This is a genomic window from Pseudomonas zhanjiangensis, from assembly GCF_041027545.1.
In the GTDB taxonomy this organism is placed as follows: Bacteria; Pseudomonadota; Gammaproteobacteria; order Pseudomonadales; family Pseudomonadaceae; genus Aquipseudomonas; species Aquipseudomonas zhanjiangensis.
Map to the genome: position 1 here is coordinate 1 of NZ_JBFTEG010000021.1, position 56,452 is coordinate 56,452.

The 56,452-nt window shown below is 63.4% G+C and carries 50 protein-coding genes, 2 tRNA genes and 1 other RNA gene (1 of these 53 cut by a window edge); 30 read left to right on the forward strand and 23 right to left on the reverse strand.

Going from position 1 to position 56,452, the window contains the following annotated elements:
* Positions 1-511: 511 nt before the first annotated feature.
* The 10 genes from AB5S05_RS19270 to ssrA all read right to left on the reverse strand — a co-directional run bounded on the left by AB5S05_RS19270 (position 512) and on the right by ssrA (position 9,910).
* Positions 512-1,045, reverse strand: coding sequence for a HEPN domain-containing protein (locus tag AB5S05_RS19270; protein WP_369289148.1), 534 nt, complete (start codon positions 1,043-1,045; stop codon positions 512-514).
* Positions 1,046-1,544: 499 nt separating this feature from the next.
* Positions 1,545-2,783 (reverse strand): tyrosine-type recombinase/integrase, encoded by a 1,239-nt coding sequence (locus AB5S05_RS19275; RefSeq protein ID WP_369289149.1) that lies wholly within the window; start codon positions 2,781-2,783, stop codon positions 1,545-1,547.
* The gene (locus AB5S05_RS19280) at positions 2,780-3,256 is read right to left on the reverse strand and encodes a hypothetical protein (protein ID WP_369289150.1); all 477 of its coding nucleotides are present in this window, start codon (positions 3,254-3,256) and stop codon (positions 2,780-2,782) included. Before AB5S05_RS19280 ends, AB5S05_RS19275 begins: the two co-directional genes overlap by 4 nt.
* Before the next feature lie 296 nt (positions 3,257-3,552).
* A complete protein-coding gene (locus AB5S05_RS19285; RefSeq protein WP_369289151.1) occupies positions 3,553-5,457 on the reverse strand; it encodes a DUF927 domain-containing protein in 1,905 nt (634 codons plus the stop codon).
* Positions 5,447-6,514, reverse strand: a complete 1,068-nt coding sequence (locus AB5S05_RS19290; protein ID WP_369289152.1) for a toprim domain-containing protein — start codon at positions 6,512-6,514, stop codon at positions 5,447-5,449. The genes AB5S05_RS19285 and AB5S05_RS19290 overlap by 11 nt, the downstream gene beginning before the upstream one ends.
* A 3-nt stretch (positions 6,515-6,517) precedes the next feature.
* Positions 6,518-6,874 carry a hypothetical protein gene (locus tag AB5S05_RS19295; RefSeq protein ID WP_369289153.1) on the reverse strand — a complete coding sequence of 119 codons (357 nt, stop codon included), beginning with the start codon at positions 6,872-6,874 and terminating at the stop codon, positions 6,518-6,520.
* Positions 6,871-7,125 (reverse strand): helix-turn-helix transcriptional regulator, encoded by a 255-nt coding sequence (locus AB5S05_RS19300; RefSeq protein ID WP_369289154.1) that lies wholly within the window; start codon positions 7,123-7,125, stop codon positions 6,871-6,873. Before AB5S05_RS19300 ends, AB5S05_RS19295 begins: the two co-directional genes overlap by 4 nt.
* An 85-nt stretch (positions 7,126-7,210) precedes the next feature.
* Positions 7,211-8,083: a hypothetical protein gene (locus AB5S05_RS19305; RefSeq protein WP_369289155.1), complete on the reverse strand. Its 873-nt coding sequence runs from the start codon at positions 8,081-8,083 to the stop codon at positions 7,211-7,213.
* A gap of 47 nt (positions 8,084-8,130) precedes the next feature.
* A complete protein-coding gene (locus tag AB5S05_RS19310; RefSeq protein ID WP_369289156.1) occupies positions 8,131-9,357 on the reverse strand; it encodes a tyrosine-type recombinase/integrase in 1,227 nt (408 codons plus the stop codon).
* A 165-nt stretch (positions 9,358-9,522) separates the two neighbouring features.
* Positions 9,523-9,910: a transfer-messenger RNA gene (ssrA, locus tag AB5S05_RS19315) on the reverse strand.
* A 220-nt stretch (positions 9,911-10,130) separates the two neighbouring features.
* Between ssrA and AB5S05_RS19320 the strand changes: the two genes are divergently transcribed.
* Both AB5S05_RS19320 and AB5S05_RS22260 read left to right on the forward strand, forming a co-directional pair.
* Positions 10,131-12,653: an ATP-binding protein gene (locus AB5S05_RS19320; RefSeq protein ID WP_438943599.1), complete on the forward strand. Its 2,523-nt coding sequence runs from the start codon at positions 10,131-10,133 to the stop codon at positions 12,651-12,653.
* 66 nt (positions 12,654-12,719) lie between these two features.
* A complete protein-coding gene (locus AB5S05_RS22260; RefSeq protein ID WP_438943600.1) occupies positions 12,720-12,935 on the forward strand; it encodes a hypothetical protein in 216 nt (71 codons plus the stop codon).
* A 6-nt stretch (positions 12,936-12,941) separates the two neighbouring features.
* Here the strand turns inward: AB5S05_RS22260 and AB5S05_RS19325 are convergent, their stop codons facing one another.
* The 6 genes from AB5S05_RS19325 to AB5S05_RS19350 all read right to left on the reverse strand — a co-directional run bounded on the left by AB5S05_RS19325 (position 12,942) and on the right by AB5S05_RS19350 (position 20,920).
* On the reverse strand, positions 12,942-13,187 hold the full coding sequence (locus AB5S05_RS19325) for a PA2433 domain-containing protein (RefSeq protein WP_369289157.1): 246 nt from the start codon (positions 13,185-13,187) through the stop codon (positions 12,942-12,944).
* Positions 13,188-13,344: 157 nt separating this feature from the next.
* Positions 13,345-16,152 carry an FAD-binding and (Fe-S)-binding domain-containing protein gene (locus tag AB5S05_RS19330; protein ID WP_369289158.1) on the reverse strand — a complete coding sequence of 936 codons (2,808 nt, stop codon included), beginning with the start codon at positions 16,150-16,152 and terminating at the stop codon, positions 13,345-13,347.
* Positions 16,149-16,820 (reverse strand): LutC/YkgG family protein, encoded by a 672-nt coding sequence (locus AB5S05_RS19335; protein ID WP_369289195.1) that lies wholly within the window; start codon positions 16,818-16,820, stop codon positions 16,149-16,151. Before AB5S05_RS19335 ends, AB5S05_RS19330 begins: the two co-directional genes overlap by 4 nt.
* The gene (locus tag AB5S05_RS19340; protein ID WP_369289159.1) at positions 16,820-18,262 is read right to left on the reverse strand and encodes a LutB/LldF family L-lactate oxidation iron-sulfur protein; all 1,443 of its coding nucleotides are present in this window, start codon (positions 18,260-18,262) and stop codon (positions 16,820-16,822) included. The genes AB5S05_RS19335 and AB5S05_RS19340 overlap by 1 nt, the downstream gene beginning before the upstream one ends.
* Positions 18,259-19,095 (reverse strand): (Fe-S)-binding protein, encoded by an 837-nt coding sequence (locus AB5S05_RS19345; protein ID WP_369289160.1) that lies wholly within the window; start codon positions 19,093-19,095, stop codon positions 18,259-18,261. The genes AB5S05_RS19340 and AB5S05_RS19345 overlap by 4 nt, the downstream gene beginning before the upstream one ends.
* Before the next feature lie 127 nt (positions 19,096-19,222).
* Entirely contained in the window at positions 19,223-20,920 is a 1,698-nt protein-coding gene (locus AB5S05_RS19350; protein ID WP_369289161.1) for an L-lactate permease, read from the reverse strand.
* A gap of 307 nt (positions 20,921-21,227) precedes the next feature.
* Between AB5S05_RS19350 and AB5S05_RS19355 the strand changes: the two genes are divergently transcribed.
* Complete coding sequence (locus tag AB5S05_RS19355) at positions 21,228-22,007, forward strand: FCD domain-containing protein (RefSeq protein ID WP_369289162.1); 780 nt, start codon at positions 21,228-21,230, stop codon at positions 22,005-22,007.
* 88 nt (positions 22,008-22,095) lie between these two features.
* Here AB5S05_RS19355 and smpB read toward each other — a convergent pair whose 3' ends face one another.
* On the reverse strand, positions 22,096-22,578 hold the full coding sequence (smpB, locus tag AB5S05_RS19360) for an SsrA-binding protein SmpB (RefSeq protein ID WP_369289163.1): 483 nt from the start codon (positions 22,576-22,578) through the stop codon (positions 22,096-22,098).
* A 167-nt stretch (positions 22,579-22,745) separates the two neighbouring features.
* Here smpB and AB5S05_RS19365 point away from each other — a divergent pair, with 167 nt between their 5' ends.
* Genes AB5S05_RS19365 through AB5S05_RS19375 form a run of 3 tightly spaced genes read left to right on the forward strand, consistent with a single transcriptional unit; the run spans position 22,746 to position 24,932 of the window.
* Positions 22,746-24,149, forward strand: a complete 1,404-nt coding sequence (locus AB5S05_RS19365; RefSeq protein WP_369289164.1) for a sodium-dependent transporter — start codon at positions 22,746-22,748, stop codon at positions 24,147-24,149.
* Between the two features lie 38 nt (positions 24,150-24,187).
* Positions 24,188-24,622 carry a type II toxin-antitoxin system RatA family toxin gene (locus tag AB5S05_RS19370; RefSeq protein WP_369289165.1) on the forward strand — a complete coding sequence of 145 codons (435 nt, stop codon included), beginning with the start codon at positions 24,188-24,190 and terminating at the stop codon, positions 24,620-24,622.
* Complete coding sequence (locus AB5S05_RS19375; RefSeq protein ID WP_369289166.1) at positions 24,615-24,932, forward strand: RnfH family protein; 318 nt, start codon at positions 24,615-24,617, stop codon at positions 24,930-24,932. The genes AB5S05_RS19370 and AB5S05_RS19375 overlap by 8 nt, the downstream gene beginning before the upstream one ends.
* Before the next feature lie 72 nt (positions 24,933-25,004).
* On the opposite strand, the gene AB5S05_RS19380 is transcribed toward AB5S05_RS19375, so the two are convergent.
* A complete protein-coding gene (locus AB5S05_RS19380; protein ID WP_369289167.1) occupies positions 25,005-25,517 on the reverse strand; it encodes an outer membrane protein assembly factor BamE in 513 nt (170 codons plus the stop codon).
* Positions 25,518-25,614: 97 nt separating this feature from the next.
* Between AB5S05_RS19380 and fur the strand changes: the two genes are divergently transcribed.
* On the forward strand, positions 25,615-26,019 hold the full coding sequence (gene fur / locus AB5S05_RS19385; protein ID WP_369289168.1) for a ferric iron uptake transcriptional regulator: 405 nt from the start codon (positions 25,615-25,617) through the stop codon (positions 26,017-26,019).
* Positions 26,020-26,081: 62 nt separating this feature from the next.
* Here fur and recN read toward each other — a convergent pair whose 3' ends face one another.
* The gene (gene recN, locus AB5S05_RS19390) at positions 26,082-27,755 is read right to left on the reverse strand and encodes a DNA repair protein RecN (RefSeq protein WP_369289169.1); all 1,674 of its coding nucleotides are present in this window, start codon (positions 27,753-27,755) and stop codon (positions 26,082-26,084) included.
* A 155-nt stretch (positions 27,756-27,910) separates the two neighbouring features.
* On the opposite strand from recN, the gene grpE reads away from it, so the two are divergent.
* The 8 genes from grpE to AB5S05_RS19430 all read left to right on the forward strand — a co-directional run bounded on the left by grpE (position 27,911) and on the right by AB5S05_RS19430 (position 38,142).
* Positions 27,911-28,480: a nucleotide exchange factor GrpE gene (gene grpE, locus AB5S05_RS19395; RefSeq protein ID WP_369289170.1), complete on the forward strand. Its 570-nt coding sequence runs from the start codon at positions 27,911-27,913 to the stop codon at positions 28,478-28,480.
* 99 nt (positions 28,481-28,579) lie between these two features.
* Positions 28,580-30,496, forward strand: a complete 1,917-nt coding sequence (gene dnaK / locus AB5S05_RS19400) for a molecular chaperone DnaK (RefSeq protein WP_369289171.1) — start codon at positions 28,580-28,582, stop codon at positions 30,494-30,496.
* Positions 30,497-30,668: 172 nt separating this feature from the next.
* Positions 30,669-31,799, forward strand: coding sequence for a molecular chaperone DnaJ (gene dnaJ, locus AB5S05_RS19405; RefSeq protein ID WP_369289172.1), 1,131 nt, complete (start codon positions 30,669-30,671; stop codon positions 31,797-31,799).
* 79 nt (positions 31,800-31,878) lie between these two features.
* Positions 31,879-32,682 carry a 4-hydroxy-tetrahydrodipicolinate reductase gene (dapB, locus tag AB5S05_RS19410; RefSeq protein WP_369289173.1) on the forward strand — a complete coding sequence of 268 codons (804 nt, stop codon included), beginning with the start codon at positions 31,879-31,881 and terminating at the stop codon, positions 32,680-32,682.
* Positions 32,683-32,853: 171 nt separating this feature from the next.
* Complete coding sequence (carA, locus tag AB5S05_RS19415; RefSeq protein ID WP_369289174.1) at positions 32,854-34,002, forward strand: glutamine-hydrolyzing carbamoyl-phosphate synthase small subunit; 1,149 nt, start codon at positions 32,854-32,856, stop codon at positions 34,000-34,002.
* Positions 34,003-34,038: 36 nt separating this feature from the next.
* The gene (carB, locus tag AB5S05_RS19420; protein ID WP_369289175.1) at positions 34,039-37,260 is read left to right on the forward strand and encodes a carbamoyl-phosphate synthase large subunit; all 3,222 of its coding nucleotides are present in this window, start codon (positions 34,039-34,041) and stop codon (positions 37,258-37,260) included.
* On the forward strand, positions 37,257-37,733 hold the full coding sequence (greA, locus tag AB5S05_RS19425; protein WP_369289176.1) for a transcription elongation factor GreA: 477 nt from the start codon (positions 37,257-37,259) through the stop codon (positions 37,731-37,733). The genes carB and greA overlap by 4 nt, the downstream gene beginning before the upstream one ends.
* A complete protein-coding gene (locus AB5S05_RS19430) occupies positions 37,711-38,142 on the forward strand; it encodes a DUF4149 domain-containing protein (RefSeq protein ID WP_369289177.1) in 432 nt (143 codons plus the stop codon). The genes greA and AB5S05_RS19430 overlap by 23 nt, the downstream gene beginning before the upstream one ends.
* A 78-nt stretch (positions 38,143-38,220) precedes the next feature.
* Here the strand turns inward: AB5S05_RS19430 and yhbY are convergent, their stop codons facing one another.
* Positions 38,221-38,532, reverse strand: a complete 312-nt coding sequence (gene yhbY / locus AB5S05_RS19435) for a ribosome assembly RNA-binding protein YhbY (RefSeq protein ID WP_369289178.1) — start codon at positions 38,530-38,532, stop codon at positions 38,221-38,223.
* Positions 38,533-38,634: 102 nt separating this feature from the next.
* On the opposite strand from yhbY, the gene rlmE reads away from it, so the two are divergent.
* From rlmE to pnp, 15 genes are all read left to right on the forward strand, one after another.
* Positions 38,635-39,258, forward strand: coding sequence for a 23S rRNA (uridine(2552)-2'-O)-methyltransferase RlmE (gene rlmE / locus AB5S05_RS19440; protein WP_369289179.1), 624 nt, complete (start codon positions 38,635-38,637; stop codon positions 39,256-39,258).
* Positions 39,259-39,428: 170 nt separating this feature from the next.
* On the forward strand, positions 39,429-41,342 hold the full coding sequence (ftsH, locus tag AB5S05_RS19445) for an ATP-dependent zinc metalloprotease FtsH (RefSeq protein ID WP_369289180.1): 1,914 nt from the start codon (positions 39,429-39,431) through the stop codon (positions 41,340-41,342).
* Positions 41,343-41,350: 8 nt separating this feature from the next.
* Complete coding sequence (folP, locus tag AB5S05_RS19450; protein WP_369289181.1) at positions 41,351-42,202, forward strand: dihydropteroate synthase; 852 nt, start codon at positions 41,351-41,353, stop codon at positions 42,200-42,202.
* A gap of 20 nt (positions 42,203-42,222) precedes the next feature.
* Positions 42,223-43,560, forward strand: coding sequence for a phosphoglucosamine mutase (gene glmM, locus AB5S05_RS19455; RefSeq protein WP_369289182.1), 1,338 nt, complete (start codon positions 42,223-42,225; stop codon positions 43,558-43,560).
* A gap of 65 nt (positions 43,561-43,625) precedes the next feature.
* Positions 43,626-44,381, forward strand: a complete 756-nt coding sequence (gene tpiA / locus AB5S05_RS19460; RefSeq protein WP_369289183.1) for a triose-phosphate isomerase — start codon at positions 43,626-43,628, stop codon at positions 44,379-44,381.
* A gap of 4 nt (positions 44,382-44,385) precedes the next feature.
* Complete coding sequence (secG, locus tag AB5S05_RS19465) at positions 44,386-44,769, forward strand: preprotein translocase subunit SecG (RefSeq protein ID WP_369289184.1); 384 nt, start codon at positions 44,386-44,388, stop codon at positions 44,767-44,769.
* 22 nt (positions 44,770-44,791) lie between these two features.
* Positions 44,792-44,877: transfer RNA gene (locus AB5S05_RS19470), tRNA-Leu, on the forward strand.
* A 98-nt stretch (positions 44,878-44,975) separates the two neighbouring features.
* A tRNA-Met gene (locus AB5S05_RS19475) sits at positions 44,976-45,052 on the forward strand.
* 129 nt (positions 45,053-45,181) lie between these two features.
* Complete coding sequence (rimP, locus tag AB5S05_RS19480) at positions 45,182-45,640, forward strand: ribosome maturation factor RimP (RefSeq protein WP_369289185.1); 459 nt, start codon at positions 45,182-45,184, stop codon at positions 45,638-45,640.
* 47 nt (positions 45,641-45,687) lie between these two features.
* The gene (gene nusA, locus AB5S05_RS19485) at positions 45,688-47,169 is read left to right on the forward strand and encodes a transcription termination factor NusA (RefSeq protein WP_369289186.1); all 1,482 of its coding nucleotides are present in this window, start codon (positions 45,688-45,690) and stop codon (positions 47,167-47,169) included.
* 26 nt (positions 47,170-47,195) lie between these two features.
* Positions 47,196-49,679 (forward strand): translation initiation factor IF-2, encoded by a 2,484-nt coding sequence (infB, locus tag AB5S05_RS19490; RefSeq protein ID WP_369289187.1) that lies wholly within the window; start codon positions 47,196-47,198, stop codon positions 49,677-49,679.
* Between the two features lie 111 nt (positions 49,680-49,790).
* Positions 49,791-50,195 carry a 30S ribosome-binding factor RbfA gene (gene rbfA, locus AB5S05_RS19495; protein ID WP_369289188.1) on the forward strand — a complete coding sequence of 135 codons (405 nt, stop codon included), beginning with the start codon at positions 49,791-49,793 and terminating at the stop codon, positions 50,193-50,195.
* A 4-nt stretch (positions 50,196-50,199) separates the two neighbouring features.
* A complete protein-coding gene (gene truB, locus AB5S05_RS19500; RefSeq protein ID WP_369289189.1) occupies positions 50,200-51,117 on the forward strand; it encodes a tRNA pseudouridine(55) synthase TruB in 918 nt (305 codons plus the stop codon).
* Positions 51,118-51,272: 155 nt separating this feature from the next.
* Positions 51,273-51,542: a 30S ribosomal protein S15 gene (gene rpsO, locus AB5S05_RS19505; protein WP_074881307.1), complete on the forward strand. Its 270-nt coding sequence runs from the start codon at positions 51,273-51,275 to the stop codon at positions 51,540-51,542.
* Between the two features lie 174 nt (positions 51,543-51,716).
* Positions 51,717-53,822: a polyribonucleotide nucleotidyltransferase gene (gene pnp, locus AB5S05_RS19510; RefSeq protein ID WP_369289190.1), complete on the forward strand. Its 2,106-nt coding sequence runs from the start codon at positions 51,717-51,719 to the stop codon at positions 53,820-53,822.
* An 80-nt stretch (positions 53,823-53,902) separates the two neighbouring features.
* Here pnp and AB5S05_RS19515 read toward each other — a convergent pair whose 3' ends face one another.
* The 3 genes in view from AB5S05_RS19515 to AB5S05_RS19525 are tightly spaced (at most 35 nt apart) and all read right to left on the reverse strand, a layout consistent with a single transcriptional unit that may run on beyond the window.
* Positions 53,903-54,202, reverse strand: a complete 300-nt coding sequence (locus AB5S05_RS19515; RefSeq protein WP_369289191.1) for a DUF2845 domain-containing protein — start codon at positions 54,200-54,202, stop codon at positions 53,903-53,905.
* A 35-nt stretch (positions 54,203-54,237) separates the two neighbouring features.
* Positions 54,238-54,534: a DUF2845 domain-containing protein gene (locus AB5S05_RS19520; protein WP_369289196.1), complete on the reverse strand. Its 297-nt coding sequence runs from the start codon at positions 54,532-54,534 to the stop codon at positions 54,238-54,240.
* Between the two features lie 13 nt (positions 54,535-54,547).
* Positions 54,548-56,452, reverse strand: partial view of a DUF748 domain-containing protein gene (locus AB5S05_RS19525; protein ID WP_369289192.1) — the 3' portion only. Its footprint extends 984 nt past the window's final position; 1,905 of the gene's 2,889 nt are visible here — the last part of the coding sequence; its start codon lies off the right edge, out of view; it ends in the stop codon at positions 54,548-54,550.

Consider the following 56,452-nt stretch of genomic DNA (forward strand, 5'->3'; position numbering starts at 1 on the left):
GCGGCGACGCCGCTCCTGGCCGAGCACTTCGAAGGTTTTGTTTTTGCTGGTAGTCATAAACACAGTCGTTTGCCTATCCCTTATGGTAAGGGGGAAACGGTGTCCTGTGTTTCAAGGGGCTCGTTCATTGGATGATGAAGCTGATCTTGGTTTCGAGCTGAGCTATCTGTTCATGGTCCAGGTCTGGATGTGGCTCGCTAATAGCTACTACTAGCTACTACGCCTTTCTCATGCATGCTGTGGGAGTTGTCGTCGTCCAGCGGGCGCAGCGAGGCCGGCAATACCATGCGGAACTAGAAGATTCCGAGGCAGTTCTGGGTCAGGTGGGTAGGAGGTGAGCTTCATCCTGGGCACCTGCTGATGCCCCACTTGGATGTGACTAGTCGATGTCACACCTGCCGAAAATGGCTGGCTCAGACAGCGCAAAGCCCCGGAGTACGGGGCTCTGTGCTTGCCGGGGACGTTTGAACGAACAAGACATGCTTTTGATTTGTAACGTTTTTTTGTAGTGCTAGTCAGCTTGGGATACACCGGAGGATACACGGTCTTCGGTGCTGCCCTTTCTGAGCAAAGATTTGGCGGGAACAATAACCGGCGCCAAGGCCACGCAAATTTGCTCCATGCGATCCATTAGCGTGAAAAGCTCGCCCCGAATAACCTTCCTTGCGTCCTGTTCGTAGCCATAGCGGACGTTGGTGAAATAGTCCGAATACGCCCCAAGCGTCTGCTCTAGCGAAAGGGTTGGGGCAATCTCCGCATTTACCTCATCTATCACCGTACGCACATTCTCAGGAAGCGCCCGAAAGAGCTTTGCGAGGTCATGCTTGGCCTTCCTTCCAGCAGCGTTCAGCTTGATCGAGGGGGTGTCCTCTTCAACCAAGAATGCCTTGAGATAGATTTCAATGGCCAAAGCAGCGTTCATAGCGGCTGGCCAAAACAGGTCTGAGTTTCCGTCCAGGGACTGCTTTTCCAGTAGCAAAGCAGCGGTTCGGTAAATCCTGGCTTCCCTTACAACTCTGTTGTCTGGCAAGAAAATAGTGCCCATAAGCCTCTCCATAGCAGTCCGTGGTTAACAGCTCCGGTCAACCCTAGCAGGTGTTAGCTAGCCGACGACTGGGTGCAGAATTTTTAATTTCGCGGGTGCGTGAAAACGATTGGGGACACGGTGTTTTGTCCTTGAGGCTGCAGAGATTTGACTCCCCCCCTCCCTGGGGCGGCTAAGCCCCCATGGCGCGGGGGTTCTAGGACACCTCAAGTTGTCGAGCTGTTCTTGCTGGTCCGACTTATTTGCCTTTTGCTTAGGCAGTTCTGGATAGAAAACCTTAGATAGAAAGTAAGGAATGCCGGTGCTATTTGTTGAAAAGGCCAGAAAAAATGGCCGCATTTTCAGTTCTGCGGCGCATTTTCAGTTGCCCCGGTTCAGCTTCCTCGGTGGCAGTTGAACCGGCGTCACTCACTCACTCACTCCTCGGTAATCAATGCGCAACGGCTGTGCCGGCCCAGGGACTGCGCCGCCTCCACGGCAAGAGCCGGCCCGCGCGTATCTAGCCTATGTCAGAGTCACGGCGCGCGGTTGGGCTATGGAGTGCTGCCAGGCCGCGCTCGTCCAGCCAGGCATGCCAGCGCTCCAGGGCTTCCCGCTTCCGCGCCTCGGCGGTGGTGTGGATGTAGGTCACGTCCAACGCCTTGAGCGCATGATTCAGCAGCAGCTCGCCAATCAGGTAATCGACGCCCAGGTCTGCCCAGGCCGTGCGCGCTAACTTGCGTAGATCGTGGCTGGTCCAGTCGCCCAACGACAGGGCGGCGAAGTGCTCACAGGCTTGGCGCTCGGCCAACGGACGACCTGTCACCCCGGGGAACAGGTAGGCGCCGTCGTAGCCTGACGCAGCCTGCGTGGCGCGGTAACGGTTGAGGAAGGCGGCGACCTGATCGGTAAGCGGCAGGGTGTGGGCTGATTTCGTCTTGGTGTCCGTGGCCGGTATTACCCACACCCGGTCGGCAAGGTTGAAGCTCTTCCACTTGGCCACGCGGGTTTCTCCGATCCGAGTACCATGGGCCAGCATCAGCACCGCCAGGGCCACACGGTCAGGCGATTTCGCGTAGGTGTCGGCCCATTCAGTCAGCAGTTCGTTGATATCGCCGGGCTGCAGGCGGGCACCTTTTGGCCTTATCTTCGTCTTGATGAAGTCGGAGAATTGCCACGCTGCCAGCGGATTCCCGGCGATATGGCCCAGGTCGTTAGCACGCTTCAAGGCTACTTTGAGCACGGCAAATACAAAGCGCACGTAGGACACGCTATGGCTGCTCTGGAGGGGCCACATTAGGTGCTTGTCGATGTTTGGTCTGGTCACCTCGGCGAGCGAGAGTGATTCCACCCGTGGCAGTAACTGGCAGCGGATAGCGGATTGCGTGGTGATCTTACGGCTCTTGCTCAGGCTGCGATCATTGGCCACTCGCTCGGCGTACCACTGCAGGACCTCGCCCACTGTGCTCCAGCCGCTGGCAGCGACTGGGCGCTGATCCGGTGCGACTGACAGGCGGGCCAGAATCTCTGGCAGTGCTGCGATGGCGGTCTTTATCGGCATATCGGGGTGATTGCCAATCTTGTGCCAGCCGCCCTTGCCATGGGCGTACTTGATGACATACAGGCTCCCTCTGCTCCGGTTCTTTCGAAAGCGATACACCAGGGGCCGGGTGGCGTCCTTCAGGTCCCGCACCTCCAGGTTGTCTGTATATTTTCTGATTACGGTATCGGACAGCGTGACGGTCACGGTCTTGCTCATCTCAGTGTCTCCGGGGGCGCTTCGCCCTGGCTGGTGTTGTTGAGGGTTTCGAGTTCGTATTGCTTGCACAGCTCGGCTCCGGCCGGGCAGTGCGTGGGGGATTTGGGGTGGTGGGCGCAGCAGATGCGGCACGCCATGACGTGGCTCAGGTAGGTGTCGCGGGCCACCAGCCAAGAAACCGGGGCTGCTGCTGCCGTGCTGGTGTCAGTGGCCGGTGCCGGCGAAGGCTGCGGGCGCGGTGGCGTTGTCCATCCGTGCGAGCGAATCAACTGTGCGGCGTCTCTGATACGGCCGCGCGCGGCGAGGTCGTCGGTGTCCACGTGGCCGCTTTCCAGCAACCAGCCAGGCGAACAACCCAGCACGGCCGCCAGCAGTTCCAGCCACTGCGCGGCCGGCAGGTTTGAAGCGCTGCCGGCCTCTGCATTGGTAGTGACGGGTTGCGACTGGCGAACGAAAGCACTCAGAGCCGCCAAGTCGAGCGGCGCCGTTCTCACCGGCCCATTGCAGCGCGCTACCTGCTGGTGGCCTGGGTCACACCGGGAACACCGGGAACAGCCAGCAACGATGGGGGCTGTTGCTGTTCCCGGTATTGGTTTTGAACGGGAACACCGGGAACAAAAAGCCTTGTCTCTGTTCCCGGTTGTTCCCGGTGTGTTCCCGGTCTGTGACCCAGCAGAGGTGCCCGCCAAGGGCCGCGCTTGCTGGGTTTGGCTGCTTGTTCCCGGTGTGACCCGTGGTTTCCCGGTTGGCGATTTCTGGTCAGCCATGGCTATTCCTCCAGGGCAGCCAGCAAGGCGGCGGGATTGACCACGTAGACCCGCGCGATGCCTTCACCCTTGACCCGCACACGCTTGGTCAGGCGGCCGTCGCGGTCGTTGTCGCGTTCGGCGATGGCGCCGGCATTGTCGAGGCAGGCCAGCACGCGCCGCGTATCGAAGCCCTGGGCGGCGTCGGCCAGCGCCTGCGCGGTGAAGAGGTAGAGGCGGCCGTCGCCGTGGGCGCGATACCAACCGGCGCGGTCATGCACGGCGGCGCTGTCCGTACCGTCGATGTTGGCGAAGCGGGCGGCGTGGCGGTCGATGAAGGTGGACACCGCCCGCATGATCTTGGCGTCTTCGGACTGACCACGGCCCCGGAAATCTGCCCAGGCACCGAACAGCTCCCGCATTGCCGCAATGGCGGTGCCCTGCGGCCACGGCAGTAACTCGCCTTGTATGGCCAGCTCGCCAGCCAGGGCGGCGATGGCAAACCGCGCCGCCGCGCGGGCATCTTGCCCGGTGCCGATGGGGAAGCCTTGGCGCATGTCAGCGAACAAGGCTTCCAGCTCGGCGGCGGCTTCGGCCGTCTGCTCGCGGGCCACCAGTAGCTCGACAAAGGACGGCCCAAGCTGGCCGTAGTGTTGCGCCGTCGCGCGCTTGAGGGTGTCGGCGAACGCCCGGCCGGCACCTTTGCGGCCATCCTCGCTGGCGTTGTCATGGGGCAGCCCCAGGCCGTGCAAGTCGTCATAGGCGCCATAGCGGCGATAGGTGGGCACGTCCAATAGGCGCAGTTCTTGGCCGGCCTTGCTGCGCATACCGGCGCTTTCCATGTGCTTGCTCATGGTCAGCTCGCCGCTGGACAGCACCATGACCCGCCATTTCTGTACCTGGCGCGGCAGCCCCGACACCTTGCCGCGTTGGCGACCGGTGCCATTGCCCAGGGCGTAGATGATCCCGCCCACGTCCTGGGGCTTGGCCTCGCCGATTTCGTCGAGCACTAGCAGGGTGTCATTGCGCAGCGTGGCCACGCCCTCAAGCCCGGTGCTGGTGGCGTTCCATGTGCGCAGAAAATCGCGCGGCTTGCCCCACACGCTGGCGGCCACGGCCAGCGCAATGCTCTTGCCGCTGGAGCTGTCGCCCAGTAGATGGAAGCCGCCGCCGTCGGCGTCGAGCAGGGTCAGCAACGGCCCGGCCAGGGCCGCGCAGACGGCAAGAATCAACACCGGATTGCCCAGGCAGCGGGCGGCCACCTCAGCTTGCCAGCCGGCCAGCTCGCCGGCCGTGTCGTATTCATGTCCGCCGGCCTCGATCGACTGAAACACCACGTCACCGCCGCCAATGACCCGGCGCGGCATGACGAACAGCGCCGGCCCATACCAGCCGGTGCGCGTCGCCGCCATGGCTTGGCGTTCCGGGCTGCTGCTCATCAGGTAGTCCATCAGCGCTTGCCGCTGTTTGTGCGGGATGGTCGCGCCCATGTTGAGCAGCACCGCGCGCAGCTCGGCGCCGTCGCCGGCCAGCATCTCCATCGGTGCGGCCCATTGCTTCCAGGCGCCTGCCCCTTTGGGCAGCAGGTGCAGCAGTCGGCCGAAGTTCTCCCCGCGCTCGTCGCAGGTGATGGCCAGCACCTCCAGCGGCGAGCAAACCAGCGTGTCGGTTTCCGCATCGTCGCGGATGCCGTGGAAGTAAAGGCCGGGGGCCAGGATGTGGCCTTGCCGCGTCTGTACCCAACTGGCATAGGTGGCCCAGCTCGGCCGGGCCGGCGTAACCGTGGGGTGCTTGATCATCGCCTTGCGCTTCTTGGGCGCGGGCTTGCTGGCGGGCTTGCTCGGCCGCTTGCCGCTGGGCGTCGCTTCCCCCTGGCCGGCCGCCCCAAATGCTTCGCCTGGCTCCGGTTGGCTTGGCCTATCGGTCATGGGCAGCGTCCCAGCAGTGCAGGTCGTTGAAGTCGGACAGCTCCAGTGGCGCCCCCGCCGGCCACTCGGGGAAGACCACCATTGCCCCGACCTCTAGGGCAGCAGCATCGGCGGCCGTGCGGCCGGGGTTACCGTCGCTCAGGCGGTCGTCATCGCCGGCGATTACCAGCTCAATCAGGCTGCCGTACTTGGCGCGCAGGGCGCGGGCCACCGGGCGCAGGTTGCCGGCATTCATGGCGCAGGCCACCGCGTCGGCGCCTTCGTAGTGGTCGAACAGCGTGGCGCCGGTCGCCCAGCCCTCGCAGACGAACAAGCGCCGCCCCGGCTCGACTTGGCCTAGCAGGTGGAAGGCGCCCAGCACCTGGCCGCCAAACAGAAAGCGCTTACCACCGTCGGCGCCGATGCGTTGCAGGTTCACCAGCTCGCCGGCTGTATTGCGCAGCGGCACAAGCAGCTCGCCGCGATGCTCGCGCAGGGCGTGGGTGTGCAGGCGCTTTGCCGTTAGGTAGCCGTGCGCCGGGTTGGTGGCGGCGCTGGCCTGCCAGAGTCTGCGGGCGAAGTCGGCGGCGGCCTGTTGCTTGTGGCGTTTCTGCTCGGCTTCGCAGGCGGTGCGCTGTTCCGCTTCCAGCCTTGCCGCCGCCAGCCGCCGACGTTGGCCATCGTTGTGACTGTCGCTAGTACCCTGCCGCCCCTCCAGCGCATCGAGGCGCAGCCCCAACCGGCGGGCCAGGTCGCACGCGGCGTCTGCCTGATTCACGCCCCAAAGGTAGGCTGCCAACGACACCAAGTCCCCACCACCGTCACCACAGGCGAAGTCATGCCAACGCCCATCTAGCAGCGAAACCGAAAAGCTCCCGGCCAGTCGGTCGGCGCGCGTGGGGTTGCGAGCAACCCACTCGCTGCCCTTGCGGGTGCCTTCCGGCAGCAGTTCCGGCACCAATGCGGCGGCGTGCTGCAACGCGACGGCGGCCACCGCGCGAATGTCTTCGACGATCCGTGTTTTCTTCAGGCAAGCCGATCCCGGCAACGCCTCGCGGCGCTGTTGAAAATAGCTCATGGATTAGTCCTGGCCTAAGGGTGACAGGTGGGGAGTTGCCGGGCTGCGATGCGCGGCGGCGCGGATGCTGGCCAAGGTGCCGTAAGCGTTACGGGTGACGGTCGCCAGTTCTGCCGACAGCCCCGCCAGTGCGGCCAGCATCGAGCAAATGTCGACGGCCAAACCATCATCGACTTGGCCGGCACCTGTTGCGCCATCCAACAGTTCGCCAATGGCGGCAATGCCGGCGCTCAACCGCTCGCCCTGGCACTCGGCAATACAGGCTAACCGCTCCAGGCGGTCGGCATGCTCGGACAGGTTGTCGGCGGCGGATGCTGTCGGGGTGGCGAGCAGTTCCCGCCAGTAGTTCGGGGCACTCATTCTTTCGCGCCCTCGGAGCTGTCGACCTGGGACTTGTCCCGCGCGGCAATCTTGGCTTGCAGCCAAGTGTCCACCTCGGCCACAACGTAATAAGCGGCAGCCTGGCGGGCGTCGCCATCTTTGATGGGTTTGGGAAAGGTTGGGTCTTTCACCTTGAGCTTGGCGAGGCCTGAGCGGGTCACGTCCAGCCATTGGCAGAGGGCGGGCTGACGGATCAGCCCTTTATTTGATGGGGTGGTGCTCGGGTGCATTCGCTTGCCTCCATACGGTTGAGGCTTACCAAGTTATGCACCTGTCGTTTGTGGGGCATTGCAATTGCAAAAATACCTGACGCGCTCAGCTTAAGTTCTGGGATACAAATTCATCTAGCTCGGCGTGCTTCTGTCGAGCATCCGCCGCAATTGCTTTACGTGCTTTGTTCGCGTCGGAGAAAAGGTTGTTTACCGTGGTGTCGCTTATGGCGAGTGGGAACAATTCGAGTATTTTTCCCGTGATTTCGGCCTGAGTATATTTCCTGCCGATGAGTTGCTTGCTCTGCGCCTCGATAATCTGAACCAGCGCAGAAATCGTGACAAGCTCGGATCGCTTGCTTTGACTAACGGGGAGTTCTGCTTTCTTGGAGTGTCTTCTGGTGGAGCTGAGATAGTCAGGATCATCGCTAAAGGGGCTCATCGAACGCCACTCGCCAACGGCTTCAATGTCAAACGCTGCAAACGCATCGCAGTAGGCGTGAGGGGTAACGGTGTAATCTTTTTTTCCGGCCAGATATTGCTGCACGTTTTTCGTTGCTTGCCTTACCTCTTGCGGGGCATAGACCCGGACGAAATGTTGGTCGTCGATAGGGTCTAGCTGTCCATCCGCTCTGGCAGCAAAAACTCTATAGGTAATCGTCTGAAAGGTGGGGAATTTACCCTTTCCAAGTGAAGCCCACTCCGAGACCCTAAATGTACCGTCCTCTAGCAAGGGGAAAGGTAGGGTGCGTATTTCCGCATCGAAGCCATTCAGTCTGGATACGTCGGTCTCGGCTAGCGGGACAAGAAAGAATCTCTTACCGGGATACTTCACTGTGTCAATTGGGCGGAAAACCATATAAGCGGGCAATACCCCTGCGTTTGAAAGCTCATCCATAAGGCTGTCGGTGATCTCCAGGCCAGTCGCATTTGCGAGTCGCTTGATCGCTTCTTTTTCGCTGATGTGCTTGATTTGCAATGCCTAGCTCCTTTGAGTCCGGCAGACACATACCGTGCAGACGGCTGTCATGCCCGTTTCATTGTCACCACGTTACCGCCGGCCAGCTTGTCGAGGTGGTCGGCATACCACTGCATCATTTCTCGGCGCTGGGGCAGGTAAACCGCTTTGTTGTACACGCCGGCTACCCCTTCCTTGACGTGGGATAGCTGGGCCTCGATATGGTTTTCATCGAAGCCGTGTTCGTTGAGGATGGTGGATGCGATGTGCCGGAAGCCGTGGCCGGTTTGCCGGCCCTCATAGCCGAGTCTGCGCAGCGCCATCAGGAACACGGTATTGCTCCGGGGCTTGGTTGTGTCGCTGCGGCCAGGGAAGAGCAGGGGATAGGTGTTGGTCAGTATGTGCAGATCGCGCAGCAGCTCGACGGCCTGCTGAGGGAGCGGCACCAGATGCTCGCGGCGTCGTTTCATGCGCTCGGCCGGGATGGCCCACAGGGCTTTATCAAGATCGAACTCCGACCAACTGGCCTCGCGCAGCTCCGAAGGCCGACAGGCCAGCATGGAAAGCAGTTGCAGGCCGATGCGAATGTCGGCGGCGCTGGGGTATGACCTGATCGCGCGCAAAAGTGCCGGCAGTTCATCCTGGGATACATGGGCAAAGTTCTCCACCGGCCGGGTTTGTAGGAACTTGTGCAGCCCCTCCAGCGGGTTGTGCGTCGCTCGGCCGGTCACGCGGGCCAGGTCGTAGATTTCCTTGCACATGCCCCGCACGCGGCTGGTTTGTTCGACGATGCCTTTCTGTTCCATGCCGCGCAGAAACTCCATCCACTCGATGGGCAGAATCTCGGCGAATGGGCGTTTGCCGAACACCGGGAAAACGTGCAACTCCAGCGCGCCGATAGTCCGCACGGCCGTTCCTTCCGTCCAGCCTTTGCGCTTGTTGGCGTACCACTCGCGGGCGAGTTTTTCGAAGGTGTTGGATGCGGCCTCGGCCTCTGCTGCTTTCCGGGCGCGTTTCATCGCCAATGGGTTGCGGCCCTGGGATACATCGCCGCGCATTTCCGCCGCCTTTTGGCGAGCCAGTGAGCCGCCCACTTCGGGGTAACCGCCGAGGCCGATCCATGACCACTTGCCATCGGGTTTCTTGTAGCGCAGTTGCCACGACTTGCGGCCATCCGGTTTGACGCGCAGATACAGGCTGTTGCCGTCGTGCTCGCGGTATTCCTTGTCCTCTGGCTCCAGGGTGGCGACCACTGTGTCTGCCAGCGGGCGACGCTTGATTTCACTGCGCTTCATCCGTGTACCCCGTAGTTTCAATTTATGTGGCGGGTACAACGGAGGATACACGGCGGCGCGTGCTGTGTGTATCTGTTGGGGAACGTGTAGAAACAAGAAAGCCCGCACGGGGCGGGCTTTTCAGGGGTGTTTCCGGTCATGTGGGAACATGTGGAAACTTGCATTTGGTGGAGCCGGGGGGATTTGAACCCCCGTCCGCCAGTTCTCCACTGTCGGTTCTACATGCTTAGCCGTGTCTACTGAGTTAACCCTTGGCCGCCCGACGGGCAGGGTGCTTTGGGCGAGTTGTGTAATTTTTAGCCACTTCGTCCACAACGTACTACGCGGCGATTCTGTTCTATATGACAATCATTTCGGGTTTACAGACATCCCCTCATGATTGCTGGAGCCGAAGCTACCAGAGGTACGACTAGGCTGCTTACGCAGCTAGTTGAGCACCGTAATTGTCATCATTGGCAATTATAGAGTTTTGCAACAGTTTATTTACGAGTTCTGTTACCAACTCGGCATGCCCCTCGAGTTTTGCTACCGGCGTCGAATCCTAATCGGCCCCAAAACTTTCGTTGTCGCTACTACGACAGCTAGTTTACGGCAAAGGTTCCCCAGCGTCGACCCGGCGTTAGCGGCAGCGCACCGATGGCCAAGAGCGGCTATGATTTCCTGCTTAGGCAGGCTGGACAGACGCCTCCGACGGCAGTGCTGACGGATCGCGTACAAGGGATTCCTTGGTCCCCCGCCAAATGGAAGCTACGCCGTGAGGATGAGTGCCAGCTATGTCGGGTGAGTCGCGTTACCCCGTGCGCCAGTGGATCTGGCGGGCTTTCGTGCAGAGTGCGCTGATTCCGTTGATCCTGGTCGAATCGGTATTGATTAGCGTCTATCTGCTGAGTAATGCGGCAATCCGTGATGCACAGGTTGGCCATCTGCAGCAGAGCGCCTTGGCGGACCTGTCTGCGGCTGTGTCTCGGGAGGGGCAGGTGATCGACAGCCGCTTGCGCGCGGTTGAGGCACAGGTACGGATCTTTCGCGATGCGGCCGATCACGCCCTGCGGAACACTCGCTTTGAGCCCGATGAGCTGGAGCGCAGGCGACATGTAGCCACGTCCAGCGGGGTGTTCTACAGCCAGAGTGATGATGGGCGCGCCGCTTCCTTCTATGCCAACAGCACGCCGGTGGCGCAGCAGGACCGCAGCAAGGCGTTGCGCCTGTCGCAGCTCGACCCCCTGATGCGTTCGATACACGATGCCAATCCGCTGGTTGCGGCGCTGTATTTTAACAGTTGGGACAGCTACAACCGCATCTACCCCTTCTTCATGACCCCCGAGCAGTATCCCCATGACATGGTGATACCCGACTACAACTTCTATTACCTGGCCGACAGCCAGCACAATCCCGGGCGTGGTGTGGTGTGGACCGACGTCTATCTGGACCCTGCCGGCCAGGGCTGGATGATGTCGGCGGTGGCGCCGGTCTATCGTGACGACTTTCTCGAGGGCGTGGTGGGGCTGGACATTACCGTCGGCCAGATGCTCGGTGAGATCGGCGAGCTGGATGTGCCCTGGCAGGGGTATGCCATGCTGGTGAGTCGGGATAACTACATCATGGCCTTGCCGGAGGCCGGCGAGCAGGACTTCGGACTGCATGAGCTGACGCAGTACTCCTACGCCGAGGCGGTGCGCCGCGAAGTGCTCAAGCCGGAGGATTTCAGTCTCGAACAGCGTGCCGAGATGCAGCCGCTGCTGCGGGCCATGGCTGTCGGCCAGCATCGGGTGGAGGAGGTGCAGCTCGGTGGGCGCACGCAGCTGGTGGCCTGGAGCGAGATTCCGCAAACGGGCTGGCGCCTGCTGCTGGTGGTCGATGAGGGCAATATCTTCAGCGAGACCCATCGGCTGGCCGCGCATTATCAGCGGATAGGCTATCTGCTGATCGCCGGCCTGGTGCTGTTCTATCTGCTGTTCTTCGCCTGGATGTGGGCGCGCTCACGGCGCCTGAGCGACCAGTTGGCCCAGCCGTTGGCCGGTATTGTCGGCATGATGCGCCGGCTCGGCCAGGGCGATTTCCAGCCCAGCGCGCCATCCAGCCAGATCCAGGAGGTGGCCAACATGGCCCAGGCGGTCCAGCAGACCGGCGAACAACTGCAGGCCAGCGAAACCGAGCGGCATGAGGCTCAGCGGATTCTGCAGCTGGTGCTGGAGAGCACCACCGAGAGTCTCTGGGAGGTGGATGCGCCGAACATGACCATCAAGCTCAGCGGACACTTCATCAAGCGCTTCGGCCTGTCGTCCGAGCGCATGAGCCTGAGCGAGTTCAATCAGCGCGTGCACCCCGATGACCTAGAGCGCCTGCGCCATCTGCGGCAGTCGTTTGCGGTCAGTGGCGAGGATCGTTTCGAGAGCGAGTATCGCTATGCCGACGCCCAGGGCGACTATGTCTGGTTGCTCAGCCGCGGCAAGGTATTGGAGCGTGACGACGAGGGCCATCTGTTGCGCATCGCCGGCACCCATGTAGATGTCACCCGGCTCAAGCAGGTCCAGGACGAACTGCGCCGAGCCAGCCTGGAGGCCAAATCCGCCAGCCAGGCCAAGAGCCGTTTCCTCTCCAGCATGAGTCATGAGCTGCGCACGCCGTTGAATGCTATTTGCGGCTTCGGCCAGCTGATCGAGATGGAGGTGCTGGACAAGCCGGATGCCGAGCAGGAGCTGGACTATGCCCGAGAGATCGTCAGCGCCAGTCGCCATCTGACCGCACTGGTCGACGATATTCTTGACCTTTCGAGTATCGAGAATCGTCGCCAGCAGGTGCAGCTGCAGCCAGTGGCGATCTCGCCGCTATTGCAGGGTTGCGCCGAGCTGGTGCAGCCGGAGGTACAGCAGCGCGGGCTGCAGCTCGAGGTGCTGACCGAGGCCGAGGCCGCCCTGTATGTGCAGGCCGATGCTCGGCGGTTGCGCCAGGTGCTGCTCAACCTGTTGTCCAATGCGATCAAGTACAACAGCCCGCTGGGGTTGATCAGGCTCGGTTATGAGGTGCGCCCGGATTGCGTGCGCCTTTGGGTCGAGGACAACGGGCCAGGGCTCAGCGACGATCAGCAGGCCCTGCTGTTTCAGCCGTTCCAGCGACTCGGACGGGAAAGTTCGAATATCCCGGGGACCGGGATCGGTCTGGTGCTGTGCCGTGAACTGGCCAGTCTGATGGGGGGCGAGATCGGCTATCGCAGCGTGCTGGGCAGTGGCAGTCGGTTCTGGATCGACTTGCCCAGTGCCGCGGCTCCGCAAGTCGAGGCTGTGACAGCACCCTAGGACGCAGCCTCGGCCTGGCCGACAGCGGTAATTTGGGTGGAAGATCGGCCGGCGTGCCTGCGGCTGATGCAGCAAGCCTTGCGTCAGTTGGCCCAGAGCCGTGGCGCAACGTCCGTGCAATGCGCCCTGGTCGAACTGGCCGAAAGCATGGCGAACCCGTTGCGGCAGTATCTGGATCTGCCCGACGGCAGCTGGACTGCAGGTATTGGCTGCCATGCGCTAGACCCGGCCCAGGTCCGGCGCCTGCCGCTGAGCCTGCTGGCCCAGCGGCAGTGTGGATGAGCGGGGCTACTGGCTGGCTTCGAGCAATTGCAGGGCCTCGCCGAGCACCTTTATCGATTCACTGTGATTGCCGGCTTTGTGCAGGGCCTCGCCTTCGGCACGGAGTTTCTTGACCTGGGCCAGGACAGTGACATCGCTGGGTGGCTTGCTTGCCAGCAGGGCGTCGATTTTTGCCATGTCCGCCGGGCAGTGCATGGCCCATAGCGAGGTGCTGAGCAGAGCGGAGGCGAGCAATACGGGAAGACGGGGCATGGATTGGCTCCTGCAAGGACGATCGAGTAATGAGTATAGAAAGCGCCGTCGTGGTGACTGCTCCATCGGTCGTCCGATGAGCCTTGAGCTTGCGCGGCAGTGCCATGGGTGACTGGGCGAGCAAAAGGCCCCGCAATGCGGGGCAGTGTGACCGTCGTCAGGCCCTGGCCCGGCTCGTGCGATCGACCAGGTAGACCAGCCCGTGATAGTCGATGCCGGCATGCTGGCTGAGGCCGATCTCGCAGGTGCGGCTGGTGGAGATGCCTTCCTCGCAGAACTGCACTGCGTCCTTCAGGCTGCGCAGCGAATGGGCGTTGAGCTCCGGCGTGGTGAAGCCCTTGTCGCCGGCGAAACCGCAGCAGTGGATGCCTTCCGGCACCACCACCTCGCGGGCACAACGGCGGACGATGTCGATCAGGCCCTGGGCCTCGCCCAGGTGCTGGGTGCTGCAGGTGACATGCACCGCCACCGGCTGTTCCTGGGGCTGGAACTCCAGCTTGTCGAGCAGCTTCTCGCGGATGAAGCGCACCGGGTCGAACAGCTGCAGCCGCGCGTCCAGACCGTCCTGCAACAGGCGCAGGGTGCAGGGGCTGGTGTCGCAGTAGATCGGGTCGAGCCCGCCGCGACTGGCCTCGAGCAGGGCGTCGATCAGCTCCTGGCGTTTGCCGTCAGCCTGCGCCGCATAGCCCTTGGAGGCGAACGGCTGGCCGCAGCAGAGGTTGTCCAGCTGCTCCGGGAACACCACCTGGAAACCGCCTTTCTCCAGCAGGGCGCGGGTCTTGTCGAGCAGCGGCGTTTGTTCCCGGTCGGCGAATGCCGGACCCATGGCGCGCGAGACGCAGGCGGCCAGGTATACCACCCGCGGGCGGGCGTCGCCGCTCGGCGGCGCGACGCGGATCGCTTGCACGGCCTGCGGCATGGCCGCGGTCCATTGCGGCAGGCGATTGCCGGAGAGCCTGCGCAGGGCCGCCGAGGTTTTCGCCAGCCGCGGTGCGCCGAGCAGCTGGCGGACGCCGTTGGCGGCCCATAGGGTCAGGCGGGTGCCGCGCAGGGCGGTGGCGAAGTGGCCGGCCAGCCAGTCAGCCGCACCTTGGTGCGTTGCGCTGCGGCCGCGCAGCTTGCGCACCAGGTCGCCGGTGTTGATCCCCACCGGACAGCGCTGGGCGCACAGGCCGGTGGCCGCGCAGGTGTCGATGCCCTGGTACTGGTAGTCGCGCTCCAGTTGCCGGGTGTCCTCGCCGCGCCGCTGCCTGGCCTGGATGTCGCGCCAGATGACGATGCGCTGGCGCGGGCTGAGGGTCAGTCCCTTGGACGGGCAGACCGGCTCGCAGAAGCCGCACTCGATGCACTTGTCGACGATCTCGTCGGCGGCCGGCAGCGGCTTCAGGTGTTTGAGGTGGATCTGCGGGTCCTCGCTGAGGACCGCGTCCGGGTTGAGGATGCCCTGCGGATCGAGCAGGCGCTTGAGCTGCCACATCAGCTGGTAGGCGTCCGCGCCCCATTCCAGCTCGACGAAGGGCGCCATGTTGCGTCCGGTGCCGTGTTCGGCCTTGAGCGAGCCGCCGAACTCCACCGCCACCAGCTGCGCCACGTCCTGCATGAAGGCTTCGTAACGCGCCACCTGCTCGGGGCTGTCGAAGCCCTGGGTGAAGACGAAGTGCAGGTTGCCTTCCAGGGCATGGCCGAAAATGATCGCCTCGTCGTAGTGGTGCTTGTCGAACAGCGCGAGCAGCCGATTGACGCCTTCGGCCAGTACCTCCACCGGGAAGGTGACGTCCTCGATGATCACCGTGGTGCCGGTCTGGCGCACCGCGCCGACGGCCGGGAAGGTGTCCTTGCGGATCTTCCACAGCAGGTTGTAGACCGCAGGGTCTTCGCTGAAGTCGACCTGCTTTTCCACCGGGAAGGCGGCGATGGCCGCCATGATCTGCGCCAGCTGCTCGTGCAGCAGGCCCTGGCTGGCGGCCCGCGACTCGATCAGCAGGGCGCAGGCCGTGCCGGACAGCGCCTTGACCCAGTCGGGCATGCCGGCCTTGTTCTGCACCGAGCGCAGGCTGCGCCGGTCGAGCAGTTCCACCGCCGAGACCGGCTGGCGCTTGAGCACGGTGACCGCGCGGCAGCAGTTCTCCACGTCGGGGAAGACGACCAGGGCGCTGGCCTTGTGTGGGTGGTCGGGCACGGTGTCGTAGGTCACCGCGCTGATGAAGCCGAGTGTTCCTTCCGACCCGACCATCAGGTGGCTGAGAATATCCAGTGGCTGGTCGAAGTCGATCAGGGCGTTGAGCGACAGGCCGGTGGTGTTCTTCAGCCGGTACTTGTGGCGGATCCTGGCCGCCAGCTCGGTATTGGCGCGGGTCTGTCGACCCAGGTCGGCCAGGCGCGTGAGCAGCTCGCCGTGGCTGGCCTGGAAGGCGGCGACGCTGGCGCTGTCCTCGGTGTCCAGCACGGCGCCGTCGGCCAGCACCAGGCGCAGGCCGGCCAGGGTCTGGTAGCTGTTCTGCGCGGTGCCGCAGCACATGCCGCTGGCGTTGTTGGCGACGATACCGCCGATCTTGCAGGCGTTGATCGACGCCGGGTCCGGGCCGATCTTGCGCTGGAACGGGGCCAGCACGGCGTTGGCCTGGGCGCCGATGACGCCGGGCTGCAGGCGGATCTGACTACCCTGGTGGCGAATCTCGCGGCCGTTCCAGTTGTCGCCCAGGACGATCAGCACCGAGTCGGAGATGGCCTGGCCGGACAGGCTGGTGCCGGCGGCGCGGAAGGTCACCGGCACCCGCTCGGCGCCGGCCAGCTTGAGCAACTGGATCACCTCGTCTTCGCTTTCGACCCGCACCACCAGCTTGGGGATCAGCCGGTAGAAGCTGGCGTCGGTGCCGAAGGCCAGGGTCGACAGCGGATCGTCGAAGCGCCGGTCACGCGGGATCAGGGCGTTGACGGCAGACAGGAAGGACGCCGGCAGGCTCATGCGTCCTCCAGGATCAGCACGATCAGGTCCTTGGGCCCGTGGGCGCCGTAGGCCAGCACCTGCTCGATGTCGGCGGTCTTCGACGGACCGGACACCAGCAGGGCATTGGTCGGCATGCCGGCGCTCCACTGCAGCTTTTGCTGCGCCTCGTAGAGGTTGTCATGGACCTCGCTGGCCTTGAGCAGGGCGATGTGCAGCGGCGGCACCAGGCTCATCAGGCGCGGCTCCTCGGGCGTTGGCCAGAGGATCAGGCTGCCGGTGGCGGCGATGCCGCCGAGGGTGCCGGTCAGGCTGGCGGGTATCTCGTCGAACAGCTCGCGCTTCCACTGCTCGATGGGGCGATCGTAGGCCTTGAGCGTCAGCGGGCTGCCGGCCTGCCGGCAGTGGGCGCTGAACTGTTGGCCGTGGGTGGTAGTGGGGGCGATCAGCAGGCGGTCGATGCCGCGCTCGCCGAGCAGGCGTTCGAGCAGCGCCGGCCAGTCGGCCTGGCGGGTCAGGTGGGTTTCGCTGTGCACCGCTTCCATCAGCTGGCGCAGGCGGGCGATGCGTTGTTCGGCCGGGTAGCGCCAGGGCTGGGTGACCAGGGCCTCGTCGAAATTGTCGGCGATCGGCGTGGTGCCTTCCAGGCTCTTCTTCAGCTTGGCGAGGATATTGGCTTTGGCAGACATCATTTGCCCTCCAGGTGCTGGCGCGCCAGTTCGTGCAGCGAACGCTTGGCCGGGATCGGCGCCACATGGTGCTCGGTCCAGGGGCCGAGCTTGCTCGGCGTCAGGCCGCCCAGGCGGGTGGCCAGGAAGCTGAACAGGCGGTACAGCAGTGGCCTGGTGTAGAGGGTGCGCCAGGCCTTCCAGGCCAGGCGTTCGCGCGGCGAGTACTTGCTGCCCTGGCCACGCATGACCCGCTGTGGATCGTTCGGCGCCTTGACGTTCTCCTCGCGCAGGCGGCGCAGCAGCGCCGGGATCGGGATCTTCACCGGGCAGACTTCGCCACAGGCGCCGCACAGCGAGGAGGCGCTGGGGTGGTCCGGGACTTTCGCCAGGCCGACCATATGCGGAGTGATGATCTTGCCGATCGGCCCGGGATAGACCTCGCCGTAGGCGTGGCCGCCGATGCGGGTGTACACCGGGCAGTGGTTCATGCAGGCGCCGCAGCGGATGCAGTTGAGGGTCTGGCGCAGTTCGCTGTCGGCGAAGGCCTGGCTGCGGCCGTTGTCCAGCAGTACCAGGTGGACTTCTTCGGGACCGTCCAGTTCGTCGGCCTTGCGCGGCCCGGAGATCATATTGACGTAGGTGGTGATCGGCTGGCCCAGCGCCGAGCGGGTCAGCAGCGAGAGCAGCGGCACGGTGTCGCGCAGGTTCTCCACCACCTTCTCGATGCCGGTGACGGCGATGTGCAGCGGCGGCACCGTGGTGCTCATGCGGCCGTTGCCTTCGTTTTCCACCAGCAGCAGGGTGCCGGTCTCGGCCACCGCGAAGTTGACCCCGGAGACGCCGATATCGGCCTCGAAGAACTTCTCGCGCAGGGTGCGCCGGCCGATCTGAATGAGTTGGTCGACGTCCTTGGTGTATTCCACGCCGAGTTTGTCGTGGAACAAGGACGCGACCTGGCTGGCATTCTTGTGGATCGCCGGCATGATGATATGAGAGGGCTTCTCGTTGTCGAGCTGGACGATGTATTCGCCCATGTCCGACTCCAGGCATTCGATGCCCCGTTCGGCGAGGAAATGGTTCATCTCCATCTCTTCGCTGACCATGGATTTGCCCTTGATCACCTGGCGCGCCTTATGGGCGCGGGCGATCTCGAGGACGATGCCATTGGCTTCGTCCACCGTTTCCGCCCAGTGTACGGTCACACCGTTGCGGGTCAGGTTCTGTTCCAGGCGCTCGAGCAGTTCGGGCAGCTTGGACAAGGCGCGGGCGCGGATCTGGTTGCCCAGGGCGCGCAGGCGCTCGCGTTCGTCGGCGTCGCTGAAGGCGCTGGCGCGCTTGGCCATCAGCGAGTCCATGGCGCTGCGGAAGTTCTGCCGCAACTGGCCGTCGCCGAGGGCGGCGTGGGCGCGCTGCTTGAAGTCCGGCAGTTGCACGGTGGGGATCAGGGTGTGGCTGTTCATTGGCCGCTCCTCGCGCTGCCCTGGGTGCGCTGCCAGAGGAAACTGGCGAGGTGCTGGCCGCTCAGTGCGCTGCGCTGTTTGGCCAGGGCGCCGTTGATGTTCATCAGGCAGCCGCAGTCGGCGCTGACCACCTGAGCGGCGCCGGAGTCCTGGAGGGCGCGGGTCTTGTCGGCGACCATCGCCCCGGAAATATCCGGCATGCGGATCGAGAAGGTGCCGCCGAAGCCGCAGCATTCGCTCTCGTGATCGTGTTCGACCCGCTCGACACCGCTGAGCTGGGCCAGCAGCGCGCGACCGTGCAGGTGAGTGTTCATCTCGCGACGTGCCGAGCAGGAGGTGTGCAGCGCCACCTTGGTCGGTGCGCCCTGGTCCTGCAGCTGCACCTTGCACACGTGCAAGAGGAACTCGGCCAGTTCAAAGGTGCGCTCTGCCAGGCGTTTCACTTGTTCGCGGGTTTCCTCCTCGTCCTTAAATAGTTCGGCATAGTGCTCGCGCAGCATGCCGGCGCAGGAGCCCGATGGCACCACCACCGGCCAGTCCTCGGCGAACAGTTCAAGCTGCCGGCGCGCCACCCGACGTGCCTCCTCGGTATAGCCCGAGGTGTAGGCCGGCTGGCCGCAGCAGCCCTGGTCCTGGGGAAAGTGCACGCGGATGCCCTCGCGCTCGAGCAGGCGGATCGCGTCCATGCCCGCCTCCGGGAAGAACAGGTCGACCACGCAGGTGCCGAACAGGTAGACCTCGGCGGGCTTGTGCGAGGGGTACTGGCGGGGTGTGGGCAGGGGGGGCGCCACGCGGGTGGCGTTGGGCGCAGCGTTATGGAACAACTCGTTCATCGGCTCTGGCTCCGGGTGGTCCCGGTTATCCGCGGAGTCTGGCGCATCAGGCTTTCACCAGGCTTGCGGTGGGAGTTTCAATAATGATGAGGCGCCCGGTCTGGCCGGGCGTCTCGTACTGCATGGCTTAGGGGGCGACGACCAGCGAGTCGCTGATGCCCAGCACGTAGATCGCGATCAGGGCGATCAGGCCGGTGAAGAACACGTAATAGAGCGTAGGCCAAACGGTCTTGCGCAGGGTGGTGCCCTCGCGGCCGAGCAGGCCCACCGTGGCCGAGGCCGCTACCACGTTGTGGATCGCCACCATGTTGCCGGCCGCCGCGCCGATCGCCTGGACCGCCACGATCAGTGCCCCGGATATCCCCAGGCTGTGCGCCACGCCGTACTGGAACTGGCTGAGCATCATGTTGCTGACGGTGTTGGAGCCGGCGATGAAGGCGCCGAGGGCGCCGATGCTCGGTGCCAGCAGCGGATAGACGCCACCGACGCTGTCGGCCACGTAGCGGGCCATGGCGATCGGCATGCTCGGCAGGTCGGCCGCGTTGACGCCCGAGTTGATCAGGATGCGCACCATGGGCACGGTGAACAGCAGGACGAAGCCGGCGCCGAGCAGCACCTTGCTCGACTCACCGATGGCCGCGCCCAGTTCACGCAGCCTCATGCCATGCAGGAAGAAGGTCGCCAGGACCACGGCGACCAGGATCCCGCCCGGCAGGTACAGCGGCATGAAGTCGGCCTTGATCCCGGCTTCGCCGAGGATGTCGGGGAACACCAGCAGGACCGACTTCAGCGCGCCGCTGACTTCCGGGAACACCCGGCTGATCACCAGCAGGGCACCGACCAGCACATAGGGCAGCCAGGCGCGCAGGCTGCTCATCGGCTTGGCGGTGAGCTGGTCGAGCTTCATCTCGACACTACCGAGCCACTCGCTCGGCCAGTCCTGGGCCGGAGCGAAGTCCCAGGTGTTCTTCGGCACCAGGAAGCCCATGCGTGCGGCGCTGGTGACAATGGCCAGGCCGATCAGGCCGCCGGCCAGCGACGGAAACTCGGGGCCGAGGAACACGCCGGTGGCGGCATAGGGCAGGGTGAAGGCCAGGCCGGCGAAGAGTGCGAATGGCAGCACTTCGAAGCCGGCTTTCCAGCTTTTCTCCTTGCCGAAGAAACGGGTCAGCATCATCACCATGATCAGCGGCATGGCGGTGCCGACCAAGGCATGGATGATCGCCACGTTGCTGGTGATCAGCTGCAGGAACACCGCCCAGCTGGAGCCCTGTGCATCGAGCAGGCCGCCCAGGGTGGCGGTGTCCAGGCCGCTGTTGACGCCGATGATGATCGGCGTGCCGACCGCGCCGAAGGACACCGGGGTGCTCTGTACCAGCATGCCGAGCATCACCGCGGCCAGGGCCGGGAAGCCGATGGCGACCAGCAGCGGCGCGGCGATCGCGGCCGGCGTGCCGAAGCCGGAGGCGCCTTCGATGAAGCAGCCGAACAGCCAGGCGATGATGATCGCCTGAATCCGCCGGTCCGGGCTGATGGTGGCGAAGCCCGCGCGGATCGCGGTGATGCCGCCCGAGTGCTTGAGCGTATTGAGCAGCAGGATGGCGCCGAAGATGATCCACAGCACGCCGGCGGTGATCACCAGGCCCTGCAGGCTGGAGGCGAGGACGCGGTTGAAGCTCATGTCCCAGACCAGCAGGCCGATGCCGGCGGTGAGCAGGTAGACCAGAGGCATGGCGCGCCGGGCAGGCCAGCGCAGGCCGATCAGCAGGATGGCGGCGAGCAGAATCGGTGAAAAAGCGGTGAGGGCGAGAAGACCCGATGACATGGCGAGGTCTCCGCTCAGTGGCGCGCAGGGCGCGGTGGGTTCAAGGGGGTCAGCGGTAGTGCGCAGGTTGTAGGCATGGGAGACCTCGTAGGCTTCTTGGAATTGTTTTCTTTACTGGGTAAATTGGTAAGACCAATTTACAATGCAGCCTGGTCAGGGTAAAAGTGCGTCCGGGGCATGTCAATTAGCAGGCTTACGACTTTGGTCGCGCTTGCCTGGCTTGTAAGGGGTTTCGGCGCGCTATAGGCTGACCGGGCAAGTGCCTGAACGGGCGCGTAAAGCTGGTAAAACCAATGGGGAGCGGGATATGGAGGTAGGCCAGGTACGCCAGCGCCGTTTGTCGGACGATATCGTCGCGCAGCTGGAAACCATGATTCTGGAGGGCACGCTCAAGGCGGGTGAACGCCTGCCGGCCGAGCGGGTTCTGGCCGAGCGCTTCGGGGTGTCACGGCCATCGCTGCGCGAGGCGATCCAGAAGCTGGTGGCCAAAGGCTTGTTGGTCAGTCGCCAGGGCGGCGGTAACTACGTCGCCGAGTCACTGGGCTCCACCTTCAGCGACCCGCTGTTGCACTTGCTGGAGAGCAACCCCGAGGCGCAGCGCGACCTGCTGGAGTTTCGCCACACCCTGGAAGGCTCCTGCGCCTATTACGCCGCGCAGCGGGCCACCGAGTTGGATCGCCAGCGCCTGAGCGACGCCTTTGCCGCGCTGCAGGACTGCTACAGCCGCAGCGGCAAGGTCACCCGCGCCGAGGAGGGGGCCGCCGATGCGCGCTTTCACCTGGCCATTGCCGAGGCAAGTCACAATGCGGTGCTGCTGCACACCATTCGTGGTCTGTTCGACCTGCTCAAGCGTAACGTGGTGACCAATATCGGCGGCATGTATGCCCAGCGCAGCGAGACCCGCGACATGCTGATCAGCCAGCACCAGGCGTTGTACGAGGCGATCATCGAGGGGCGGGCCGAGGACGCGCGGTCACTGTCCAACCGGCATATCGACTATGTCCAGGAAGTGCTCGCCGAGGTGCAGCAGGCGGCGCAGCGCGAGGCGCGCGCGCAGCGGCGCAGCGACGTGGGTTCGCGTTCCTGAACTGAGGGGGGCTGCGGAGGCTGGCGTGGAGAGCGGGGCGCTGGCTGAGCGGGCGCGCCATGGGGCACCCGCCTATCTGCTGGCGGCGCTAGTCGTCCTTGCCCTTGCTGCGCATGGCGCGCTGCACTTCGCGGTTGGCGTCACGCTCCTTCTCGGTATGGCGCTTGTCGAAATCCTTCTTGCCCTTGGCCAGGGCGATCTCGCACTTGATCAGGTGCTGCTTCCAGTACACCGACAGGGCCACGCAGGTGTAGCCCTTCTGCTGCACGGCGCCGAACAGCTTGTCCAGTTCGCGCCGGTTGAGCAGCAGTTTGCGCGTGCGGATGGGGTCGGCGATGACGTGGGTGCTGGCGGTCTTCAGCGGCGTGATGTGAAAGCCCATCAGCCAGGCCTCGTCGTCCTTCAGCAATACATAGCTGTCGACCAGTTGGGCCTTGCCGGCGCGCAGGCTCTTCACTTCCCAGCCGGCCAGGACCAGGCCCGCCTCGAACTTCTGTTCGACGAAGTAGTCGTGCATCGCCTTCTTGTTGAGGGCGATGGTGCCTTGAGGATGTTTCTTTTGTTTAGCCATAGGGCGCGCATTATAGGGAGTCGTTCGCGCCGATGCTATGCGCCTCAGACCGCATTTGCTGCCATTGCCTCGATGCCGGCGCCAGGTCCCGCTGCCGCTGCGCTTGAGCGCTGCTGGCGAATCCTCGACAATGCGCGCTCTTTTCAGGCACGACGGGCTAGCCGCACATGGCGAAAGACAAGGTTTCGATACACGGCGCCTGGGCCAGTCGCTGGGTTTTCATCCTCGCGGCGACCGGCTCGGCGGTCGGCTTGGGCAACATCTGGAAGTTTCCCTATATGACCGGGGTCTATGGCGGCGGTGCTTTCGTCGCCATGTACCTGCTGTGTATCGCGCTGGTGGGATTGCCGATCATGCTGGCCGAGACGCTGATCGGGCGGCGCGGCCGGCAAAGCCCGGTGAACGCCATGAAAGCCCTGGCCGTCGAGGCCGGCGCCTCGCGGCACTGGTCGCTGGCCGCGTTGATAGGCATGGTCGCGGCGCTGCTGATCCTGTCTTTCTATAGTGTGGTGGCGGGGTGGTCGCTCGACTACATCGTCGGCATGGGGCGTGGTGCCTTTGGGGGCATCACGGCCGAGGGGGCGGGCGCCGCTTTCGGTGGCCTGACCGACGATCCCTGGCGTCTGACCCTGTGGCACACCCTGTTCATGGTGCTGACCGCGGTGGTCATCGGCCGCGGCGTGGTGGCCGGCCTGGAACGCAGCCTGCGGATCATGATGCCGTTGCTGTTCGGCCTGCTGGTGGTGTTGCTGGGTTACAGCCTGACCACCGGCTACTTCATGCAGGGCTTCGATTTCCTCTTCCATTTCGACCCGGACAAGGTGCGCGGCGGCATTCTCGCCGCCATGGGTCACGCCTTCTTTACCCTCAGCGTGGGTGTCGGTTCGATCATGGTCTACGGCGCCTACATGCCGAAGAACGCCTCCATCGGTGGCACCGTGCTGGCCGTGGGGCTGCTCGATACCCTGGTGGCATTGACCGCCGGCCTGGCACTGTTTCCCATCGTGTTTGCCGCGGGGCTCGAACCCGGTGGCGGGCCCGGCCTGATGTTCGTCACCCTGCCGATCGCCTTTGGCAATGTCGCCTTCGGCCAGGCGATGGGCTTGGTGTTCTTCGTGCTGGTCGCGGTAGCGGCCTGGAGTTCGTCGATCTCCATGCTGGAGCCGGCGGTCGCCTATTTCGTCGAGCGCACCGGGCGCAGTCGCGCGCAGGTGACCAGTGTCCTGGCCCTGCTCTGCTGGCTGGTCGGCATGGGCACGGTGCTATCGTTCAACGTTGGCGCCGAAGCCAAGTTCTTCGTGTTCGGCGATGACGGCTTCCACCTGTTCCAGTGGGGTGCCGAAGGCGGGCGTAACTTCTTCGATAGCGTCGACTACCTGACCAGCCGCATCCTGCTGCCCCTGGGTGGCCTGGCCTTCGTTCTGTTCGCCGGCTGGGTGCTCGGGCGCGAGGCGGTACGGGATGAGCTGTCCATGCGCTATCCGCGCTTGTTTACGCTGGTCTTCTGGCTGATTCGGATAGTGGCGCCGCTGGGCGTGTTGATTGTGTTTGTTGCCGAGTTGACGAAATAAATGAACGCGGGAAAACCACTGAGCGAAGTAGCTGGCCTATGAGTACCCATATCCATCGTTCGGCGCTGTTGCCGTATCCGGCGGCCGTGTTGTTCGAGCTGGTCAATGACGTGGCGCGCTATCCGGAGTTCCTCCCATGGTGCTCGGCCAGCGAGGTGCTGGAGGCCAGTGAGACGCAGATGCGTGCAGGCCTGACCGTGTCCAAGGGGGGCTTGAGTCAGCGGTTCGTCACCCGTAATGTCCTGGTGGCGGGCGAGTCGATAGAGCTGAATCTGGAGGAGGGGCCGTTCGCCAAGCTGCACGGGCGCTGGGAGTTCAAGGCGCTGGGGGAAAAGGCCTGCAAGATCAGTCTGGATCTGACCTTCGATTACGCCGGGCCGCTGGTGCGGGCTACCCTGGGGCCGCTGTTCAATCAGGCGGCGAACACCCTAGTGGATGCATTCTGTCAGAGGGCGAAGCAACTCTATGGATAACAAGGCAATTGTGGTCGAGGTGGTGTATGCCCTGGCCGACAAGCAGAAGCTATTGCGCTTGAGCGTGCCCCAGGGCACCACGGTGCGCCAGGCCGCGTTGATGTCGGGGATGGCGGCGCACTTTCCCGGTCTGGACCTGGCGGGCTGTCCGTTGGGGATCTTCGGCAAGGCGGTGAGCAAGCCGGATGAGCGGGTGCTCGAGGACGGCGAGCGGGTGGAGATCTACCGGCCGCTGATTGCCGACCCCAAAGAGGTGCGCAAGCAGCGCGCCGCCAAGGCCAAGGCCAGGGCTGTCGAAGAGGGCAGCTGAGCGCGACCGTTTTCCCATAAAGAAGCCCGGACATGTCCGGGCTTCTTATTGAGCGTGTGCCGCTGTTCTGGGCTACTGCGGTGAGGTTTCCAGTGGTTCGGGGGTCGGGACCGGAACTGCCTTGACGCTGTCCACCTCGCGCTGGATCTGCTCCAACAGCGAGCCGGGTGTGGCGGGGGCTTCAACGCTCGGCGCCTGCGGGCTGACCTGGGTGGCACCACCCTCGCCGAGAATTTCCTGATCGCGGCTGACGCCCGGCATGAAGTCGCCTGAGAGGCCGGCCAGCTGGTCGTTGGCGTCGAACACCAGGCTGACCCGCTCCTGCAGGCGCTCGCCGCCGCCCGGCTGGATGCTGTACAGGTAGTCCCAGCGGTTGGCGTGGAAGGTGTCGGTGAGCAGCGGGTTGCCCATGATAAACCGCACTTGGCGCCGGGTCATTCCGGGGCGCAACTGGTCTATCATGTCCTGCGTGACGACATTGCCCTGTTGAATGTCGATTTTATAAACCCCGGGGAATGAACAACCGGCGAGTGCGATGAGCCCCGTGAAGGTGAGGCTGGTCAGCAGGAGCTTGGTTTTTTGCATCGGAGGGTGACTTCCACTATCTTGGCTGGGCAACGTAAACCCGGATCATACCCGCAATAAGGGAAGCTGCGAAACCGCTTCCACGAGAAAGCAGACCATGGTTGAAAATAGCGAATTACGCAAGGCTGGCCTGAAAGTGACCCTGCCACGGGTCAAGATTTTGCAAATGCTCGACTCCGCCGAGCAGCGTCACATGAGCGCTGAAGATGTCTACAAGGCCTTGATGGAGGCGGGTGAAGATGTCGGCCTGGCCACGGTGTATCGCGTGCTGACTCAGTTCGAGGCTGCCGGGCTGGTGGTGCGGCACAATTTCGATGGTGGTCATGCGGTGTTCGAGCTGGCCGATAGTGGCCACCACGATCATATGGTGTGTGTCGACTCGGGCGAGGTGATCGAGTTCTTCGATCCGGAGATCGAGAAGCGTCAGCGCGAGATTGTTGGCGAGCACGGCTTCGAGCTGGTCGATCACAACCTGGTGCTCTACGTGCGCAAGAAGAAGTAGGCGCGCAGGCTCCGCAAAAAAAGGCGACCCCAGGGTCGCCTTTTTGCTGGGTGGCTAACGGTTCAGGCGTTGGCGCTTCCGACCATCTGGCGGGCGTGGGCCAGCGACTCTTCGGTGAGGTCGAGGCCGCCGAGCATGCGCGCGATTTCCTCGATCCGTTGCGTGCCGTCGAGTTTGCTCACCGCGGTGTGCGTCGCATCGCGCCCGCGCACCTTGTGCACATACAGATGCTGGTGGCCCTGGGCGGCGACTTGCGGCAGGTGGGTGACGGTGAGCACTTGGCCGCGTTCACCAAGGCGGCGCAGCAGCTGGCCGACGACTTCGGCGGTGGGGCCGCCAATGCCGACGTCGACTTCGTCGAATACCAGGGTCGGCACCCGCGAGGTCTGCGCGGTGATCACCTGGATGGCCAGGCTGATGCGCGACAGTTCGCCGCCTGAGGCGACCTTGGCCAGGGGCTTGAGTTGCTGCCCCGGGTTGGCGCTGACCAGAAACTCCACCAGTTCCCGGCCGTTGGGCTGTGGCTCGTCGCTGGGCGATGGGCTGAGTGCGATGTGGAAGCGCCCGCCGGGCATGCCCAGGGCCTGCATTTCCTGTTCGACCGAGGCTGCCAGGGTGCTGGCGGCCTGGGCGCGCAGGGCGCTCAGTTCGCCGGCCTTTTCCTGGTAATGGCGCTCGTAGGCGGCCAGTTCCTCGCCGAGTCGCTCGAGGGTCAGGTCGTCGGCATTGAGGCTTTCCAGTTCCTCGAACAGTTGCTGCTGCAGGGCGGCGAGTTCGCCAGGCTGGGTGCGATGCTTGCGTGCCAGGGTATAGATGGTGTCGAGGCGCTCCTCGAGCAGTTGCAGGCGCTGAGGGTCGGCGTCGAAGTGGTCGAGAAAGCGGTTGAGTTCGCCGACCGCCTCTTCCACCTGGATTTGCGCGCTGGCCAGCAGGCTTACCGCTTCGCCCAGGGCGTTGGGCTGGCCCTGGGCGCCGCTGAGGCGATTGAGGCTGCTGGCCAGGGCGGACAGCACGTTGCCTGCGTCGCTCTCGCTGCATTGTTCGATGACCAGGCGGCAGGCGCTGAGCAGGCTTTCGGCGTTGGTCAGGGTCTTGTGCTCCTGCTCCAGTTGCTCCAGCTCGTCTTCGCCGAGGGCCAGGTTTTCCAGTTCTTCGAGCTGGTAGCTGAGCAGTTGGTGGCGCGCGCGCTGTTCGTCGCCCTGGTTGGACAGGCGCTGCAGCTCGTTGCGGGTCTGTTTCCAGCGCTGTGCGGCCAGCTGTACCTGGCGGGCCAGCTCCTGGCTGCCGGCGAATTCGTCGAGCAGGCGACGGTGGGTGTCGACCTTGAGTAGCGACTGGTGCTCGTGCTGGCTGTGAATATCGATCAGCAGCTCGCCCAGGGCCTTGAGGTCGCTCTGTGGGCAGGGGGTGCCGTTGATGTAGCCGCGTGAGCGGCCTTCGGCGGTGATCACCCGGCGCAGGATGCACGGGCCCTCGATGTCGAGGTCGCGCTCGGCCAGCCAGGCGCGGGCTTCGGCGATGGCGGAGAGGTCGAAGCTGGCGAGTATGTCGGCCTTGTCGGCGCCGGGGCGCACCACGCCGCTGTCGGCCCGGTCGCCCAGGGTGAGGCCGAGGGCGTCGAGCATGATCGACTTGCCGGCGCCGGTTTCGCCGCTGATCACGCTCATGCCGCTGTCCAGTTCGAGGTCGAGGTGTTCAACGATGGCGTAGTTGTGTACGGACAGGTGTACCAGCATGGCAAGGCCTCTCAGGTCTTTTGTCTGGTTATTTATACAGTGTTTATTTCTGGGCTGGCAATCCTCGCTCGACCCTTGAACGCTGAAAATTCGGCCCCATATAGGCGGCAGGTACGCGGGTTGAGGCTTGCGTCGAATTTTCAGAGGAGAACCGAATGGCAGACGAACAGAACCACGATACCCAGCTTCCAGACGTAGCCGCCGACGCCGACAAGGCCTCCGGCGTTGAGTTGGACGCGCGCATCCAGGTGCTGGAGGAGGAATTGGCTGCCGCCCAGGATCAGGCCTTGCGCATGGCCGCCGATCTGCAGAATGTCCGCCGTCGGGCCGAGCAGGACGTGGAGAAGGCGCACAAGTTTGCCCTGGAGAAGTTCGCCGGCGACCTGCTGCCGGTGATCGACAGCCTGGAGCGTGGCCTCGAGCTGTCGAGCCCGGAGGATCAGTCGATCAAGGCCGTGCGTGAGGGTATGGAGCTGACCCTGAAGCTGTTCCAGGACACCTTCAAGCGCTATCAGCTCGAAGCCATCGATCCGCATGGCGAGCCGTTCAATCCGGAGCACCATCAGGCCATGGCCATGCAAGAGAGTGCCGAGGCCGAGCCCAACAGCGTGCTCAAGGTGTTCCAGAAGGGCTATCTGCTCAATGGCCGCCTGCTGCGCCCGGCCATGGTCGTGGTCAGCAAGGCGCCGGCTGAGGCGCCGCCGAGTATCGACGAGAAGGCTTGAAATCCGTCGGCGAGCCCCCATTTGTTTAGGCAAGCGTTTTAGTGCTTCGCGGCTGGCCAAGAGCAGCAGCGGAAAAATCCAAGTTTCGGGAGAGAGAATATGGGCAAGATTATCGGTATCGACCTGGGGACCACCAACTCCTGTGTCGCCATTCTGGAAAACGGCAGCGTCAAGGTGCTGGAGAACGCCGAAGGCGCCCGTACCACGCCGTCGATCATCGCTTACAGCGGCGACGGCGAGATCCTGGTCGGCCAGTCGGCCAAGCGCCAGGCGGTCACCAACCCGCACAACACCCTGTACGCGGTGAAGCGTCTGATCGGTCGTCGCTTCGAAGAGAACGTCGTGCAGAAAGACATCCAGATGGTCCCCTACAAGATCGTCAAGGCCGACAACGGTGACGCCTGGGTCGAGGTCAAGGGCCAGAAGATGGCGCCGCCGCAGATCAGTGCCGAAGTGCTGAAGAAGATGAAGAAGACCGCCGAAGACTATCTCGGCGAGACCGTGACCGAGGCGGTGATCACCGTGCCGGCCTACTTCAACGACAGCCAGCGTCAGGCCACCAAGGATGCCGGTCGCATCGCCGGTCTGGACGTCAAGCGCATCATCAACGAGCCGACCGCCGCGGCCCTGGCCTATGGCATGGACAAGGCCAAGGGTGACCACACCGTGATCGTCTATGACCTGGGTGGTGGTACCTTCGACATCTCGGTGATCGAGATCGCCGAAGTCGACGGCGAGCACCAGTTCGAAGTGCTGGCCACCAATGGTGACACCTTCCTCGGTGGTGAAGACTTCGACCTGCGCCTGATCGACTACCTTGTCGAGGAGTTCAAGAAAGAAACCGGCATGAACCTCAAGGGCGACCCGCTGGCCATGCAGCGCCTGAAAGAGGCGGCGGAGAAGGCCAAGATCGAGCTGTCCTCGAGCCAGCAGACCGACGTCAACTTGCCGTACATCACCGCCGACGCCAGCGGCCCGAAGCACCTGAACGTGAAGATTTCCCGTTCCAAGCTGGAGTCGCTGGTCGAAGACCTGGTGCAGCGCACCATCGAGCCCTGCCGTATCGCCCTGAAGGACGCCGGCATCGACGTGGGTTCGATCCATGACGTGATCCTGGTCGGTGGTCAGACCCGCATGCCGCTGGTGCAGAAGACCGTCGCCGAGTTCTTCGGCAAGGAAGCACGCAAGGACGTCAACCCGGACGAAGCCGTGGCCATGGGTGCGGCCATCCAGGGTGCGGTGCTGGCCGGCGACGTCAAGGACGTGCTGCTGCTCGACGTGTCGCCGCTGACCCTGGGTATCGAGACCATGGGTGGGGTGATGACCGCGCTGATCGAGAAGAACACCACCATTCCGACCAAGAAGTCTCAGGTGTTCTCCACTGCCGACGACAACCAGAGCGCGGTGACCATCCACGTGCTGCAGGGCGAGCGCAAGCAGGCTTCGCAGAACAAGTCGCTGGGCAAGTTCGATCTGGCCGAGATTCCGCCGGCTCCGCGCGGTGTGCCGCAGATTGAGGTGACCTTCGATATCGACGCCAACGGCATCCTGCACGTCGGGGCGAAGGACAAGGCGACCGGCAAGCAACAGTCGATCGTGATCAAGGCCAACTCCGGTCTGTCCGAGGAAGAAATCGAGCAGATGGTGCGTGACGCCGAGGCCAATGCCGAGGAAGACCGCAAGTTCGAAGAGCTGGCGACTGCGCGCAACCAGGGTGATCAGCTGGTGCACGCCACCCGCAAGATGGTCACCGAGGCGGGCGACAAGGCCACTGCCGATGAGAAGGCGGCCATCGAGAAGGCGCTGGGCGAGTTGGAAGTGGCGATCAAGGGTGACGACAAGGCCGAAATCGAAGCCAAGATGAATGCCCTGACCGAGGCCACCACGCCGCTGGCGCAGAAGATGTATGCCGAACAGCCGCAGCCGGGTGCCGAGGCCCCCGAGGCAGAAGCTGGCAAGGGTGCCGGTGATGACGTGGTCGACGCCGAGTTCGAGGAAGTCAAGGACAACAAGTAAGCGCAAGCTTCTGGCCCACCGGGATGTGGGAAAAGCGGCAGCCGGCGAAAGCCGCTGCTGCCTGCCGCTCCAGTCGGTCGTGCAGCAGTCACGATCGGCGTTATCCGTCGCGCGGGGGCTTGCCCCCGCGTTGGCGTGTCTGGAGGAGTTGATTTGAGGGTGTTGAGCAATTATGGCAAAGCGTGATTATTACGAGGTGCTGGGGGTCGAGCGCGGCGTCAGTGAGGCCGAGCTGAAGAAGGCCTACCGGCGCCTGGCGATGAAGCACCACCCGGACCGCAATCCGGACGACAAGGCATCGGAAGACAAGTTCAAGGAGGCCAATGAGGCCTACGAAGTGCTGTCCGATGCCGGCAAGCGCGCGGCCTACGATCAGTACGGCCATGCCGGCGTCGATCCGAGCATGGGTGGCGGCGCCGGGGCGGGCTTCGGTGGGGCGAATTTCTCCGATATCTTCGGTGATGTGTTCAGCGACTTCTTCGGCGGCGCCGGCGGTCGCACCGGTCGCGGTGGCGCTCAGCGCGGCAGCGACCTGCGCTATACCCTGGAGCTGGACCTGGAAGAGGCGGTGCGTGGCACCACGGTGACCATCCGCGTGCCAACCCTGGTCAACTGCAAGACCTGCGACGGTTCCGGGGCGAAGAAGGGCACCAGTCCGGTGACCTGTACCACCTGTGGCGGCATCGGTCAGGTGCGTATGCAGCAGGGCTTCTTCTCGGTGCAGCAGACCTGTCCGCGCTGTCACGGCAACGGCAAGATGATCACCGACCCCTGTGGTTCCTGTCATGGTCATGGTCGGGTCGAGGAGCACAAGACCCTGTCGGTCAAGGTGCCGCCAGGTGTCGATACCGGCGACCGCATCCGCCTGTCGGGTGAGGGTGAGGCCGGTGCCATGGGCGGGCCGGCCGGCGATCTCTACGTGGTGGTCAATGTGCGCGAGCACGCGATCTTCCAGCGCGATGGCAAGCACCTGTATTGCGAGGTGCCGATCAGCTTTGCCGATGCGGCACTGGGTGGCGAGTTGGAGGTGCCGACCCTGGATGGCCGGGTCAAGCTGAAAATCCCGGAAGGCACCCAGACCGGCAAGCTGTTCCGCCTGCGTGGCAAGGGCGTGGCCCCGGTGCGTGGCGGCGGCGCTGGCGACCTGATGTGCCGGGTGGCGGTAGAGACCCCGGTGAACCTCAATCGCCGCCAGCGCGAGCTGCTCGATGAGTTCCGCCACTCGCTGGAAGGCGACAGTTCGCACTCCCCCAAGGCCAGTGGCTGGTTCGAAGGCGTGAAGCGCTTCTTCGGCGATTTGTAACTACTCAGCGGCAGGCTGCCATCGACGGCTCAGCAGGTCGTCGCTGGTGGTTCGCGGCTTGCAGCGTGGAGCTGATGGAATGCAACGAATAGCAGTGATGGGCGCCGCCGGGCGCATGGGCAAGACCCTGATCGAGGCGGTGCAGCAGGCGGAAGGCGCCAGCCTAGGGGCGGCGATCGATCGTCCCGACAGCACGCTGGTCGGCGCCGATGTCGGCGAGTTGGCCGGGGTGGGCAAGCTGGGTCTGCAACTGGTCGGTGATCTGCAGGCGGTCGTCGATCGGTTCGACGTGCTGATCGACTTCACCCATCCCTCGGTGACCCTGAAGAACCTGGAGGTCTGCCGGCGGGCCGGCAGGGCCATGGTCATCGGCACCACGGGTTTTTCTCCCAAGGAGAAGCAGCTGCTGGCCGATGCGGCCAAGCAGATCCCGATCGTCTTTGCCGCCAACTTCAGCGTCGGCGTCAACCTCTGCCTGAAGCTGCTCGACACCGCGGCGCGGGTGCTGGGCGACGAGGTCGACATCGAGATCATCGAGGCCCATCACCGGCACAAGGTGGACGCCCCGTCCGGTACCGCCCTGCGCATGGGTGAGGTGGTGGCCGCCGCGCTCGGGCGCGACCTGCAGCAGGTCGCGGTCTACGGTCGCGAAGGCCAGACCGGTGCCCGCGAGCGCGAGACCATCGGCTTTGCCACCGTGCGCGCCGGCGACGTGGTGGGCGATCATACCGTGCTCTTCGCTGCCGATGGCGAGCGGGTGGAAATCACCCACAAGGCGTCGAGTCGGATGACCTTTGCCAAGGGGGCAGTGCGCGCCGCGCGCTGGCTGCAAGGGCGACAGCCAGGGCTGTATGACATGCAGGATGTCTTGGGCTTGGGCTGAGGGCGATTTTGGCTGGACCAGAATAGGACTTTTCTGTAAGCTTCCCGCTTTAGTGTGTCCACTAAAAGTTACGCAGAATGAATCAGATAAAAAAGCGGGGTGACGGTCGATACGTCATCCCGCTTTTTTACAATCTGCGTTTGCTTCAAGCTTTGATCTTCGGAGGTTTTCTTGAGTAAGCCAGCCCTTAAACCTGCCATCCTGGCCCTTGCAGATGGCAGCATTTTTCGTGGCGAGGCCATCGGAGCCGATGGCCAGACTATTGGAGAGGTGGTTTTCAACACCGCCATGACCGGCTATCAGGAAATCCTCACCGATCCCTCCTATGCCCAGCAAATCGTCACCCTGACCTATCCGCATATCGGTAACACCGGCACCACCCCGGAGGATTCCGAGTCCTGCAGCGTTTGGGCCGCCGGCCTGATCATCCGCGATCTGCCGCTGATCGCCAGCAACTGGCGCAGTAAGCAGCCGCTGGATGAGTACCTCAAGGCCAACGGTACCGTCGCCATCGCCGGCATCGACACCCGTCGGTTGACCCGCATCCTGCGCGAGAAGGGCTCGCAGAATGGCTGCATCCTCGCCGGCGATGACGCCACCGAAGAGAAGGCGCTGGAGCTGGCGCGCAGCTTCCCGGGCCTCAAGGGTATGGACCTGGCCAAGGAAGTCACCTGTGCCAAGCCCTACGAGTGGCGTTCCAGTGTCTGGGATCTGAAGAGCGACAGTCATCCGCTGATTCCGGCCAGTGATCTGCCCTATCACGTGGTCGCCTATGACTACGGGGTCAAGTTGAACATCCTGCGCATGCTGGTGGCCCGTGGCTGCCGCCTGACCGTGGTGCCGGCGCAGACCCCGGCCAGCGAAGTGCTGGCCCTCAGCCCGGACGGCGTGTTCCTGTCCAACGGCCCGGGCGACCCCGAGCCGTGCGACTACGCGATCGCGGCGATCAAGGACATCCTGGAAACCGATATTCCGGTGTTCGGCATCTGCCTCGGTCATCAGCTGCTGGCCCTGGCCTCCGGCGCCAGGACGGTGAAGATGGGTCATGGCCACCACGGCGCCAACCACCCGGTGCAGGACCTCGATTCCGGCGTGGTGATGATCACCAGCCAGAACCACGGCTTCGCCGTGGACGAGAGCAGCCTGCCGGGCAATGTCCGCGCCATTCATAAGTCGCTGTTCGACGGCACCCTGCAGGGCATCGAGCGCACCGACAAGGCCGCCTTCAGCTTTCAGGGCCACCCCGAGGCGAGCCCCGGCCCGCACGACGTCGCGCCGCTGTTCGACCGCTTCATCGAAGCCATGGCCAAGCGCCGCTAAGCCACGACGACTGACCCAAGGATTCGAGTAACGACCATGCCAAAACGTACAGACATCAAAAGCATCCTGATCCTCGGCGCCGGCCCTATCGTCATCGGCCAGGCCTGCGAGTTCGACTATTCCGGCGCCCAGGCCTGCAAGGCGCTGAAGGAAGAAGGTTTCCGTGTCATTCTGGTGAACTCCAACCCGGCCACCATCATGACCGACCCGGCCATGGCCGACGCCACCTACATCGAGCCGATCAAGTGGGCCACCGTGGCCAAGATCATCGAGAAGGAGCGTCCGGACGCGCTGCTGCCTACCATGGGCGGCCAGACCGCGCTGAACTGCGCCCTGGACCTGGAGCGCCACGGCGTGCTGGAAAAGTTCGGCGTCGAGATGATCGGCGCCAATGCCGACACCATCGACAAGGCCGAGGACCGCTCGCGCTTCGACAAGGCGATGAAGGACATCGGTCTGGCCTGCCCGGTATCGGGCATCGCCCACAGCATGGAAGAAGCCTACGGCGTGCTGGAGAAGGTCGGCTTCCCCTGCATCATCCGTCCGTCGTTCACCATGGGCGGCACCGGCGGTGGCATCGCCTACAACCGCGAGGAGTTCGAGGAGATCTGCGCCCGCGGTCTGGACCTGTCGCCGACCAACGAGCTGCTGATCGACGAGTCGCTGATCGGCTGGAAGGAATACGAGATGGAGGTGGTCCGCGACAAGAAGGACAACTGCATCATCGTCTGCTCCATCGAGAACTTCGACCCCATGGGCGTGCACACCGGTGACTCGATCACCGTGGCCCCGGCGCAGACCCTGACCGACAAGGAATACCAGATCCTGCGCAACGCCTCGCTGGCGGTGCTGCGCGAGATCGGCGTGGAAACCGGCGGTTCCAACGTGCAGTTCGGCATCTGTCCGAATACCGGGCGCATGGTGGTGATCGAGATGAACCCGCGGGTGTCGCGTTCCTCGGCCCTGGCCTCCAAGGCCACCGGCTTCCCGATCGCCAAGATCGCCGCCAAGCTGGCGGTCGGCTACACCCTCGACGAGCTGTCCAACGACATCACCGGCGGGCGCACGCCGGCCTCCTTCGAGCCGGCCATCGACTACGTGGTGACCAAGGTCCCGCGCTTCGCCTTCGAGAAGTTCCCCAAGGCCGACGCCCGCCTGACCACCCAGATGAAGTCGGTGGGCGAGGTCATGGCCATCGGCCGCACCTTCCAGGAATCCATGCACAAGGCCCTGCGCGGCCTGGAGGTCGGCGTGTCCGGCTTCGACCCGATGCTCGACCTGAACGACCCCGAAGCCGAGGGTACGCTCAAGCGCGAGCTGACTGTGCCCGGCGCCGACCGCATCTGGTACCTGGCCGATGCCTTCCGCGCCGGCAAGACGGTCGAGGAGGTCTTCGAGCTCACCCGTATCGACGAATGGTTCCTGGTGCAGATCGAGGATCTGGTCAAGGATGAGGAGCGGGTGAAGACCCTCGGCCTGTCCGGTATCGACGCCGAGTTGATGCGCAAGCTCAAGCGCAAGGGCTTCTCCGATGTGCGCCTGGCCAAGCTGCTCGGCGTGACCGAGAAGAACCTGCGCAGCCATCGCCACAAGCTCAAGGTGCTGCCGGTATACAAGCGCGTGGACACCTGCGCGGCCGAATTCGCCACCGACACCGCCTACATGTACTCGACCTACGAGGAAGAGTGCGAGGCCAGCCCATCCGCGCGCGACAAGATCATGATCCTCGGCGGCGGGCCCAACCGCATCGGCCAGGGCATCGAGTTCGACTACTGCTGTGTGCACGCCGCGCTGGCCATGCGCGAAGACGGTTACGAGACCATCATGGTCAACTGCAACCCGGAAACCGTGTCCACCGACTACGACACCTCCGATCGCCTGTACTTCGAGCCGGTGACCCTGGAGGACGTGCTGGAAATCGTCCGCGTCGAGCAACCCAAGGGCGTGATCGTCCAGTACGGCGGGCAGACGCCGCTGAAGCTGTGCCGTGCCCTGGAAGAGGCGGGCGTGACTATCATCGGCACCAGCCCCGACGCCATCGACCGCGCCGAAGACCGCGAGCGCTTTCAGCAGATGGTCCAGCGCCTGAACCTGCGTCAGCCGGCCAACGCCACCGCCCGCAGCGAAGACGAGGCATTGTCCCTGTCCAAGAGCATCGGTTACCCGATGGTGGTGCGTCCGTCCTACGTGCTGGGTGGCCGCGCGATGGAGGTCGTCTACCAGGAAGAAGAGCTCAAGCGCTACATGCGCGAAGCGGTGAAGGTCTCCAACGACAGCCCGGTGCTGCTCGATCGCTTCCTCAACTGCGCCATCGAGGTGGACGTGGATGCGGTGTGCGACGGTGAGATCGTGGTGATCGGCGCGATCATGCAGCACATCGAACAGGCCGGCGTGCATTCCGGCGACTCGGCCTGCTCGTTGCCGCCCTATTCGCTGCCCAAGCACATCCAGGACGAGATCCGCGAGCAGGTCAAGAAGATGGCCCTGGAGCTCGGCGTGGTCGGCCTGATGAACGTGCAGATGGCCGTTCAGGGCGAGGATATCTTCGTCATCGAAGTCAACCCGCGCGCCTCGCGCACGGTGCCTTTCGTTTCCAAGTGCATCGGCGTCTCCCTGGCCATGCTCGGCGCTCGCGTGATGGCCGGCAAGACCCTGGCGGAACTGGGCTTCACCGAGGAAATCATCCCGAACTTCTACAGCGTCAAGGAAGCGGTATTCCCCTTCGCCAAGTTCCCCGGCGTCGACCCCATCCTCGGCCCGGAAATGAAATCCACCGGCGAGGTGATGGGTGTCGGCGACAGCTTCGGCGAGGCCTTCGCCAAGGCCCAGGTCGGTGCCAGCGAGATTCTGCCGAACAGCGGCTGTGCGTTCATCAGCGTGCGTGACGATGACAAGCCGCTGGTGGCGGGCGTTGCCCGTGACCTGATCGAGCTGGGTTTCGAAGTGGTGGCGACCGCCGGTACCGCCAAGCTGATCGAGGCCGCCGGGCTGCCGGTGCGCCGGGTCAACAAGGTGACCGAGGGTCGTCCGCACGTCGTCGATATGATCAAGAATGACGAAGTCACCCTGATCATCAATACCACCGAGGGGCGTCAGTCTATTGCTGACTCCTACTCGATTCGTCGTAATGCCCTGCAGCACAAGGTCTACTGCACCACCACCATCGCGGCGGGGCAGGCAATCTGTGAGGCGCTGAAATTCGGTCCTGAGAAGACCGTGCGTCGCTTGCAGGATCTCCATGCAGGAATCAAGGCATGACCAAATACCCAATGACTGTCCAGGGCGCGCGCGCCCTGGAAGAAGAGTTGACCCACCTGACCAAGGTAGTGCGTCCGAAGTTGAGCCAGGACATCGGTACCGCGCGTGAGCTGGGCGACCTCAAGGAAAACGCCGAGTATCACGCCGCCCGTGAACAGCAGGGCATGGTCGAGGCGCGCATTCGCGATATCGAAGGGCGTTTGCAGAATGCCGTGGTCATCGACGTGACCAGCATTGCCCACACCGGCAAGGTGATCTTCGGTACCACCGTGGAGATCGCCAACGTCGAGACCGACGAGAGCGTGACCTATCAGATCGTCGGCGAGGATGAGGCGGACATCAAACTGCGCAAGATCTCGGTCGCCTCGCCCATCGCCCGGGCGCTGGTTGGCAAGGAGGAGGGCGACGTGGTGGCGGTGAATACCCCCAGCGGTCTGGTCGAGTACGAGATTGTCGAAGTTCGCCACGTCTGAGCCAGGGTCGCTGAATGCGGCCGCGATCAGCTGGCTGCTGGCTCAGACGCTCTGGGTCGGCGGCCTGTGGCTGCTGCATTTCCTGATCCTGCCGGCGCTGGCCAGGCTGGGGCTGGCGCCTTTGCTGGTCGAGGAGGTCGGCGGCCATCTGCGGGCCCTGTTGGTCGGGCTGGCCGCCGTCTGTGCGGGCGTGCAGGCGCTGGTGCTGGTCCGCGTGACCGGTGTGAGCGGGCTGTGGCGCGATATGCGCGGCCAGTTGCTGCTGGTGGTAGTGACTGCGGCGGCCGCCTTTCTGGTCGCTCGGCTGTATTGGCCCGAGGTCGGGCTGCTGCCGATGTTCACCTACCTGGTGATGGCGTTCTGCGGTCTGCTGTTGGTCCTGCAGCCGCTACCTGGCGGCCGGCGTTAGGCCGCTACTGATCCGGCGCTGGCGCACAAGGGGCTGGGCCTTGCCAGGTGCGGTCGTGGCGCAACCCAGGGTGGGGGGTCAGGCCTGGTAGCGGTGGATGTTCGACAGGTTCTTGTTCGGCTTGGGGTTCTTGCGATAGAGCAGCGCCATCTTGCCGATGACCTGTACCAGCTCGGCCCTGGCGGCCTTGCACAGTTCGTCGATTGCGGTCAGGCGATCCTCGCGTTCGGTGATCCGCAGTTGTACCTTGATCAGTTCGTGATCATTGAGTGCGCGCTCCAGTTCGGCCAGGACGCCCTCGGTCAAACCATTGTCCGCCACGATCAATACAGGCTTGAGGTGGTGGCCAATAGATTTGAATTGTTTCTTCTGCTCTTGAGTGAGCGGCATAATCTGACCCCTGCGTCTGATCTGGTAAAAATCGGCGGCTAGTTTACCCGAGCGACTTCGGGCCCGCCCAGTTATTCATGATTTGCAATCTCGAGGTACCGCGTGGCCCGTTCCAAGACCAGTCAGCGATGGCTGAAAGAACACTTCGACGACCCCTACGTCAAAATGGCGCAGAAGGATGGCTATCGTTCGCGCGCCAGCTACAAGCTGCTGGAGATCCAGGACAAGGATCGTATTCTGCGGCCGGGAATGACCGTGGTCGATCTGGGGGCGGCGCCCGGCGGCTGGTCGCAGGTGACCAGCCGGGTCATTGGCGACAAGGGTACGCTGATTGCCTCCGATATCCTGGAAATGGACAGCATTCCCGATGTCACCTTCATCCAGGGCGACTTCACCGACGACGCCGTGTTTGCGCAGATCCTCGAGGCGATCGGTGAGCATCCGGTAGACCTTGTGATTTCCGATATGGCCCCCAATATGAGTGGGGTAAGGGAGTCCGATCAGCCGCGGGCCATGTACCTCTGCGAGCTGGCGCTGGATCTTGCCGAGCGGGTGTTGCGCCCGGGCGGGGATTTTCTGATCAAAATCTTCCAGGGCGAGGGGTTCGATCAGTATCACAAGCAGGTCCGGACCCTGTTCGACAAGGTGCAGATGCGCAAGCCGCTGTCTTCTCGCGGGCGCTCGCGCGAGCAGTATCTTTTGGCCAGGGGCTTTCGCGGCGTCTAGTCGTCGGCCAGGCGTTCGGTGATGGATGCGGTTGGCGGCAAATAAAGGGTTACAGACGGCGTCTGCCCGCGGCGGGCGTTGTGTAGTAAGTTAGGTCGGTACATAACTGGTCGTCATGCGAAGCACGCTTCGGCACGGGGCCTGCTTCAGAGGGTAGCTAATTGAACGACATGGCAAAGAATCTGATCTTGTGGCTGATCATCGCCGCTGTTCTGGTCACGGTGATGAACAATTTTTCCAGCCCGAACGAGTCCAACAGGCTCAATTACTCGGAGTTCATCCAGCAGGTGCAGGATGGCCGCGTCCAGCGGGTGACCGTGGACGGCTACATGATCAGCGGCCTGCGCGCCGACGGCTCGTCCTTCGAGACCGTGCGCCCGGCGATTCAGGACAACGGCCTGATCAAGGATCTGATCGACAACAACGTGCAGATCGTCGGCAAACAGCCGGAGCAGCAGAGCATCTGGACCCAGCTGCTGGTGGCCAGCTTCCCGATTCTGGTGATCATTGCCGTGTTCATGTTCTTCATGCGCCAGATGCAGGGCGGTGGCGGCGGCAAGGGCGGACCGATGAGCTTCGGCAAGAGCAAGGCCCGCCTGCTGTCGGAAGATCAGGTCAAGACCACCTTTGCCGACGTCGCCGGTTGTGACGAGGCCAAGGAAGAGGTCAGCGAGCTGGTGGAGTTCCTCCGCGATCCGGGCAAGTTCCAGCGCCTTGGTGGGCGTATTCCGCGCGGTGTGCTGATGGTCGGCTCGCCCGGTACCGGCAAGACCCTGCTGGCCAAGGCGGTGGCGGGTGAGGCCAAGGTGCCGTTCTTCACCATATCCGGTTCGGACTTCGTCGAGATGTTCGTCGGCGTCGGCGCCTCCCGCGTGCGTGACATGTTCGAGCAGGCGAAGAAGCATGCACCCTGCATCATCTTCATCGACGAGATCGACGCGGTCGGTCGCCACCGTGGTGCCGGCATGGGCGGCGGTCACGACGAGCGCGAGCAGACCCTCAATCAGTTGCTGGTGGAGATGGATGGCTTCGAGATGAACGATGGCGTCATCGTCATCGCCGCCACCAACCGTCCCGATGTGCTGGACCCGGCGCTGTTGCGTCCGGGCCGGTTCGACCGCCAGGTGGTGGTCGGCCTGCCGGACATCCGCGGTCGCGAGCAGATCCTCAATGTGCACATGCGCAAGGTGCCCATGGGCGAGGACGTCAATGCGGCCGTCATCGCGCGTGGTACCCCCGGGTTCTCCGGCGCCGATCTGGCCAACTTGGTTAACGAGGCCTCGCTGTTCGCGGCGCGCGCCGGCAAGCGCCTGGTCGAGATGAAGGAGTTCGAGCTGGCCAAGGACAAGATCATGATGGGTGCCGAGCGCAAGTCCATGGTCATGTCCGACAAGGAGAAGCTCAACACGGCTTTCCACGAGGCGGGCCATGCCATCGTCGGGCGCCTGGTTCCCGAGCACGATCCGGTCTACAAGGTGTCGATCATTCCTCGCGGGCGCGCCCTGGGCGTGACCATGTTCCTGCCCGAAGAGGATCGCTATAGCCTGAGCAAGCGGGCGCTGATCAGTCAGATCTGCTCGCTGTTCGGTGGCCGTATCGCCGAGGAAATGACCCTGGGCTTCGATGGCGTCACTACCGGCGCCTCCAATGACATCATGCGTGCTACCCAGTTGGCGCGGAATATGGTGACCAAGTGGGGTTTGTCGGAGAAGCTCGGTCCGCAGATGTATGCCGAGGAAGAGGGAGAAGTGTTCCTGGGGCGCAGCATGGGCAGCCAGCACACCAATGTCTCGGCCGACACCGCCAAGCTGATCGATCAGGAAGTGCGCAGCATCATCGACTCCTGCTATGCCACGGCCAAGCGTCTGCTCGAAGAGAATCGCGACAAGCTCGATGCCATGGCCGAGGCGCTGATCAAGTATGAGACCATCGATAGCGATCAGATCGAGGACATCATGAATGGTCGCGTGCCACGCGAGCCCAAGGGTTGGAGCGGCAGTGATGGCGGCGGCACGCCGGCGGTCAAGACCGACGAGGTCGATCGTCCAGAAAAACCCATTGGTGGTCCGGCCGCCGAGCATTAAGGTCAGACATGTCTGTTGCGCAAAGCCCGAGCCGGCTGCCCTGTGGCAGTCGGCTTCTTGATTTGGCCCGTCCGCAAGTGATGGGGATTCTCAATGTCACACCGGATTCGTTTTCCGATGGCGGTCGCTACAGTCAGCGCGACGCGGCCTTGCGTCATGCGGAAGCGATGGTTCTGGCGGGGGCGACCCTGATCGATGTCGGTGGCGAGTCAACCCGCCCTGGGGCACAAGCCGTGTCGCCGACCGAGGAGCTCGAGCGCGTGGCGCCGATAGTGGCGGCCATTGCCGCCGAGCTGGACGTAATCGTTTCGGTGGACACCTCGACCCCGGCCGTGATGCGTGAGGCGGCGCGGCTGGGGGCGGGGCTGATCAACGACGTACGTTCGCTACAGCGCGATGGTGCCCTGGATGCCGCGGCCGATAGCGGTTTGCCGGTTTGCCTGATGCATATGCGTGGCGAACCGACCACCATGCAGCAAAATCCCGAGTACGGAGATGTGCTGACCGAGGTGCGCCAGTTTCTCGAGGAGCGCATGGCGGCCTGTGCGACCGTCGGTATCGCCGCCGAGCGGTTGATCCTCGATCCGGGCTTCGGTTTTGCCAAGACCCTGGCGCACAATCTCAGCCTGTTCAAGCGCATGGAGTCCCTGCACGAGCTGGGCCGGCCGCTGCTGGTCGGTGTCTCTCGCAAGAGCATGATCGGTGGGGTGTTGGGTCACGAGGTGGGCGGGCGTCTGTATGGCAGCTTGGCCTTGGCCGCGCTGGCCGTGACCAAGGGGGCGCAGATCCTGCGGGTTCATGATGTGGCGGAAACGGTCGATGTGGTGCGCATGATTGCCGCAGTCGAAGCGGCTGAATAAGTACTAAGGAAGTTTGGGTTATGGGCAAGAAATATTTTGGTACCGACGGCATTCGCGGGCGGGTCGGCACGTTTCCGATTACCCCCGACTTCATGCTCAAGCTCGGCTGGGCGGCAGGCATGGCGTTTCGCAAACAGGGCAAGTGCCGGATTCTGATCGGCAAGGATACGCGGATATCCGGCTATATGTTCGAGTCTGCGCTGGAAGCCGGGCTGGCGGCTGCAGGTGCCGACGTGCAGTTGCTCGGGCCGATGCCAACCCCGGCGATCGCCTATCTGACCCGTACCTTTCAGGCAGATGCGGGCATCGTCATCAGTGCCTCGCACAACCCGCACGATGACAATGGCATCAAGTTCTTCTCCAGCCAGGGCACCAAGCTTCCCGATGAAGTGGAGCTGATGATCGAGGAATTGCTCGACCAGCCGATGACCGTCGTGGACTCGGGGCAGCTGGGCAAGGCCTCGCGAATCAACGACGCGCCTGGCCGCTATATCGAGTTCTGCAAGAGCAGTGTGCCAACCAGTACCAGTTTTGCCGGCCTGAAAGTCGTGCTCGATTGCGCCCATGGCGCGGCTTACAAGGTCGCGCCCAGTGTATTTCGCGAACTCGGGGCGGAGGTGTCGGCGCTCTCCATCCAGCCCAATGGCTTGAATATCAACGATGGCTGTGGCTCCACGCATGTGGAAGCGCTGCAGGCCGAAGTGCTGGCGCAGCAGGCCGATCTCGGCATCGCCTTCGATGGCGACGCCGACCGTGTGTTGATGGTCGACCACACCGGTGCGCTGGTTGATGGTGACGAGTTGCTGTTCATCATCGCGCGAGACCTGCAGGAGCGGGGAAAGCTGCAAGGCGGCGTCGTCGGCACCCTGATGAGCAATCTCGGTCTTGAGCTGGCGCTGGATGAGCTGGGGATTCCGTTCGTGCGCGCCAAGGTGGGCGACCGTTACGTGATTGCCGAGTTGCTGGCGCGCAATTGGCAGCTGGGCGGCGAGAATTCCGGGCACCTGGTGTGCTTTCAGCACACCACCACCGGCGATGCAATCATCGCGGCGCTCCAGGTTTTGCTGGCGCTCAAGCGCCGCGGGCAAAATCTCGCCGAGGCCCGTCAGGGTATGCGCAAGTGTCCCCAGGTGCTGGTGAACGTGCGCTTCGCCGGGGGGGGCGATCCGCTTGAGCATCCAGCGGTGCAGGACGCCAGTGCGCGGGTCAACGAGCGTATGGCGGGGCGCGGCCGGGTATTGCTGCGCAAGTCTGGAACCGAGCCATTGGTCCGGGTCATGGTCGAGGGTGACGATGAGGGCCAGGTGCGCAGCTATGCCGATGAATTGGCTAAAGTAGTTGCGCAAGTCTGCATCTGATTCGGCTTGCCAGCTCCGGTGCTGTTGGGTAACATCTGCGCCCTCTTCGACCTATGAGGTAAAGCATGCGTCGCCCTTTGGTTGCTGGTAACTGGAAAATGCACGGTACCCGCGCCAGCGTCGCAGAGCTGATCAACGGTCTTCGGCAGCAGGTGGTACCTGCTGCTGTCGAGGTGGCGGTATTTCCCGGCAGCCTGCATATAGCGCAGGTTGTCGAGGGGGTGGCGGGTTCGGCTGTGGTTGTGGGTGCGCAAGACTGCGCCATCGAAGCCGAGCAGGGCGCGCTGACCGGGGAGGTCGCGGCGAGTCAGTTGCAAGACGTCGGCTGTCGCTACGTGCTGATAGGGCACTCCGAGCGGCGCACGGTCTTGGCGGAGTCGGACGACTGGGTGGTGCGCAAATTTGCAGCTGCTCAGTCCTGCTCCCTGGTTCCGGTGCTCTGTGTCGGGGAGACCCTGGCGCAGCGCGAGGCGGGCGAGACGCTGGCCGTGGTCGGGCGTCAGTTGGATTGTGTTATCAGTGCCTTGGGTGTGGATGTTTTTTCCAAGGCTGTTGTGGCCTATGAGCCGGTCTGGGCGATTGGTACTGGTTTGACGGCATCGCCGCAGCAGGCCCAGGAAGTGCACGCGGCGATTCGTGCTCGGATTGCGGCGGAAAGTGGCGATGTGGCGCGCGGTGTAAGAATTCTATACGGCGGCAGTGTCAAGGCCGCCAGTGCGGTCGAGTTGTTCGGCATGCCGGATATCGATGGGGGGCTTGTGGGTGGGGCCTCTCTGAATGCGGATGAGTTCGGTGCGATCTGTCGTGCCGCAGGAAGCTGAAGAGATGCTGGAAACAGTCGTGGTGGTGTTTCATCTGCTGGGTGCGATCGGTGTGGTCGTGCTGGTGTTGTTGCAGCAGGGTAAGGGTGCCGATGCCGGTGCCTCTTTTGGTTCGGGTGCTTCGGCTACCGTTTTTGGCAGTCAAGGTTCCTCTACCTTTTTGAGTCGAGTTACTGCTATACTTGCGGCCGCTTTTTTCTTAACTAGCTTGGGCTTAGGCTTCTTTGCTAAAGAAAAGGCTGATGCAATGAATCAGGCCGGTTTGCCTGATCCGGCAGTGCTGGAAGTGCCGCAGGCCAAGCCGGCGGTAGAAGATGTGCCAGTGCTCGAAGAGCAAGCGCCTGCTGCTGACGCAGTGGACGTACCTCAGGCTTCAGAGCAGCAGTAAGCAACAAGCAACAAGCGATTTTGCCGAGGTGGTGGAATTGGTAGACACGCTACCTTGAGGTGGTAGTGGCCATAGGCTGTAGGGGTTCGAGTCCCCTCCTCGGTACCAATTAAACAAGAAAGCCCGCTACATGCGGGCTTTCTTGTCGCTGGGGCTTCGGTTGACCCTGGCAGGTGTTCGGCCGTATACTTCGGCCCCAGCTTTGACGCGGGGTGGAGCAGTCTGGTAGCTCGTCGGGCTCATAACCCGAAGGTCGTTGGTTCAAATCCAGCCCCCGCAACCAGTAGTAGCGGAGCCCCTTTTCAGGGGCTTTTTGCTAGCTGCGAGACAGATTTGCCGGCCTTTAGAGGCGGTTCGATGGGATGGGCGTTTCGCCCATTTTTTATTTGCACAGCATGCGCGAGGGGTTCAGGTGTCGAGCAAGCTAGAACAGTTGCAGGCCTTGGTGGCCCCGGTAGTCGAGGCGCTCGGCTATGAGTGCTGGGGTATCGAGTTCCTGTCGCAAGGGCGGCATTCGCTGCTGCGGATCTATATCGATCATGCCGACGGCATTCTCATCGATGATTGCGAGAAGGTCAGTCGGCAGATCAGCGGTGTCCTCGATGTCGAGGATCCCATCAGTGCCGAGTACACCCTTGAGGTGTCCTCGCCAGGGATGGATCGGCCGCTGTTCACGCTGGAGCAGTTCGCCGCTCACGCCGGAGAACAGGTAAAGGTCAAGCTGCGTTCGCCTTTCGAAGGGCGTCGCAACTTTCAAGGTCTCCTCCGTGGCGTGGAGGATCAGGATGTGGTGGTGCAGGTGGATGACCACGAGTTCCTGTTGCCGATCGATCTGATCGACAAGGCCAATATTATTCCCAGGTTTGATTGAGACGCGGATCCCGCGGATCCAATGGATTGCGAAAGGCGAGGCGTACGATGAGCAAAGAAGTACTGCTGGTTGTTGAGTCGGTGTCCAACGAGAAGGGCGTACCGGCCGGCGTTATTTTCGAAGCGCTGGAGTTGGCCCTGGCCACGGCGACCAAGAAGCGTTTTGAGGACGAAGTCGAGTTGCGCGTGGCGATCAATCGCCAAACCGGCAACTATGAGACGTTCCGTTGCTGGACGGTTGTCGATGAGGCCGATTTTGAAGACCCGGCGCATCAAGTCACCGTCGATATGCCCCGGGCGGTTGAGGCAAATGCCAAGGTAGGCGATGTGCTCGAGGAGAAAATCGAGTCCATCGAATTCGGGCGCATTGCGGCGCAGACTGCCAAGCAGGTCATCGTCCAGAAGGTCCGCGAAGCCGAGCGCGCTCAGGTGGTGGAAGCCTATCGTGAGCGTCTGGGGGAAATCATCTCCGGCACGGTCAAGAAGGTCACCCGTGACAATGTGATCGTCGACCTGGGCAACAATGCCGAGGCGCTGCTGGCTCGTGAAGACATCATCTCGCGCGAGACCTTCCGTGTCGGCGCGCGGATACGTGCGCTACTCAAGGAAATCCGCACCGAGAACCGCGGTCCGCAGCTGATTCTTTCGCGCACCGCGCCGGAAATGCTGATCGAACTGTTCCGTATCGAAGTGCCGGAAATCGCCGAAGAGCTTATCGAGGTGATGGGCGCGGCACGTGATCCTGGTTCGCGCGCCAAACTGGCGGTGCGCTCCAAGGACAAGCGCATCGATCCGCAAGGTGCCTGTATCGGCATGCGCGGTTCGCGCGTGCAGGCAGTGTCCGGTGAGTTGGCCGGCGAGCGCGTGGATATCGTGCTCTGGGATGACAATCCGGCGCAGTTCGTCATCAACGCCATGTCGCCGGCTGAGGTCGCGGCGATCATCGTTGATGAGGACGCCCATGCCATGGACATCGCTGTTGGCGAAGACAATCTGGCCCAGGCGATTGGACGGGGCGGGCAGAACGTGCGCCTGGCCAGTCAATTGACCGGCTGGACGCTCAATGTGATGACCGAGGCCGATATTCAGGCCAAGCAACAGGCTGAAACGGGCGACATCCTGCAGAACTTCATCGACGAGCTGGAAGTCGACGAAGAACTGGCCCAGGTGTTGGTCGAGGAAGGCTTCAGCAGCCTGGAAGAAATCGCCTACGTGCCGATGGAAGAGATGCTCAGCATCGACGGTTTCGATGAAGAAATCGTCAATGAGCTGCGTTCGCGGGCAAAAGATCGCCTGCTGACCAAAGCCATCGCCACCGAAGAAAAACTGGCAGACGCCCACCCGGCCGAAGACCTGCTCTCCCTTGAGGGTATGGACAAAGGCCTGGCGCAAGAACTGGCAGTACGCGGTGTGATTACCCGCGAAGACCTGGCCGAGCAGTCGATTGACGACCTGCTCGACATCGACGGCATCGACCAAGAGCGTGCCGGCAAGCTGATCATGGCCGCCCGAGCCCACTGGTTCGAGTAAGTTTTACGGCCTGAGGAGAGAAATGCATGTCGCAAGTCACGGTGAAAGAACTGGCCCAAGTGGTCGACACACCGGTAGAGCGCCTGCTGCAGCAGATGCGTGAGGCGGGTTTGCCGCACAGCAGTGCCGAGCAAGTTGTCACCGATAATGAAAAGCAAGCCCTGCTTGCTCATCTCAAGAGCAGTCATGGCGATAAGGTGGAAGAGCCGCGCAAGATTACCCTGCAGCGCAAGACCACCAGCACCCTGCGCGTAGCAGGCAGCAAGACCATCAGCGTTGAAGTGCGCAAGAAGAAGACCTTCGTCAAGCGCAGCGCGGAAGAGATCGAGGCCGAGAAGCAGCGCGAGCTGGCCGAGCAGCGTGCGGCCGCCGAAGCCGCTCGCCTGAAGGCTGAAGAAGAGGCCAAGCGGCGTGCCGAAGAAGAGGCCCGGCGTCAGGCGGCAGCTCCTGCGGCGGCCGATGCGGCGCCCGTGACGGCTGCGCCGGCGGCGGTGGAGTTGCCGGTCGCTGCGCCCGTGGTCGAAGAGCGCAAGAAGGAAGAGCCTCGTCGTGGCGACAAGGCGCGCAGCGACGACGACCGTCGTGGCGAGCGCAAGGCCACCCAGCACCGCCCAACCGTCAAGGAAAAGGCGCCGGCACCGCGAGTTGCCCCGCGCACCATCGACGAAGAGCGCGACAGTTTCCGTCGCGGCGGTCGCGGCAAGTCCAAGCTGAAGAAGCGTAACCAGCACGGTTTCCAGAGCCCCAGTGGTCCGATCGTGCGCGATGTGGCCATCGGTGAGACCATCACCGTCGGTGAGCTGTCGCAGCAGATGGCGGTGAAAGCTGCCGAAGTGATCAAGTTCATGTTCAAGATGGGCACGCCTGTGACCATCAACCAGGTACTGGATCAGGAAACCGCGCAGCTGATCGCCGAGGAATTCGGTCACAAGGTCAAACTGGTCAGCGACAACGCCCTGGAAGAGCAGCTGGCCGAGTCCCTGAAGTTCGAAGGCGAAGCCATCGCCCGGGCGCCGGTGGTGACTGTCATGGGTCACGTCGACCACGGCAAGACCTCGCTGCTCGACTACATCCGTCGGGCCAAGGTCGCTGCCGGCGAGGCCGGTGGTATCACCCAGCATATCGGTGCCTATCACGTCGAAACGGATCGTGGCATGGTCACCTTCCTCGATACCCCGGGTCACGCCGCATTTACCCAGATGCGTGCCCGCGGTGCCAAGGCCACCGACATCGTCATCCTGGTGGTGGCGGCTGACGATGGCGTGATGCCGCAGACCGAGGAAGCGGTGCAGCATGCGAAAGCCGCCGGCGTGCCGCTGGTGGTCGCGGTGAACAAGATCGACAAGGAAGGCGCCGATCTCGACCGGATCAAGAACGACCTGGCCGGTCGTGACGTGATTCCGGAAGAGTGGGGTGGCAACACCCAGTTCGTGCCGGTTTCCGCCAAGGTCGGTACCGGTGTCGACGAGCTGCTCGAAGCCATTCTGCTGCAAGCCGAAGTCCTCGAGCTGAAGGCCACGCCTTCGGCCCCGGGTCGCGGTGTGGTCGTCGAGTCGCGCCTGGACAAGGGCCGCGGCCCGGTCGCCACCGTGCTGGTGCAGGACGGTACCCTGCGCCAGGGCGACATGGTGCTGGTCGGCTCCAACTACGGCCGCATCCGCGCCATGCTCGACGAGAACGGCAAACAGGTTAAAGAGGCGGGCCCGTCCATTCCGGTGGAAATTCTCGGCCTGGACGGTACGCCGGATGCCGGCGACGAGATGACCGTGGTTGCCGACGAGAAGAAGGCCCGCGAAGTGGCATTGTTCCGCCAGGGCAAGTTCCGCGAGGTCAAGCTGGCCCGCGCCCACGCCGGCAAGCTGGAAAACATCTTCGAAAGCATGGGCCAGGACGAGAAGAAGACCCTCAACATCGTCCTCAAGGCCGATGTGCGCGGTTCGCTGGAGGCCCTGCAGGGCTCGCTCGGCAGCCTGGGTAACGACGAAGTGCAGGTGCGCGTAGTGGGTGGCGGCGTCGGTGGTATCACCGAGAGCGATGCCAACCTGGCGCTGGCCTCCAATGCCGTGCTGTTCGGCTTCAACGTGCGTGCCGATGCCGGCGCACGGAAGATCGTCGAGCAGGAAGGCCTGGACATGCGTTACTACAACGTCATCTACGACATCATCGAAGACGTCAAGAAGGCCCTCACCGGCATGCTCGGCAGCGACGTTCGCGAGAACATCCTGGGCATCGCCGAGGTCCGTGACGTGTTCCGCTCGCCGAAGTTCGGCGCGGTGGCCGGCTGTATGGTGGTCGAGGGTATCGTCCATCGCAATCGCCCGATCCGCGTGTTGCGCGAAGACGTGGTGATCTTCGAAGGCGAACTCGAATCCCTGCGTCGCTTCAAGGACGACATGACCGAAGTGCGTGCCGGCATGGAGTGCGGTATCGCAGTGAAGAGCTACAACGACGTCAAGGTCGGGGACAAGATCGAAGTATTCGAGAAGGTCCAGGTGGCACGCAGCCTGTAAGGCAACGCGTCGCAATGCGCAGCGCCCGGCCACGCAACAGCGCGGCCGGGCGTTTGCCGATTTCAAGCCCGGTGCTTTCATGAGCGGCGTGGCGAGTGGAAGGTAGTAACGATGGCAAAAGACTATAGCCGTACCCAACGTATTGGCGATCAGATGCAGCGCGAGCTGGCACAGCTGATCCGTCGTGAAGTCAAGGATCCGCGCCTGGGCCTGGTGACCATCACCGCGGTCGAGGTCAGTCGTGACGTCGGTCATGCCAAGGTGTTCATCACCGTGATGGCCGCCGAGGATGCCGCCGACAGCGTGGCGCAGAGCCTCAAGGTGCTCAACGACGCGGCCGGTTTCCTGCGCATGCAGCTGGGCAAGGCGATGAAGCTGCGCAGCGTGCCGCAGTTGCATTTCCACTATGACGAGAGCGTGCTGCGTGGCGCCCACCTGTCCGCGCTGATCGAGCGTGCGGTGGCCGAAGACAGCCAGCATGAGCATGGCGATCGCAAGACCGAGGCCGAGGAGTAAGCGCGTGGCCCAAGTCAAACGTATTCGTCGCCAGGTCAATGGCATCATCCTGCTCGACAAGCCCCGCGGCTTCAGCTCCAACGCGGCGCTGCAGAAGGTGCGCTGGCTGCTCAACGCCGAGAAGGCCGGGCATACCGGCAGTCTCGATCCGCTGGCGACCGGTGTATTGCCCCTGTGTTTTGGTGAGGCCACCAAGTTCTCCCAATACCTGCTGGACGCCGACAAGGGCTACGAGACGCTGATGCAGCTCGGCGTCACCACCACCACCGGCGATGCCGAGGGTGAGGTGGTGGAGCGTCGCCTGGTGACCGTTGGTCGCGCCGAAATCGAGGCCCTGCTGCCACGTTTTCGCGGGGAAATCAGCCAGATACCGCCGATGTACTCGGCGCTCAAGCGTGATGGACAGCCGCTGTACAAGCTTGCCCGTGCCGGTGAAGTAGTGGAGCGCGAGGCGCGTTCTGTTACTATTGCGCGCTTGGAATTGCTGGCCTGTGAAGGCGAGCAGGCGCGCCTGGCGATTGCCTGCAGCAAAGGCACCTATGTGCGTACCCTGGTCGAGGATCTCGGCCAGCTGTTGGGTTGCGGGGCGCACGTCGCCGAACTGCGACGGACCCAGGCGGGCCCCTTCAGCCTGGCGCAGACGGTGACGCTGGAAGAGCTGGAAGCGGCCCATGCCGAAGGCGGCAACGAGGCGCTAGACCGCTTTCTGCTGCCGGTAGACAGCGGGCTCGAGCACTGGCCGTTGGTGCAGCTCTCCGAGCACAGTGCGTTTTATTGGCTGCAGGGGCAGCCGGTGCGCGCTCCCGAGGCGCCGAAATTTGGCATGCTGCGGGTACAGGATCACACAGGCCGCTTCATCGGTATCGGTGAGGTGAGCGAAGACGGGCGTATTGCGCCGCGTCGTTTGATTCGGTCGGTATGACCGAAGTGAGCCGCCAATGACTTCGGTCTTCGGCGGTTCATACCGAGGGTGGCTGTTAATAGGCACGGTCATGCCTCACTTTAAAACACGGGAAGCGATTCCCGGCCTATTGGAACTGCTGCCTGCAGCAGTTTCCTAACTGAGAGGAAGCCCAGATGGCACTCAGCGTTGAAGAAAAAGCCCAGATCGTTAACGACTACAAGCAAGCTGAAGGCGACACCGGTAGCCCGGAAGTGCAGGTTGCACTGCTGTCCGCCAACATCAACAAGCTGCAAGGCCACTTCAAGGCCAACGGCAAGGACCACCACTCCCGTCGTGGCCTGATCCGTATGGTCAACCAGCGTCGTAAGCTGCTGGACTACCTGAAGAGCAAGGACACCAGTCGTTACAGCGCCCTGATCGGACGCCTGGGTCTGCGTCGCTAAGCAATGCTTACGCGTAGCTGACTGCCGAAGCTGGAAGTGGGGCGCGTCCCCGCTTCCAGCTTTTGCGTTTCTGCTTCAGGTGTTTTGGACAGCCACGGGTCCGACTCCCGCCACTGCCCCCGAATTCAGCTATACCCAGATTCCCCCAAAGGCAACATAGAGAAGGAAAACACCGTGAACCCGGTAATCAAGAAATTCCAGTTCGGTCAGTCGACCGTTACCCTCGAGACTGGCCGTATCGCCCGTCAGGCCTCCGGCTCTGTGCTGGTCACCGTCGATGACGACGTCGCCGTACTGGTCGCTGTGACTGGTGCCAAGACCGCCGACCCGAGCAAGGGCTTTTTCCCGCTGTCGGTGCACTATCAGGAAAAAACCTATGCTGCCGGCAAGATTCCTGGCGGCTTCTTCAAGCGTGAAGCACGCCCTTCGGAAAAAGAGACCCTGACTTCGCGTCTGATCGACCGTCCGATCCGCCCGCTGTTTCCCGAAGGCTTCCAGAACGAAGTGCAGGTGATCTGCACCGTGATCTCCACCAGCAAGAAGACCGATCCGGACATCGCCGCGATGATCGGCACCTCCGCTGCCCTGGCCATTTCCGGCATCCCGTTCAACGGCCCGATCGGTGCCGCGCGCGTGGCCTTCCACCCGGAAACCGGCTACCTGCTGAACCCGACCTACGAGCAGCTCAAGGCCTCCAGTCTGGACATGGTCGTGGCCGGCACCAAGGACGCCGTGCTGATGGTCGAATCGGAAGCCAAAGAGCTGACCGAAGACCAGATGCTGGGCGCCGTGCTGTTCGCCCATGACGAATTCCAGGCCGTGATCCAGGCCGTTACCGAACTGGCTGCTGAAGCCGCCAAGCCGGCCTGGGATTGGCAGCCAAAAGCGGAAAACACCGCTCTGCTCGATGCCATCCGCAGCGAATTCGGCGAAGCCATCTCCCAGGCCTACACCATCACCATCAAGCAGGATCGCTATGCGCGCCTGGGCGAGCTGCGCGAGCAGGTCGTCGCCAAGTTCTCCGGCGAAGAAGGCCAGCCGTCCGCTGGTGAAGTGAAGGATGCCTTCGGCGAAATCGAATACCGCACCGTGCGCGAGAACATCGTCAACGGCAAGCCGCGTATCGACGGTCGTGACACGCGCACCGTGCGTGGCCTGAACATCGAAGTCGGCGTTCTGGACAAGACCCACGGTTCGGCGCTGTTCACCCGCGGCGAAACCCAGGCCCTGGTCGTCGCCACCCTCGGTACCGCCCGTGACGCGCAGCTGCTCGACACCCTGGAAGGCGAGAAAAAAGACCCCTTCATGCTGCACTACAACTTCCCGCCGTACTCGGTGGGCGAGTGTGGCCGCATGGGCGCCACCGGTCGCCGCGAAATCGGCCACGGCCGCCTGGCGCGTCGCTCCGTTGCCGCCATGCTGCCGAGCCCGGACGAGTTCCCTTACACCATCCGTGTGGTCTCGGAAATCACCGAATCCAACGGTTCCAGCTCCATGGCATCGGTCTGCGGTGCTTCGCTGGCGCTGATGGATGCCGGTGTGCCGATGAAGGCGCCGGTAGCCGGTATCGCCATGGGCCTGGTCAAGGAAGGCGAGAAGTTCGCCGTGCTGACCGACATCCTCGGTGACGAAGACCACCTGGGCGACATGGACTTCAAGGTAGCCGGTACCGCCAAGGGCGTCACCGCGCTGCAGATGGACATCAAGATCCAGGGCATCACCGAAGAGATCATGGAAATCGCCCTGGGCCAGGCCCTGGAAGCGCGCCTGAACATCCTCGGCCAGATGAACCAGGTGATTGCCGAGTCGCGCAGCGAGCTGTCGGCCAACGCCCCGACCATGATCGCGATGAAGATCGACCAGGACAAGATTCGCGACGTGATCGGCAAGGGTGGCGCGACCATCCGTGGCATCTGCGAAGAGACCAAGGCCTCGATCGACATCGAAGACGACGGCACCATCAAGATCTTCGGTGAAACCAAGGAAGCGGCCGAGGCTGCCCGTCAGCGCGTGCTGGGGATCACCGCCGAGGCCGAGATCGGCAAGATCTACGTCGGCAAGGTCGAGCGCATCGTCGACTTCGGCGCCTTCGTCAACATCCTGCCGGGCAAGGACGGTCTGGTGCACATCTCGATGCTGAGCGATCAGCGCGTCGAGAAGGTCACCGACGTGCTCAAGGAAGGTCAGGAAGTGAAGGTGCTGGTACTCGACGTGGACAACCGCGGCCGTATCAAGCTGTCGATCAAGGACGTCGCTGCCGCCGAGGCCTCGGGCGTTTGATCGAAACTGCCTGATGCATCGAAGAAGAGGGCCCGCACGGGCCCTCTTTTTTTTGTCTGCGATTCTTGCGAAGTGGCCGATCAGTGACCGCGCTTGCTGTCGATCCTGCGCAGCCGGTTACCCTCGAAGCGCAGGAAATGGTACATGCCATGGCGCGGGCCGTAGGTCCACTCCTCGACCGTCACCTCGTTGCGAAAGCCGTAGGCGTCGATCACTTCGCGATAGCCGAGAAAGTCGCGGCTGGCCGGTTCGCCGCATTTGTCCAGGACCTCGGCGCCACTGTCGTCGGTGTTGATCAGGGCGCTGCCGCAGCGCAGGCTGGCGGCCTGGAGAGGGCCGCCGATCACGCCGAGCAGTAGGAGCAATAACAGGGTTCTCATCGGCAGGATCCCGAGTCGCTGGTTGAGCCGCGCATTCAGTTGTCGCGCCGGCGTTCGATATGGGTCAGGCGGTTACCCTCGAAGGTGAGAATGGTCAACATGCCGTTGCTCGGGCCGTACACCCACTCCTCGATCAGGTATTCACGCCTCTCGTTGGGGCCCAGACCGTAGCCGATCAGGTCGCGCAAGACGGGCTCGCCGCACTTCTGCTGCACCTCGAAGCTGCGGTCGCCTAGGCTCACCAGCTGGCTACCGCAACGCAGGGTATCGGCGTGCGCCAGGCCGGCGCTACAGCCGAGCGCCAGGACCAGGCCGAGTCGGGACAAAGGCATCATCATCCGCATCCTATTGGCTGTCGAGGTGCAGCGGGCTGGCCACCCGGTCACCTTCTGCGCGCTGGCCCAGGCTGACGTCCAGCAGGTAGACGCGCTCCCCGGCGAGGCCGCCGCGATCGACCAGGTAGTCCTTGATGGCGGCGGCGCGGGCCTGGGCCAGCTGGCGCTGCAACATTTTGCTCTGCTGCCAGGAACGCAGCACGGCCTCGCGCAACTGGGCGAGGCGCTGCTCGCCTTCCAGCTCGGCCCATTCGGCCGGTGGCTGCTGCTTCAGGCGCGCCCGGTAGATGCCTTCGAACAGCGCCGCGACTTCATCCTCGGGAACCTGCAGCTCGCTGGCCTCGCTCGGGACCGGCTCGCCGCGGCGCTGGAGGATCTTGTAGTAGGTGTTCTGCAATTCACGCTGCAGGCGCCGTTCGGCCAGGGGCGGGCCGTCGAGTGGCTGGGCGCTGGTGCCTTCGACTTCCAGGCGCAGGGCCGGACGCGCCTGCAGCGCCTTGGCTAGGGCGTCCAGGGTGCTCTGGGCGCTGGCGTCGAGTTCGGCACTGCCGGCGGCGAAGGGCACCTGGCTGAGGTCCATGTCAGCGCCGCCACCGACCAGCCCGGCGATGAACTTGAACGGCGCCTGGACTGCGCGCAACACCAGGTTGCGCAGGCTCTTCCAGACGATCGGCATGACGCTGAACTCCGGGTTGTTGAGGTCGCCCTTGACCGGCAACTCGATGCTGATCTTGCCTTCGCTGTCCTTGAGCAGGGCTACGGCCAGGCGGATCGGCAGGTCGACCGCGCTGGGGCTGTCGACCTTCTCGCCCAGTTGCAGTTGCTCGACCACCACCTTGTTGTCGGCATTGAGCTGGCCATTGCTGATGCGGTAGTGCAGGTCCAGGTTGAGCCGGCCCTTGCGGATCCGGTAGCCGGCGAATTTGCCGGAGTAGGGGGTCAGGGTCGTCAGCTCGACCTGGCGGAACTGGGTGGCGATGTCGAGGCTGGCGAGTGGGTCGAAGGGGTTCAGGCTGCCTTTGATACTCACTGGCGCATAACGGTCGACCTTGCCGGCTATGGCTACGCTGGCGGGTGTCGCCGAGCGGTTGTCGAGGGTGCCGATGCGACCGTTGAGCTGCTGGATGGCGGTGGCGAAGTTGGGGGTCAGGCTGAAGTCGGCGAAGTTGGCCGAGCCGTCGTTGAGGGTCACCTCGCCGATATGGATGGCCAGCGGCTGGCCGGCAGGCGTGGGTGGGGTCGCCGGCTCCGGCGACTCGGGCGGGCTTTGGGGAATCAGCAGGTCGTTGATGTTGGTGCTCAGGTCCTCGTTGACGATGAGGCGGGCATAGGGCTTGTCGAGACGTACCCGATCGATGCTCAGGCGCTCGCCGTGCTGGTAGTCGATACCGTCCAGGTTGAGCTGCTGCCAGCGGACGAAGTCGCGCTCCTTGATGGTGTCGAGGCTGTGCACCTGATTGAGCTGGGCGTTGCCACTGACGCCGAGTCTTAACGGTGCGGTGCCGGCCAGCTCGACCGCAAGGTCGCTGGCGAGGCGGCCGCTGCGCAGTTCGATATGCATGAATGGGCTCAGGTAGGCCTGAGCCAGACGCAGGTCGATATCACGGCTGGTGACTTGCAGGCTGGCGGTGGTCGGGTTCAGTTGCACCTGGCCCACGGCCTTGAACTGGCCCTGTTTGCCCAGGCCGGTGTCCAGTCTGAGGGTGAAGGGCGAGGTGCCGAGGCTGTCGAACTGCTGCAGGTCGAGGTTCAGTGGGCCGAGGTCGAGTGCGACCTCCTGCCTGGGCATGCGGTCGGCCAGATGCACCTGATAGTCGCGCAGTTGTACGTCGCTCAGGATGACCTGCCAGGGTTGGCGCGGCGCGGTCGCCGGCGCCGGTGCTTGCTCGCCGTCCGGCTTGCTCAACAGCTTCAG

Excerpts from the sequence above, each read along its gene's own strand:
- AB5S05_RS22260 (WP_438943600.1), top strand. The coding sequence starts at position 12,720 with ATGCAGCAAGCCTTGCGTCAGTTGGCCCAGAGCCGTGGCGCAACGTCC.
- AB5S05_RS19515 (WP_369289191.1), bottom strand. The coding sequence starts at position 54,202 with ATGAGAACCCTGTTATTGCTCCTACTGCTCGGCGTGATCGGCGGCCCT.
- AB5S05_RS19325 (WP_369289157.1), bottom strand. The coding sequence starts at position 13,187 with ATGCCCCGTCTTCCCGTATTGCTCGCCTCCGCTCTGCTCAGCACCTCG.
- greA (WP_369289176.1), top strand. The coding sequence starts at position 37,257 with ATGACCAAATACCCAATGACTGTCCAGGGCGCGCGCGCCCTGGAAGAA.
- fur (WP_369289168.1), top strand. The coding sequence starts at position 25,615 with ATGGTTGAAAATAGCGAATTACGCAAGGCTGGCCTGAAAGTGACCCTG.
- AB5S05_RS19300 (WP_369289154.1), bottom strand. The coding sequence starts at position 7,125 with ATGCACCCGAGCACCACCCCATCAAATAAAGGGCTGATCCGTCAGCCC.
- AB5S05_RS19285 (WP_369289151.1), bottom strand. The coding sequence starts at position 5,457 with ATGACCGATAGGCCAAGCCAACCGGAGCCAGGCGAAGCATTTGGGGCG.
- yhbY (WP_369289178.1), bottom strand. The coding sequence starts at position 38,532 with ATGCCGCTCACTCAAGAGCAGAAGAAACAATTCAAATCTATTGGCCAC.
- smpB (WP_369289163.1), bottom strand. The coding sequence starts at position 22,578 with ATGGCTAAACAAAAGAAACATCCTCAAGGCACCATCGCCCTCAACAAG.
- AB5S05_RS19295 (WP_369289153.1), bottom strand. The coding sequence starts at position 6,874 with ATGAGTGCCCCGAACTACTGGCGGGAACTGCTCGCCACCCCGACAGCA.
- dapB (WP_369289173.1), top strand. The coding sequence starts at position 31,879 with ATGCAACGAATAGCAGTGATGGGCGCCGCCGGGCGCATGGGCAAGACC.
- dnaK (WP_369289171.1), top strand. The coding sequence starts at position 28,580 with ATGGGCAAGATTATCGGTATCGACCTGGGGACCACCAACTCCTGTGTC.
- carB (WP_369289175.1), top strand. The coding sequence starts at position 34,039 with ATGCCAAAACGTACAGACATCAAAAGCATCCTGATCCTCGGCGCCGGC.
- rbfA (WP_369289188.1), top strand. The coding sequence starts at position 49,791 with ATGGCAAAAGACTATAGCCGTACCCAACGTATTGGCGATCAGATGCAG.
- AB5S05_RS19520 (WP_369289196.1), bottom strand. The coding sequence starts at position 54,534 with ATGCCTTTGTCCCGACTCGGCCTGGTCCTGGCGCTCGGCTGTAGCGCC.
- AB5S05_RS19275 (WP_369289149.1), bottom strand. The coding sequence starts at position 2,783 with ATGAGCAAGACCGTGACCGTCACGCTGTCCGATACCGTAATCAGAAAA.
- tpiA (WP_369289183.1), top strand. The coding sequence starts at position 43,626 with ATGCGTCGCCCTTTGGTTGCTGGTAACTGGAAAATGCACGGTACCCGC.
- AB5S05_RS19370 (WP_369289165.1), top strand. The coding sequence starts at position 24,188 with ATGAGTACCCATATCCATCGTTCGGCGCTGTTGCCGTATCCGGCGGCC.
- AB5S05_RS19335 (WP_369289195.1), bottom strand. The coding sequence starts at position 16,820 with ATGTCTGCCAAAGCCAATATCCTCGCCAAGCTGAAGAAGAGCCTGGAA.
- AB5S05_RS19355 (WP_369289162.1), top strand. The coding sequence starts at position 21,228 with ATGGAGGTAGGCCAGGTACGCCAGCGCCGTTTGTCGGACGATATCGTC.
- AB5S05_RS19320 (WP_438943599.1), top strand. The coding sequence starts at position 10,131 with ATGTCGGGTGAGTCGCGTTACCCCGTGCGCCAGTGGATCTGGCGGGCT.
- AB5S05_RS19330 (WP_369289158.1), bottom strand. The coding sequence starts at position 16,152 with ATGAGCCTGCCGGCGTCCTTCCTGTCTGCCGTCAACGCCCTGATCCCG.
- AB5S05_RS19310 (WP_369289156.1), bottom strand. The coding sequence starts at position 9,357 with ATGAAGCGCAGTGAAATCAAGCGTCGCCCGCTGGCAGACACAGTGGTC.
- AB5S05_RS19290 (WP_369289152.1), bottom strand. The coding sequence starts at position 6,514 with ATGAGCTATTTTCAACAGCGCCGCGAGGCGTTGCCGGGATCGGCTTGC.
- rpsO (WP_074881307.1), top strand. The coding sequence starts at position 51,273 with ATGGCACTCAGCGTTGAAGAAAAAGCCCAGATCGTTAACGACTACAAG.
- secG (WP_369289184.1), top strand. The coding sequence starts at position 44,386 with ATGCTGGAAACAGTCGTGGTGGTGTTTCATCTGCTGGGTGCGATCGGT.
- dnaJ (WP_369289172.1), top strand. The coding sequence starts at position 30,669 with ATGGCAAAGCGTGATTATTACGAGGTGCTGGGGGTCGAGCGCGGCGTC.
- glmM (WP_369289182.1), top strand. The coding sequence starts at position 42,223 with ATGGGCAAGAAATATTTTGGTACCGACGGCATTCGCGGGCGGGTCGGC.
- AB5S05_RS19365 (WP_369289164.1), top strand. The coding sequence starts at position 22,746 with ATGGCGAAAGACAAGGTTTCGATACACGGCGCCTGGGCCAGTCGCTGG.
- AB5S05_RS19345 (WP_369289160.1), bottom strand. The coding sequence starts at position 19,095 with ATGAACGAGTTGTTCCATAACGCTGCGCCCAACGCCACCCGCGTGGCG.
- grpE (WP_369289170.1), top strand. The coding sequence starts at position 27,911 with ATGGCAGACGAACAGAACCACGATACCCAGCTTCCAGACGTAGCCGCC.
- AB5S05_RS19270 (WP_369289148.1), bottom strand. The coding sequence starts at position 1,045 with ATGGGCACTATTTTCTTGCCAGACAACAGAGTTGTAAGGGAAGCCAGG.
- nusA (WP_369289186.1), top strand. The coding sequence starts at position 45,688 with ATGAGCAAAGAAGTACTGCTGGTTGTTGAGTCGGTGTCCAACGAGAAG.
- AB5S05_RS19380 (WP_369289167.1), bottom strand. The coding sequence starts at position 25,517 with ATGCAAAAAACCAAGCTCCTGCTGACCAGCCTCACCTTCACGGGGCTC.
- recN (WP_369289169.1), bottom strand. The coding sequence starts at position 27,755 with ATGCTGGTACACCTGTCCGTACACAACTACGCCATCGTTGAACACCTC.
- AB5S05_RS19350 (WP_369289161.1), bottom strand. The coding sequence starts at position 20,920 with ATGTCATCGGGTCTTCTCGCCCTCACCGCTTTTTCACCGATTCTGCTC.
- ftsH (WP_369289180.1), top strand. The coding sequence starts at position 39,429 with ATGGCAAAGAATCTGATCTTGTGGCTGATCATCGCCGCTGTTCTGGTC.
- AB5S05_RS19340 (WP_369289159.1), bottom strand. The coding sequence starts at position 18,262 with ATGAACAGCCACACCCTGATCCCCACCGTGCAACTGCCGGACTTCAAG.
- AB5S05_RS19375 (WP_369289166.1), top strand. The coding sequence starts at position 24,615 with ATGGATAACAAGGCAATTGTGGTCGAGGTGGTGTATGCCCTGGCCGAC.
- infB (WP_369289187.1), top strand. The coding sequence starts at position 47,196 with ATGTCGCAAGTCACGGTGAAAGAACTGGCCCAAGTGGTCGACACACCG.
- folP (WP_369289181.1), top strand. The coding sequence starts at position 41,351 with ATGTCTGTTGCGCAAAGCCCGAGCCGGCTGCCCTGTGGCAGTCGGCTT.